Here is a 55543-nt window from a genome sequence, read left to right as displayed (position 1 = left end):
TCTGTCATTGCGACCACCGGCATGACGCAACTCGCTCACTGCATCCACGAAGCGCCTCACAGCACTTCGAAGATCTTGTAGGCGACCGCGCCCTCGACGAGATAGCCCTTGCCGACACAGACGATGTCGTTGAGCCAGGCGTAGCTCTGCGAGCCGGTTTCGAACAGCGGATTGGTGCGGAAGTAATATCCGGCGGGATCGACCTTGGTGCGCCGCGCGGGATCCGCCATCTCGGCGCGCAGAGCCTGCGGCGTCACCCAGCGGCCGCCATACGTCATGTAGATCAACTCGCCATCATGCGTCCGCAGCGACAGGCGGACATCGAGCGTCATGGTGCCATCGGCGCGAAACAAGGCCCAGTCACCGCCGCCCTGCAGCACCTCGCCGCGCAGGCGCGGGCCTTCGAACGATCCCTTGGCTGCACGGAACAGCACGCGCTGCCCGACGGGCCCGGCACCGAAATTGAGGCGGGGATCGAGATCGACGACGATGTCCAGGAGATGCCGGGTCTCGAGATCGCCGACGGATTTGAGGCGGGGATCGGCCATGGTCTGGCACTCCTTGATTGTCTCGGATGGACGTCTTGAATGGAATGTGCCGGCTAAGCGGCCTGCGTCGCATCGCCAAACAGCTTGCGCCTGACCGTGTCGGTCGAGAGGCCGGATTGGGCGCACAGCTCGGAGAGATCGAAGACGAAGCGTTCATGCACGATTTTGTCGTCGCGAAAGGCGAAGGCGATGAACACGGGCAGCTCGGCGCGGCGTCCGTTGGGCTCGCCCCCGAAGCGATCGCCCGTCATCGTCATTTGGGCGGTGCCCCAGCAGATCAGCGTATCGGCGGAATTGGCGTGGCCGTCGAGCGTGACGTGATAGTCGGGGAAGGACTTGAAGAAGCGCGTCAGGATGCGCTCGTTTTCGGCGAGACCTTGCACCCTGGTGCCGAAGGCCGGCGTCTCCAGCACCATGTCCGGATGCAGCACCTCCAGCGCCGCAGGAACGTCCTGCCGGCTTTTCGCGATCGCCAGCCGTTCCGCCAGCTCGAACATCCGCCTGCCGTCCATGGGCCGCCTCGCAACATTCTATATGTCTAATACATACATAGAGTATGTTATATGCGGTTTGATACCGACGCGTCAAGCATTAGGTTGCGCGCGATGCGGGCGAAGGATCCTCCAAAGAGCCGTCGGGAAGAGTACAGCGAGGCCACCAGGCAGGCGCTGCTCGATGCTGGACGCGAAGCGTTCGCCGCCAATGGATTTCAGGCGGCGGGCATGGAGGCGATCTCGCGGGCGGCGCGGGTCACGCGCGGCGCGTTCTACCATCACTTCGAGGACAAGAAGGCGCTGTTCGACGCCGTGGTGGTTGCCATGCAGCGCGAGGCGGCCGCCAGAATCGAGGCCGCGGCAAGGGGCGAGCGCAAGATCTGGGACCGTCTCAGCGCCGGCATCGACGCCTATCTCGACGCCTGCGAAGAGTCGGCCTATGCGCGCATCGTCATCCAGGAAGCGCAGGCCGTGCTCGGCGAACCGCGCTATCGCGAGATCGAGGAGACCTATCCGACCGCGCTCCTGATCGCGACGCTGCGGGCGCTGAAGCGCGATGGCGAATTGAATGCGGAGGATGTCGATCTGCTCAGCCGGATGATCGACGCGATGATTTGCAAGATCGGGCTATTGCTCCCGTACGCGGACGATTCCAGGAAGCTGCGCAGAAACGGACAGAAGATCGTCGCGGAGGTATTGGAGACCTTCCGCAACAAGACGTGAGCCTTCTTGATCCCCGTGATCGCCATTGCGACTCACCGACCCTCTCGCATAGGTTGCGGCCGATATTGCCGGCCCAGCTTTATCTTAGGGGAATACGATGAATCGCCGTCATGCCTTGAAGGCCCTCGCGGGTCTCGCGCTCTGTCCGCTGTGCAAGCCGGCCTTTGCCGCCGAAGGCGCGCATTGGAGCTATGAGGGCGTCGGCGGCCCGGCCAAATGGGGCGATCTCGACGCGGCCAACAAGGCCTGCGCGGTCGGCCTGCAGCAATCGCCGATCGACATCGAGGGGACGATCAAGTCGCAATTGCCGGTTCTGAAACTGAATTGGGGCAAGAGCGCCGACACCATCGTCAACAACGGCCACACGATCCAGCTCAATTTCGCCGAGGGCAGCACGTTGATGCTCGGCGACGTCAAGTACAAGCTGCTTCAAGTGCACTTCCACCGGCCGAGCGAGCACATGATCGGCGGCAAGAATTTTCCGATGGAGGCGCATTTCGTCCATCGCAACGAGGCCGGCGGGCTCGCCGTGGTCGGCGTGCTGATGGCCGAGGGCAGGCCGAACGCGGCCTTCGGCAAGATCGTCAAGACCATGCCGGCGGCGGAAGGCCCGGCGGTGAAGGCCGATGCCGGCATCGATCCGCACGCCATGCTGCCGCAAAAGCTCAGCTATTTCCGCTATCCCGGCTCGCTGACGACGCCGCCGTGCTCGGAGGTGGTCGAATGGCTGCTGCTGACCACCCCGATCCAGGTGTCGGCCACCGACGTCGCCGCATTCGCAAAGCTCTATCCGATGAATGCGCGCCCGGTGCAGAAGGACAACCGGCGCTACGTGCTAAGGTCGATCTGAGCGGGAGTTCGCAGCCCGGATGGAGCGAGGCGCAATCCGGGGCGGCTCGTGCATCTGGTGAGAACCCCGGATTGCGCTTCGCTCCATCCGGGCTACACCGGCCTCACGCGCTCCTTGCCAGCGCCCCGTCGATCATGTTGACCGCGTTCTGCACGCCGTACACCGCGACGAAGGAGCCGAAGCGCGGGCCCTTCTCCTGGCCGAGCAGCACCTGGTAGAGCATGTTGAACCAGTCCAGCGTGACGCCGGGGCGGCCGTCCTTGCCCTTCTTGACCTGGTCGAGGAACGGCTCGCGGCGGCCGATCTCGTAGACGACGTTCTGGATGTCCTCGGCCGAGGCGTCCGGCGCAAGCTGCGACAGCGCATCGCGCAGATCCTGCAGCGCCGCGCGCTCGGTGTCGGTGGGCACGCGGAACGTCTTCGTCGGCGCAACGAAATCGCGATAATAGTTGATGGCATAGCCGACCATCGCATCCAGCTTCGGATGCGTCTGCGGGCTGACGCCCGGGCGGTAGCGGCCGATGAAGCCCCACAGCGTCTCGGCATTCTCCGCGTTCGACGACGACACCAGCGTCAACAGCAGCTGGAAGGTGACGGGCATGTCGCTCGTCGGCGGCTTGCCGTTGTGGATGTGCCAGACCGGATTGCCGAGCTGTTGCTTGCCGTCCTGCTTGGCAAAGCCGTCGCTGAACTGCTGATAGTCGTCGACGTTGCGCGGAATGACGTCGAAATACAGCCGCTTGGCCGCCTTGGGCTCGCGGTACATGAACAGCGACAGCGATTCCGGCGAGGCATAGCGCAGCCATTCGTCGATGGTCAGGCCGTTGCCCTTCGACTTCGAGATCTTCTGGCCCTTCTCGTCGAGGAAGAGCTCGTAATTGAAGCCTTCGGGCGGCGTGGCGCCGAGCGCCCGCGCGATCGCGCCGGACAGCTTCACGGAATCGATCAGGTCCTTGCCGGCCATCTCATAGTCGACGCCGAGCGCGACCCATCGCATCGCCCAATCCGCCTTCCACTGACACTTGACGTTGCCGCCCGTCACCGGCGTCTCGACTTCCTGGTTTGTGTCGGGGTCGACATAGGTCACCGTGCCGGCCGCGACGTCGCGGCGGATCATCGGCACTTGCAGCACGACACCTGTAGTCTTGCTGATCGGCAGGAACGGCGAATAGGTGGCGCGGCGGTCGGGGCCGAGCGTCGGCAGGATGATGTCCATCACCTTGTCGTAGGCGGCGAGCATCTTGAGCAGCGTCGCGTCGAAGCGGCCCGACGTGTAATAGTCGGTCGAGCTCGCGAATTCGTAGTCGAAGCCGAAATGATCCAGAAACGCGCGCAGGCGCGCGTTATTGTGCGCGCCGAACGACGGATATTCGTTGGAGAACGGATCCGGCACCCGCGTCAGCGGCTTGCCGATGTGCGCGGCCAGCATCTCCTTGTTGGGGACGTTGTCGGGCACCTTGCGGAAGCCGTCCATGTCGTCGGAGAAGGCCAGCAGGCGCGTCTTGATCTTGTCCTCGGTCAGCACGCGGAAGGCGTGCCGCACCATCGAGGTGCGCGCGACCTCGCCGAACGTGCCGATATGCGGCAGGCCCGACGGCCCGTAGCCGGTCTCGAACAGCACCTCGTCCTTCGGGCTCTTCTTCAGCCGCGCAACGATGGCCTTGGCCTGCTCGAACGGCCAGGCGTTGGATTGTTCGGCGAGCGCACGCAAATCGCTCGGGCTCATGCTGGGATCGATAACGGACATCAAGAAGGGCCTCCGGGCCGCGGAAAATAGCGATTTCCGGGCAGAATGCAAAAGAACGGTTGTTGCCATTCCGGGTCTGGTCCTTCGGACCATCCTTGGAGCGACAGTTCAACAATCTCGGGATTTCCGGGTTCGCGCTTCGCGCGCCCCGGAATGACGATTGATGGTCAGAACGGGCTCACCGAAAAATACCGCAGCCACAGGTCGGTGTAGCGGCCTTTTTCCCAGACGCGGAACAGCGCCCAGTTCAGGGCCTGGCGCAGCACGTCGTTGCCCTTGCGCACGGCGATGCCGATGCCTTCGCCGAAGAAGCGGCTCTCGACGAAGGGGCCGCCGGAGAAGGCGCAGCAATCGCCGGAATCGGTGCCGTTGATCCAGAACGCCAGCGAGATGGCGTCGCCGAAGATGAAATCGACCTCGCCCTTGCGCAAGGCTGCGCGCATCGCATCGTCACTTGGATAGGGATGCAGCTCGGCATCGGTGAACATGGCCTTGAGATAGGCCTCGTGCGCCGAGCCGGCGATGACGCCGACCTTCTTGCCCTCGAGATATTCGGGGCGGATTTCCGGCATCACCGCGTCCTTGCGCGAGGCGAAGCGCGCCGGCACGCGGTAATAGGGATCGGTGAAATCGACGCGGGCGCGCAGCTGCGGGCTCACCGCCATCGAGGCGATGATGGCGTCGCCCCGGTTGGAGGAGAGCGCGTCGACCAGCGTCTCGAAGCGACGCATCTGCACCGTGCAGGTGACCTTGATCTCCTCGCACAGGCTGCGGGCGAGATCGACGTTGAAGCCGGCCGGGTTGCCGTCGGCGCCGGTGTAGTTGAACGGCGGATAATCGGTCTCGGTCAGGAAGCGGATCACGGTCAGGCGCGACAGGTCGGGCCGCTCGGGGCGCCGCCGCGGGTCCCAGAAGCCGGGCACGGCCTGCGGGGCCGCCTGGGGCGCGACCTGCGGCGTAGCCTGGGGGGCCGCCGGGGCTTGCTTGGCGGGAGCCTGGGCGTTCGCGACGGGCGGGGCCGCGAGCAGGCAGGCGCCCACGACGAGCCCGGTCAGCAAGCTACGGGCAGATTTGGACGATTTCGCCTGTTGCGATGGAGCCATCGGCCGGAAATGAACGAATTTCGTTGGGATCGGAGGGCCTTATAGACCATCCGGCCGGGAAGGCGAGCCGAAATGCGGATAGGTGAAGGTCGTCCGCCGTCATGCCCGGGCATCCACGAACTTTCCGACCGCCCCAAGAACGTGGATGGCCGGGACGAGCCCGGCCATAACGACGTGGAATGCCTCGCTCGGCCCTCAGAGATACTTCTTCAAATCCGCCGCCGCCTCTTCCGGCGTCCGCTTCAGATTGAACGGGGAGACGAAGCGGCCGTCGCGGTCCATCAGGTAGATCAGCGCGGTATGGTCCATGGTGTAGTCGCCGTCCTTGGTCGGGACCTTCTTGGCGTAGACCCGGTAGGAGGTGACGACCTTGGCGGTCTCGGCGGGATCGCCGGACAGGCCTTCGAGGTGCGGATCGAAGCTCGACAGATATTCCTTCATGGTCGCCGGCGTATCGCGCTCGGGATCGACCGAGATGAAGACGGCGTTGACCTTGTCGGCATCCTTGCCCAGCGCGCGCAGCACTTCCGAGATCTCGAACAGCGAGGTCGGGCAGACGTCGGGGCAATGGGTGTAGCCGAAGAAGATCAAGGTCGGCTTGCCCTTCAGGTTCTTGTCGGTGACGGCCTTGCCGTTCTGGTCGGTGAGCTGGAACGGGCCGCCGATCGCGGCCGGCTGCGCCACCTTGCTGACCCCGCCCATGGCCCAGAACATGATCAGCAGCCCGACGACGAGGCTTGCGGCGAAGGCGGTCGCGATCACCAGCGGACGGGTGGCGGAGCTCATGAGCGGAAAACTTCCTGTCGCGGATCAGAAGCAGGCGGCGAAACCGGTCCTGATCATTTCGAAGAACATCTGCGTGCCGTAGTGGAACCACAGCGCCAGGGCGCCGAGGACGAGCAATCCGGAGGTCGCCGCGCCCGCCCACAGCAGCACGGAAGGCGTCCGGCCAGCAGTGGGCGAATTGTCCTGTAGCGGATGCGTCGGGTGCAGTGGTTGAGCCATGACAACGATCGGGGGGCGAAGGCCCCGGTTCCAAGCTCTCAGATAAGCTTTGGCCCGCCGGCGGGCAAGCCACGGGCGGGCCGAAACGGTTTCGTCAGGCTGAGAGGGTCAGTGCAGGAGCTGGCCCCGGGCAGATTCGATCTGGTCCGTTTGCGGGAGAGGACGCCGCGCCGGCTTGATGGTCGAGGCCTGCGCGTCCAGGTAGCAGGGCTTGTACATGGCCTGGAGCTGCCTGCCCTTCAGGAAGAGCATGTGCGGGGTGAGGCCGCCGCGCTGGCTGATCCAGCGCTTCACCTGCGAGGGGTACATCGCATAGAGCATCTGGGTCGCCTCGGCATTGGTGACGGCCCGGCCATTGCTGCCGAAATCCCAGGCTGCGTGGAAGCCGAGCGTCGCGCTCGAGGTCACGCAGATGCGGTCATGCGGGATGGCGCCGAGGACGATGGTGCAGGCGGATGCGCAGAGGCCGTCGATGATGACGGTCTCGCCTGATTGCCTGAGGTCCTGGTACTTGTCGACGTAGGTTCCAATCCGCCCACCGCGGTCATCCGCGATCCGAACCACCGCGTGAGAAGCCCCCATGCCAGCGATCAGCAGAACCGCCGCAAGCAACCCCGTGAGAAACTTCATTGGCCCCCGCCCCAGTCGAATTCGAATCTGCGTGTCAGGTGGTGATGCACGGCTAGCGTCCGTCGTAACCGAGGTTTTGTCTAGGCAGGCCGGCTGGCTCAAAACAAATTCAAATCCAGTGTTGCGTCCGCGCTGCACTCGAAGGGTCTCTATCCCAAAGTGGAACAAGTTAACGATGTCTTGCGCGCCACGCCCTTGATCTCAGTTACAACCGCTGGCTTCAATCCGGGCGATTACAGGGGGGAACTCATGGGGACGAACTTGGAGGGGGACATGCATGGCTGAGGAAACGGACGTCATCGTCGTCGGCGCGGGACTGTCGGGCCTCGTGGCCGCCACCGAGATTGCCGACGCCGGCAAGCGCGTGATCGTGGTCGATCAGGAAGGCGAGCAGTCGATCGGCGGCCAGGCATTCTGGTCGTTCGGCGGATTATTCCTGGTCGATTCGCCCGAGCAGCGCCGGCTCGGCATCAAGGATTCCTTCGACCTCGCCATGCAGGACTGGATCGGCGCCGCCGGCTTCGACCGCGACGAGGATTTCTGGCCGCGGCAATGGGCCGAGGCCTATGTCGCCTTCGCGGCCGGTGAGAAGCGCGCCTGGCTGCGGGCGATGGGCCATCGCATCTTTCCCGTGGTCGGCTGGGCCGAGCGCGGTGGTTATGACGCGATGGGCCACGGCAATTCGGTGCCGCGCTTTCACGTCACCTGGGGCACCGGGCCCGGCATCGTCGAGCCGTTCGAGCGCCGCGCGCGCGAGGCGATGAAGAGCGGCCGGCTGAGCTTCAGGTTCCGCCACCGCGTCGACGCGCTCTCGATCACTAACGGCACGGTGGATGGCGTCAGCGGCGCCGTGCTCGCCCCTGATAACGTCGAGCGCGGCCAGAGCTCGTCGCGCAACGTCGTCGGCGAGTTCGCGCTGAAGGCGCAGGCCGTGATCGTGGCGTCCGGCGGCATCGGCGGCAATCACGAGCTGGTCCGGCAGAACTGGCCGAAGCGGCTCGGAGATCCCCCGAAATTCATGATCTCCGGCGTGCCCGAGCATGTCGACGGCCGCATGATCGGTATCACGGAGACAGCGGGTGCGCGGCTGATCAACCGCGACCGGATGTGGCATTATGTCGAGGGCATCCAGAACTGGAATCCCATCTGGCCGCGCCACGGCATCCGCATCCTGCCCGGCCCCTCCTCGATGTGGTTCGACGCCACGGGTACGCGGCTGCCGGCACCGCTGTTCCCCGGCTCCGATACGCTCGGCCAGCTCAAATACATCATGTCGACCGGCTATGATTATTCCTGGTTCATCCTGACCCAGAGCATCATCAAGAAGGAGTTTGCGCTGTCGGGCTCCGAGCAGAACCCCGATTTGACCGGCAAGAGCTGGCGCATGACGATCAAGCGCGCCACCAACAAGGGTGCGCCGGCGCCGGTGGAGGCGTTCAAAAGCCATGGTGTCGACTTCATCGTGCGCGACAAGATCGAGGACCTCGTTGCGGAGATGAACAAGCTTGCCGGCAGCGACCTCCTCAAGCTCGAGCATATCAGGATGCAGATCGAGGCGCGCGACCGCGAGATCGCCAATCCCTACGTCAAGGATGCGCAGGTGATGAACATCCACAATGCGCGCCGCTATATCGGCGACAAGTTGATCCGCACCGCCTCACCCCACCGGATCCTGGATCCCGCGCAGGGGCCGCTGATCGCTGTCAAGCTCAACATCCTCACCCGCAAGACGCTGGGCGGCTTCGAGACCGATCTCGACTCGCGCGTGTTCGGCGGCGAGGGCAGTGTCATTCCCGGCCTCTATGCCGTCGGCGAGGCCGCCGGCTTCGGCGGCGGCGGCGTGCATGGTTATCGCTCGCTCGAAGGCACCTTCCTCGGCGGCTGTCTGTTCTCGGGCCGCAATGCGGGCCGCGCGGCGGCAAAGGCGGTCGGGTAGGTCATGCGGCATTGGATGCTGCGCATCGGCGCGCTGGTTGCGGCATTGGCCGCCGCATCGCCGGCATCCGCCGAGACGATCGACGTTAACGGTGCGAAGCGTTCCTACACCGCACAGCTGCCGGCCAGGAAGCCCGCACCGCTCGTCATCGTGCTGCATGGCAAGACCCAGCGCGGCGACGACATGATCTCGCGGACGGCTTGGCCGCAGGTCGCAAAGCGCGAGGGCCTGGCCGTGGTCTTTCCCGACGGCCTCAACCATGCATGGGCGGATGCACGAACGAAGGCGGGGCCCGCGCTTAGCGGGCCGCCTCCGGGCACCGACGACGTCGCCTTCATCGCAAAGCTCGTCGAGAAGCTGGTGGCTGACGGGACGGCCGATGCAAAGCGCGTGTTCGTCGCGGGCATCTCCAATGGCGGCGCCATGGCGATGACGCTGGCTTGCGCCCGCGCCGATTTGTTCGCGGCCGGCGCCAGCGTGATCATGAACCTCACGGACGAGGCCGCCGTCACCTGCCATCCGTCACGACCGCTGCCGATGCTGCTCATGAACGGCACGGCCGATCCGCTGGTGCCTTACGAGGGCGGACGCGGATCGAGCTATTATGCCGCAGACGGATTCTGGTCGACCGAGCAGACATTGGCGTTCTGGCGCAAGCTCAATGGCTGCGAGACGGGGGACGCGGCGGCGGCCGATCTGCCTGACAAGCCTCCTGCGGATCAGTCCACGGTCACCCGGATCACCTCGCGCTGTCCTGCAGGCCACGACGTCGTGCTCTACCGCGTCAATCATGGCGGTCATCGCATGCCCGGGTCTTCTCCGGATGCCCGCTTCCCCAGGGTCGCGACGAAGATGCTGGGGCCGCAGAACAGCGACATCGACGGCGCCGAGACGATCTGGGCTTTTTTCAGTCAGTTTCCGTAAGTGCGGCATGTGCGGCGGCGACGCATGCACCGCAGATAACGCATGCGTGCCGGGGGTGGCACCGCGAAGGGCTCTGGGCTAGACAGGGCCGCCATTCCAGTGAGGAGATCCGCAAATGAGCATCGAGCGTTTCGAAACCGGCCCGCGCATGAGCCAGGTCGTCGTGCACGGCAACACCGTCTATCTCGCCGGTGTCGTCGCCAACAAGGCCGCCGGCGAAAGCGTGACGAAACAGACCCAGGACATCCTGGCGACCATCGACGGCCATCTCGCCAAGGCCGGCACCGACAAGTCGAAGCTGCTCTCGGCCACGATCTACATCACCGACATGAAGACCTTCGGCGAGATGAACGCGGTGTGGGACGCCTGGGTCTCGCCCGGCAACACCCCCGCGCGCGCCACCGTCGAAGCCAAGCTGGCGGCGCCGCAATACACCGTCGAGATCATGGTGGTTGCCGCGAAGTAGTCTTCACGAGCAATTCGCATGCGATGGGGAGCGCGATGACGAGATCATCGCGCTCCTTTTTTTGCGCAAAGATGACCCGCGAGGTAATCGATCTGCGCGCGCGAACCTTCGATAGTCAGGGACAGCCGATCACGGCCCCATCGAAGGAGAGCACCATGACCGACCCCGTCACCATCGCCCGCCGCTACATCGAGCTCTGGAACGAGCGCACGGCCGGCCGACGCCGCGAGCTGCTCAGCGAGAACTGGACCAATGATGCGAGCTATGTCGATCCCCTGATGAAGGGCGACGGCCGCGACGGCATCGAGGCACTGATATCAGGCGTGCAGCAGCGCTTTCCCGATTTCAAATTCAAGCTGATCGGCGAGCCCAACGGCTACGGCGACCACATCCGCTTTTCCTGGGGACTTGGTCCCGACGGCACCGACAGCCCGATCAAGGGCACGGATTTCGCCGTGCTGAAGGACGGCCGGATCAGAAGCGTGACCGGATTTCTCGATCAGGTGCCGGCCGGGGCGTGAGGCCGCTGGCCCTCCTTGTACGGGGAGGAACCAATTCCGGCCTTCACAAGAGGTCGTCATGCCCGGACAAAAGCGCGAAGCGCGTCTCGCGCTAGATGTCCCGGGCATCCACGTTCTCGGTGCGCCGTCAGAAGGCGTGGATGGCCGGGACAAGCCCGGCCATGACGATCTAGAGACCCGCTCGCCTCGAATCGGCAGTGCGTACGCGAAGGCCCGCCCCCCTCGACGAAGCCATCGCCACGGCCTACCTGTCATGGTGTGACCCGCCGTATCCCTAGAATTCAGGCCGAGCCGGCCGCTCTGCTGCCTGGCCGCTTCCAGCAATGGTTTGCAGGCCGGGGCTGGTCGCCGCGCGCGCATCAATTGGCGCTGCTGGAGAAGGCGCGCGAGGACGCCAGCGCCCTGCTGATCGCACCGACCGGCGCCGGCAAGACGCTGGCGGGATTTCTGCCGACGCTGGTGGAGCTTTCGACGGAGGCGGCTGAGCGCAAGGCGGCTGAGAAGCAAAGCCTCGTCTCCACCGGCCGCGGCGTGCAACGTTCCGGCGGCCTGCACACGCTCTACATCTCGCCGCTGAAGGCGCTCGCCGTCGACATCGCGCGCAATCTGGAGCGGCCGATCGCGGAGATGGCGCTGCCGATCAAGGTCGAGACCCGCACCGGCGACACGCCGGTGTCGCGGCGCCAGCGGCAGCGGCGCTATCCGCCCGACGTGTTGCTGACGACGCCCGAGCAGCTTGCGCTGCTGTTGTCCTCCGACGACGCGCCGTTCCTGTTCTCGTCCCTCAAGCGAATCGTGCTCGACGAGCTGCACGCGCTGGTGACGTCCAAGCGCGGCGATCTGCTCTCGCTCGGGCTTGCACGGCTGTGGCGCCTGGCGCCGCAGATGCGCGCGATCGGCCTGTCGGCAACGGTGGCGGAGCCGGAGCAACTGGCGCGCTTCCTGGTGCCGCAACCCGATGGCCAGGAGCGGGCAGCCGACATCGTCGTCGCCGGCGGTGCCGCGCCGCCCGAGGTGGAGATGCTCGACACGCGCGAGCGCCTGCCCTGGGCCGGCCACAGCGCGCGCCACGCGCTGCCTGAGATCTACGAGCTGATCAAGGCGAACAAGACCACGCTGGTCTTCGTCAACACCCGCAGCCAGGCCGAGATGCTGTTCCAGAATCTCTGGAGCATGAACGATGACGGCCTTGCCATTGCGCTGCATCACGGCTCGCTCGACGTCGCCCAGCGCCGCAAGGTCGAGGACGCGATGTCGGCAGGACGCTTGCGCGGCGTGGTCTGCACCTCCTCGCTCGACCTCGGCGTCGACTGGGGCGATGTCGATCTCGTGGTCAATATCGGCGCGCCCAAGGGATCCTCGCGCCTGATGCAGCGGATCGGCCGCGCCAACCACCGCCTCGACGAGGCCTCGCGCGCGGTGCTGGTGCCCGCCAACCGTTTCGAAGTGCTGGAGTGCCGCGTCGCGATCGACGCCATCGCCGAGAACGCGCAGGACACGCCGCCCTTGCGCACGGGCGCGCTCGACGTGCTGGCCCAGCATGTGCTCGGCTGTGCCTGCGGCGAGCCGTTCCTCTCCGATGAGCTCTATGCCGAGGTGCGCACCGCAGCGCCCTACGCCGAGCTGTCGCGGCAGGATTTCGACGACGTCGTCGATTTCGTCGCCTCCGGTGGCTACGCCCTGAAGACCTATGAACGCTTCGCCCGCATCAAGCAGGACAAGGAGGGGCGCTGGCGCGTCGCAAATCCCAAGGTGCGGCAGAGCTACCGCATGAATGTCGGCACCATCGTCGAGGACGACATGCTGAAGGTGCGGCTGGTGCGTTCGCGCCGCGGCGGTGCGGGAAAGACAGGCGGATCGACCGGCGTGATCGCGCGCGGCGGCCGGTTGCTCGGCGAGATCGAGGAAGCCTTCATCGAGGGCCTCAGCCCCGGCGACACGTTCGTATTCTCCGGCGAGGTGGTGCGCTACGAAACATTGGTCGAGGACCAGGTCTACGTCTCGCGCGCGCATGACAAGGACCCGAAGGTACCGTCCTATATGGGCGGCAAGTTTCCGCTCTCGACTTATCTCGCCGAACGCGTGCGCCGGCTGCTCGATGACGGCCGCGCATGGGGCGGCTTGCCGGAGCAGGTGCGCGACTGGCTGTCGCTGCAGAAGGATGTCAGCAAAGTGCCTGCGGTGCGTGAGCTGCTGGTCGAGAGCTTTCCGCGCGCCAACAAGCATTATCTGGTCTGCTATCCCTTCGAAGGCCGGCTCGCGCATCAGACCCTCGGCATGCTGCTGACGCGGCGGCTGGAGCGCGCCCGCGCGCGGCCGCTCGGCTTCGTCGCCAATGAATATGCGGTGGCGATCTGGGCGCTCGGCGATCTCTCCTTCATGATCCGCGACGGCCGGATCGATCTCGACGCGCTGTTCGACCCCGACATGCTCGGCGACGATCTCGAGGCCTGGCTTGCCGAATCCGCGCTGATGAAGCGCACCTTCCGCAACTGCGCGATCATCTCCGGCCTGATCACGCGCCGGCACACCGGCGAAGAGAAGAGCCGCCGCCAGGTGCTGTTCTCGACCGATCTCGTCTATGACGTGCTGCGCAAGCATCAGGCCGATCACGTCCTGTTGCGCGCCGCGCGCGCCGATGCCGCCACCGGCCTGCTCGATTTGCGCCGCCTCAGCGACATGCTGATGCGCATCCAGGGTCGCATCACGCTGCGGGAACTCGACCGCGTTTCTCCGCTGGCTGTCCCCGTGATGCTGGAAATCGGCCGCGAGTCAGTTTATGGCGAGGCTGCAGACGAGCTTTTGGCCGAAGCCGCCGACGAGCTCGTCAAAGAGGCGATGGATAGAAGCGGGTAAGACGTGACGACAGGCGCGCAGGTTTCAGGGGATGTCGACGACATGCGCGTGTCCACAGTCACCGTCAGCGATGTGACCTTCGCCGCCGATCTCTCCGGCGCGCTGTTCTGGGAGGAGCAGCGCCTGCTCGTCGTCTCCGACCTGCATCTGGAAAAAGGCTCCAGCTTCGCCATGCGCGGCGTGCTGCTGCCACCTTACGACACGCTGGCGACGCTGAGCCGTCTCGCTGCTGTCATCTCCCGCCATGATCCGCGCACCGTGATCGCGCTCGGCGACAGCTTTCACGACCGCACGGCGCACGAGCGGTTGTCGCCTGATGATCGCGAGGCCGTTGCCGCGCTGCAGGCCGGGCGCGACTGGATCTGGATCTCCGGCAACCACGATCCGATGCTGCCGCGCGATCTCGGCGGCACCGTCGCCGAAGAGGTCGCGATCGGCCCGATCACGTTTCGCCACGAGCCGACCGGCGCACACGGCGAGATCGCCGGCCATCTCCATCCCAAGGCGCGCGTCTCCGCGCGCGGCCGCTCCATGGAGCGCCGCTGCTTCGCCTGCGACGGGATGCGCGCGGTGATGCCGGCGTTCGGCGCTTATGCCGGCGGCCTCAGCATCCGCGACGCCGCTTTCGCCAAGATCTTTCCGGCCAATGGCTTCGTCGCTCACCTGCTCGGCGACCGCCGCGTCCATGCCATTGCGGCCTCACGCTGCTCTTGAGCCGGCCGAATAGGACAGCACTACGTTCGGTAGTTTTCCGGAATCGCCCAAGCGCGTTGCCGGCTCTAACGTCACGCTTGCCGGGGCTGGCATTTCTGATCCCGAACAAGATTGTAACCGGCAAGGGGCCGCTGCGAGGCGGCCCCTTTCGATTCCGGCGCCCAGGCAGGCCAGCGGGGATCATGATCGATTACAGAACGAATTAAGAACACTTTAGCAAGTCTTTGATATATCATTGTGATTCGGCGCGTTGCCGACACAATATCTAGCGTCTGTCAGACTTTGCGAGGACTAGATGTCCACCATCGCCTTCGATCAATTTGCCCTCACCCGGATCGCTGATTTCGCGCGCTCGCTGTCGCGGCTGCATCAGGCAGCGCGGCGCCAGCGCATCGACGACGACCAGTTCGACCGCGAGTTCAACGCGGTGTGCCAGTCGATCTGGGGCTACACCATCGACGACGTCAGCGACGATCTGTTTTCGACCGAGGATCATCTGTTTCTCGACACGCTGGACGAAGCCCAGGCGCGCATCTTCGCGGCCGAGCAGGGCTACGACCTTGTCGGCGACCAGGGCATGCTGACCGATTGGTGGGGCTTCTGCTGGATGATCCTGGCCGAGAAGCGCGGCCTCCTGACGCCGGACAACCGCGCCGCCGCGCGCGCGGCGATCGAGGAGAAGTATCTGGCCGCGCCGAACGTGATCGGGGTGATCATCGGGAGGTGATCGCCGTGCCCCGGACAAAGCGCATCGCTTCGCGCTGCGTCGCCGTCCGGGATGCGAGAGCTACTCCAACCCCGCCCGCTTCGCCGGCTTCTGCGCCGTCGTCTTCGGCACTGTCACGCTGGGCAGCGGCTCGCGCACGATCTCCGCGGCGGGCGTATCCGCCGACACTGTTTCCGCGCGCACCGGCGCCACTTTCATTTCGCCGAGCCGCGCGCGGACCTGGGCGGTGAGGCCGGGATAGGAGGCGACCGGGGTGAAATCCGCAGCCTGGTCGTTGCCGACGCGGATGCCGGTATAGGCGACGAGCCCGTCGGTGGTGGCAATCACGTCACCGGCTTTCAGCGAGGAATCCAGCGCGAGATCGACCGGGGCAAGGCCGACCGGCTCGCGGCCGTTGCAGGTGCAATCGGCCCGCAGCGCCTTGCGATAGGCGAACGCGTTCTCGCTGTCGGCGTAGCGCTCGCCGGTCTGCGAGGCGGCACCGTCGATCGAGGAGCCGAAATAGACCTTGGTCGCGCTGGCGGGACAGAACGCCTGGCACATCTGCGCCGGTGAGGTGAGGCCGCGCATCAGCGGAAAATATTTGCCGTCGCAGCTGCGCACGCAGAAGGCAGGTCCCGAGCCGCCCGCCGCCGCCGCGCGGGTCGGTGGCACATATTGCGGGTTTGCGGCGTTCTGTTGCCCGGTGAAGGGATCGGCGTAGGAGCTCGCCTGCTGCGGCACCTCGCGCTGCGGACGCTGCTGCTGCATGCCGCCGAAGAAGAAGTCGAACAGGCCTTCGGCCGAGACCGGGGCGGGAGCCGCAAGCAGCGGTGCTGCGAGGGTGGCGGCCACAAGCATCGCGCGACGCCGCCGGCGCGCATGGGACAGGACTGTACGCAACGCTCACTCCACCCGACGCTACTGAACCGGCCGGGACCTCAGGGGATCTCAGCACATGATTCACCATAAGGCGGGATGGTAAATGAGCGGTTGAGGGGGAGTGGTTCGGAACAGGGCGAGGTTTCGTCATGCCCGGGGCAAGCCCAGGCACGACGGCGGAGAAAGTTCTGCCGTCTTACGCCTTCAAGAACTCCGAGGCCTTGTACAGCGAGCGGAACGGCAGGCCGGCCGCGCCGAACGTGTCGGTGGCGCCTTCTTCGCGATCGACCATGGTCAGCACCAGCACCACTTCGGCGCCGGTCTCGCGTACGGATTCCACGGCCTTCATCGCCGAGCCGCCGGTCGTGGTGACGTCCTCGACGATCACGACGCGTTTGCCTGCGAGCGTCTCGCCCTTGGGCAGGCCCTCGATCGCGAGCTTGGCGCCGTGCTCCTTCGGCTTCTTGCGCACGAAGAACGCCGCGATCGGATGGCCCTTGATCCAGGAGATCTGCGCCAGCGCGCCGGCCAGCGGCACCGCGCCCATCTCGAGGCCGCCGATGAAATCGAGATTGTCGTCTTTCAGCGCCTCGTAAGTCAGCTCGGCGAGCAGGGTCGCTCCCTCCGGGTCGAGCATGGTCGGCTTGAGGTTGAAGTAGAAATCGCTCTTGCGGCCCGACGCGAGCGTCACCTCGCCGCGGCCGAAGGAGCGCCGGCGGATGATTTCGAACAGGCGGGCGCGGGAGGCAGATTTCGACACGACGGTCCCTCGAACAGCTTTTTGGAGGAGGCGGAATTTATCCGCGACGGCTGCGACATTCCAGAGGGGGCGTCCCTCGTCAACAGGGATCGGCCATCCAGGCCTGCCGGTTGTGGGGCTGCGGCCTTCTGGAGTAGTTGAGAGCCCGGATCGGGCACGACGCCTGCCTGGGGAAGGAAACGGGAATGACCATCGAGCTGCACACCTGGAACACGCCGAACGGCCGCAAGATCTCGGTCGCGCTGGAGGAGATGGGCCTGCCCTACAGGGTGATCCCGGTCAACATCACCAAGGGCGAGCAGATGGCGCCCGAGTTCCTCAAGCTGTCCCCGAACAACAAGATTCCCGCGATCGTCGACCCCGAGGGCCCGGACGGCAAGCCTGTCAGCATCTTCGAGTCCGCCGCGATCCTGCTCTATCTCGGTGAAAAGACCGGCAAATTCCTGCCGAAATCGCTCGCCGGCCGCGTCCCCGTCTACGAATGGCTGATGTGGCAGATGGGCGGCTTCGGCCCGATGCCCGGCCAGGTGCATCATTTCATCGCACTCGAGAACGAGCAGGACCGCGCTTATGGCCTGAAGCGCTACATGGCGGAGACGCGCCGGCTCTACGGCGTGCTCGACCGACGCCTGGCGGACCACGACTTCGTCGCCGGCGACCTCTCGATTGCCGATTTTGCCATCCTGGGCTGGGCCTGGCGTCACCCTCGCCACAAGGTTGATCTGGCCGACTTCCCCAACGTCAAGCGCTGGTATGAGGCCCTGATGGCCCGTCCGGCCGTGAAGCGGGGGATGGACGCGAAGCTGGATTGAGATTTCTCCTGCCTCGCCCCGCTTGCGGGGGGAGGCAACAACCGCCTCACACCTTTTTCGCTTCCACCGCCATCCGCAGCGCGAGCCCGGCCAGCACCGTGCCCATCAGCCAGCGCTGCACCAGCATCCAGCTCGGCCGGCTCGCCAGGAACAACGCGATCGATCCGGCGGCCAGCGCGATCATCGCGTTGACACTGACGCTGATCGCGATCTGGATCGCGCCCAGCACCACCGACTGCGTCAGCACGCTGCCGGCGGCGGGATCGATGAATTGCGGCAGCAGCGCCAGATAAAGCATCGCGATCTTCGGGTTGAGCAGGTTGGTGACGAAGCCCATCGCGAACAATTTGCGCGGGCTGTCGATCGCGAGCTTCCGGACCTGGAACGGCGAGCGGCCGCCCGGCTTCACCGCCTGCCAGGCGAGCCAGAGCAGATAACCCGCGCCGGCAAAGCGCAACGCGTCATAGGCCAAGGGGATGGCGAGCAGCAGCGCGGTGATGCCGAACGCCGCGCACAACATGTAGAACACGAAGCCGAGCGCCACGCCGCCGAGCGAGACGATGCCCGCCGCAGGCCCTTGCGTGATCGAGCGCGAGATCAAATAGATCATGTTCGGTCCCGGCGTCAGCACGAGACCGAGGCAGACGAGGGCGAAGCCGAGCAGGGCGGAGGTGTGGGGCATGGGCGAACCGGTGCGGGAGATGCAGCGGTTCTAATATGCAAGGTGCGGCGGAGCCATCGCGCAATTGCTCGGAGGACAATACAAGGCCTGCTGTTTCAGGCGCCCTCTCTGCAGCACGTTGCCGCGATCGGGGTGCGGCCTTAACCACGAAATTGGATGACGAAGATTGGCCAACTCGGCCCATGCCATGTCCGGGGCGAGAGCTCGGGTCTTCGTTGCAATGCGAAATTGTCAGTCACATGGCCCACATCCGATGCGCCCCAAATTCTCGTCGGGTTGAGTATATCCATGGGGTTTACCTGAACGGGCATCTGAGTGTAACATTCAATCCGCAGGAGGACAGAAGCACTCCATGAAGCCGCTGATCAAATGCGTCGCTCGGATTTTTCAGTTGGCAGTTCGGCGCTCGGCATGGCTGGGGGCTGCGGCCCTCCTGGGGGGTGCTCCCGCGCAGGCTGCCTCACCTCCTTTTGAGCCAGCTGCTTCGAAGTCGATCCCAGAGCGAGTTGCGGCCGTGCGCGAGCGCATGGCGCTGGAAGGCTCGAAGCCCGGCAATCCGGTGTTCTATCGTCTGAGCCAGTTCTTCAATTTTCCGAACTTTCCAAACTTCAACAACTTTCCGAATTTCCCCAATTTTCAGAACTTTCCGAACTTTCCAAATTTTCCAAAATTCTAGCCAAGAGCTTTCAAATGCGGACTGCCTTAGTGCCCCGTCCGTCGATCGAAATGCTGGTCCTGCAGTCGACGCCGTTCTGTAATCTCGACTGCTCATATTGCTATCTGCCTGACCGCAATTCGAAGCGCAAAATGTCGATGGCAACCGTCGAGCGCACCTTTGAGAAGGTGTTCAGAAGCCCGTTCTTGTCGGGACACCTCACGGTCCTTTGGCACGCCGGCGAGCCGCTGGTTCCCGGTACCGCATATTACGCAGATGCGTTTGCGGTCATCGAGCGGCTGCGTCCCGCCGACTTAGTCGTCAGCCATAGCATCCAGACCAACGCCACTCTCCTGAATGAGGAATGGATTGATCTCTTTCGCGCCCATGACGTGCGCGTCGGCGCGAGCATTGACGGTCCGCAGGAGATCAACGATCGTAGCCGTAAGACGCGTTCGGGCGGGGGCAGCTTCGAGCAAACAATGCGTGGCATTCGCTTGTTGCAGGAGCACCGTTATCCATTCCATGTGATCACTGTACTGACGCAGCAATCGCTCCAGCAGCCGCAACAACTATTCGACTTCTATGTCGCCAACGGGATTGAACGTATCGCCTTCAATGTTGAGGAGATCGAGGGGGTTCACGGCACCTCCTCTTTGTCCGGCGAGGGCGCCGATCGGAACGTCCGCCGCTTCTACGAAACGTTCATGGCTCTGACAGAGTCTGCCGGCGCCAAGATCGAGGTGCGCGAATTCGTTGGTGCATTCGATGCGATCGCCAGGCCCGAAAGCGCTGGCTACGGCAATCCGCTTGCCGAGCCGCTCCGTACGCTTTCCATTGGAGCCAATGGCGAAATCAGTACTTTCTCGCCTGAACTCCTCGGCTACGCCAGCCCACGTCATGGCCATCTTGTTTTTGGGAATATCCACCAGCACGAGATCGCGGATGTGCTGCAGGATTCCACCTTCCTCGCGGTGAGCGAGGAAATCGCGAGCGGACAGGCCCGCTGCAGAACGAGCTGCGAATATTTTTCAATCTGTTTGGGAGGATCGCCGGCCAACAAGCTGTTCGAGAACGGAAGGTTCGACAGCACTGAGACATTATTTTGCCGGCTGAGCAAGAAGGCAGTCATCGATGTCGTATTGGGACGTATGGAAGCAGAACTTCACCTCGCTCTATGAACGGTTGAACGCAAGTCTGCAATCCACCACCGGAATCCTGACGTCAAATCCATTGGCCGTGCTCATCTTGATTGCCGTGGTCGCCGCAGGATCAATCGAGGCATATCGACACCGGTTGAAGCTGACCAGCCTGCTGGAGAACGGCAAAGACGGCAAAATCATCGTCAACAGTCCGACAGTCTATACGCGCCAACGTTTGGTCAATGACCGTCTGGATCAGGCGCGATGGCTCAGGAAACAGCTTGATTATACCGAACTGGACAAGCGCGAGTCCGAATTCAGGAGCATCGACGCGATTCATAAAGTGGCCAGCGAGCAACGCGCGACCATCAGCGGCGGCGTATCGCGATCGCCATCGACCGATGATGTGTCAAAGAAAGAAGATGCCAACTCGAAGAAGGATCAGGCGGATATAGCGGTCGAATCCACCACGATGTCGCAATTTCGCGCAAAAAATGCGTATCGGGAGGAAGTCAGATCAGAGATCACGCAAACGGAACTCGATGATAGGCATGACATCAAGGGCAATACCATCTTTCGGCTGACGTTCGACACGTCAATAGTTGCCAGCACCAAGCGAGGTTCTGTTGCGGCCATCGTCGTGAGGTTGAGTCATGATCCGGAGCATGAGCAGGCGACTTGGATCAAAAATCTGTACGAAAAGGATTACCAGGATCTCTTTGAGGAGTGGGCGACCAAATTCCAAGACAATATATCTTCGTCCATGGAGAAAGTAGCGCAGTCAATTGACTCCGCGTTTCCCGACCAGCGCCTGCGACTGCTGTTCAACGATTTTTTGCTGCGACGTGTCTGTCAGTTTGCTCGTGGCGATGTGGACCTGCGCAAAGGTCCGTTGCCTTGCCGGGCTGGCGACAGGGAGAAGGCGGAGGAGTTGCTTGCATCTTATACGGCGCGGCGTCTTGCGCTGCTGCGCGATACCAAAGACAAGATATTCTGGGAGTCTCTAACAAATCTTAGAGATAACCCGAGTCTAATATTTCCGAATGTTTCGAGGGAATCGTTCATCGCCTCCGCAGCCAATATTTGCGTCAACAGCAACGGGGCCAATTCGATCGAAATTTGGCGATTGGGAATAAAGCCGGCGCAGCAAATGCAGACCGCCGGCGGTTCGCAGCAAAGTTCGGGAGCGCAAGATGCAAGCTCCCCAAATCCATCCGGGGTGTCACTCAATTCCGGCTCAAATCTGTCTCTTACGCAAATAGGCTGCCCGTTCTCCGACAGCCTTAGAGAGCGCCTCGTCTCGGGCGTGATGTTGTACGAAAAGCTCTTTGCAATTGTGTCGCTGAAGAAACAGGACAAACAGGACGAGCAGTCCGGGCAGAAGCAGGGCGAGCAGACTGATTATGGCAATCTAGCCAGACTGGTGGCTGGTGATCTCCTCGACTGCAATGTGATCGAGGATTGCTTTGTCACTCCCCGTCGGCTCAGGTGTTTCTCGGCGGATTTTCTGAAATCGAAGCTTGACGAGTTCGCGAATCCTTCAGCTAGACGTTTGAGACGCATCGGCAGTTTCCTGACATTGCGAGTGGTTGGGCGTGAAACGGTGGATTGCAATCTCGCAGTGTCTCCCTTTCCAAAGGAGTTTGAGGCGGAGGCAAGTCCGGCGTTGCTGGCTTCCAACCCGCCATATCTCCAGGCATTTGTAGAGGCGCTGAACGAAGGTACGGATGCGTTCGCGTACAGCGTGACGCCGAAGAATCTCTCCGAGAATATCTCGACAAGTGCTGAAACCCGAGATGCCTATGAACTGCTCATGAGGGCCGAGGGAAAGGGAGTCGACTTCGCCAACTTTCTGAATAAGCGGTCCCGTGACTACCGAGCCATAGTGTCCCATCCGATCGTCGTCGGATTCGGCGCCTCCGACTACTCGTCAGCGACCACGCGGGGCTCCTCAATTCGGGACGTCGATTTCGGCTGGATCGTGGCCGGGCGGATGACCGAGGATGACACATTCGAGCAGATCGATGGGCAATACCCCCTTTCTGCTTTCATTTCGGTCCCTGGATGGTGGCAGACCGTCAAAGTATCAATTGCAACGTGCTGGCTCAGCCGAAGCGATGTATCCGAACTCGCGCCAATTCTCTCGGCGAAGAATATATGTCCGGGCATCGAGGCTGCGAACGACAATATTCCCGTTCGCCTACCGGCGGCCGTACCCGAAATATCTCACAAGCTGGGATTTGACGTAGTGAGGCAGCCGTCCATCTTCAATCCGAAGCAGCAAGAATTGATCGTCGGGCAGGCTGGCGCTTTGCTGATCGAGGGACAGAGACTTTGGCGGAGCACGGAAGTCACGGCAGGCGCGCAGCGTGCTGATAAGATTACGATCCTGCCAAATATGGAAGGGATCCTTGCGGAATTCGAATGCGTGCTGCCTCCATCTGGCGACCGAGAGGTGTTGACGCGTCAGTCGGTCGACGCCGACCAGACGGTCACGAATGATCTCGTGCGCGTCTGGACCAGCGAAGGGGTGGCCGAGCCGTTGCCCGTGAGGTTTATCTGGCCGACGAAGGTAGCCGGCAAGCACCAGAAGGTAGCTTGTGACCAGAGAAGCTCGGATCAGCCAAGTAAGTCGAAATCAAAAACCGACCTTCCCAGCGGTGCCGGCGTTGCTCCAGGCGCACCACCGTCCTAATGCGCCTCGTCCCAGTTGTTCGCCGCGCGCGCATCCACATGCAGCGGCACCGACAGCAGCACGGCCGGAAACGGCGCGTCCTGCATCACGTGCTGCACGACGGGCAGCGTCGCCTCGACCTCGGCGTCCGGGACCTCGAAGATCAGTTCGTCGTGCACCTGCAGTAGCATCTGCGCCGACAGCTTCTTGGCGGCGAGCGCGTCCTCGACCCGCGTCATGGCGCGGCGGATGATGTCGGCGGCGGTGCCTTGCAGCCGCGCGTTGATCGCGGCGCGCTCGTTGAAGGCGCGCACCGAGGCGTTTGAGGCCTTGATATCAGGGTAGTGGCACTTGCGGCCGAACAGCGTGGTGACATAGCCGTGGCTGCGGCAGAAGTCCCGCGTCTCGTCCATGTAGGCGCGGATGCCGGGGAAGCGCTCAAAATACTTCTTGATGTAGGCGGAGGCTTCCTCGCGCGCGATGCCGAGCTGGTTGGCGAGGCCGAAGGCCGAGATGCCGTAGATGATGCCGAAATTGATCGCCTTGGCGCGGCGGCGGATCTCGCTCGGCATGCCCTTGATCGGCACGCCGAACATTTCGGACGCCGTCATCGCGTGGATGTCGAGCCCATCGCGAAAGGCCTGCTTCAGCACGGGAATGTCGGCGATCTCCGCGAGCAACCGCAGCTCGATCTGCGAATAGTCGGCGGAGACCAGCTTGTGCCCGGGCGTGGCGATGAAGGCACGGCGGATTTTCCGGCCGTCCTCGGTACGCACGGGGATGTTCTGCAGGTTCGGCTCGTTCGACGACAACCGGCCCGTTGTAGTCGCGGCCAGCGCGTAGGTCGTGTGCACGCGATGGGTCTGCGGGTTGACATAGGTTGGCAGCGCGTCGGTGTAGGTCGATTTCAGTTTCGAGACCTGGCGCCACTCCAGGATCTTCTTCGGGAAGTCGTGGCCCTGCTCGGCGAGCTCGTCCAGCACTTGCGCGGTGGTCGACCATGCGCCGGTCTTGGTCTTGGTGCCGCCTGACAGTCCCATCTTGCCGAACAGGATGTCGCCGATCTGCTTGGGGCTGCCGACATTGACCGGCTCGCCCGCGATCTCCTGGATCTCGGCCTCGACCCGCGCTGCGGTCTGGGCGAAATCGCCTGACAGGCGCGACAGCACCTGGCGGTCGATCGAGATGCCGCGCCGCTCCATGCGCGCAAGCACCGCGACCAGCGGCCGCTCCAGGGTCTCGTAGACCGCGGTCATGTGCTCGGCGACGAGGCGCGGCTTCAGCACGCGCCAGAGCCGCAAGGCGACGTCGGCGCCTTCGGCCGACAGCGCCGCGGCCTTGTCGATAGGCACCTGGTCGAAGGTGATCTTGCCCTTGCCGCTGCCGAGCAGCTCGTTTTCCTTCAGCATGGCATGGCCGAACCAGCGCTCGGACAGCGAGTCCAGTTCCTGCGAGCCCCGGCCGGCATCGAGCACGTAAGAGATCAGCTTGGCGTCGTCGGTGTTGCGCAAAATGATGCCGTGCTGCGCCAGCATCACGGCGGCGAATTTGACGTCGAAGCCGATCTTGAGAATGCCTGCCGATTCCAGCACCGGCCGCAGCGCTTGGATCGCTTCTTCGTGCTTGACCTGGTCGGGCGCGAGGCCGGCGTCGAACAGGCCTGCACCGCCGCCGGACTGCTTGTGCGCCAGCGGTACGTAGCAGGCATCGTTCGGCGCCAGCGCCAGCGCGATGCCGCAGAGATCGGCCTGCATCGGATCGATGGAGTTGGCCTTGATCTCGATCGCGACATGCCCGGCTTCATGAATGCGCGCGATGAAGGCGCTGAGCTCCCTCGGCGACTTGATCGCCTGATATTTGCTGCGGTCGACCGGCAGCTTGCGCATGGCCTCTTCCCGCGCGGCAGCCAGCGAGACCGGCGCGCCCTTCAGGCTCGCCGATTTGTCGCCCTTGTCGCCGCCCGTCGGGCCCGCAGCAGGGGTCGCGAAGAGATCGCCGGAATCCCCTGATGGCTTTGCTTTCGCCGCGCCATCGCCGCCCCGGGCGCTGCTGCTGTTGCTCGCATCGGCGTCGACATTGGCGGGATCGATCTGCGAATAGTCGGCGACGCGGCGCGTCAGCGTGGTGAACTCCATCGCCTTGAGGAAGGCGATCAGCTTGCGCGCGTCGGGCTCGTGGACGGCGAGGTCGTCGAGCGGCACGTCCAGCTTCACCTTGTCGTCGAGCAGCACGAGCTTGCGCGAGATCCGCGCCTTCTCGGCGTTCTCGAGCAGCGCCTCGCGCCGCTTCGGCTGCTTGATTTCGCCGGCACGGAACAGCAATTGGTCGAGGTCGCCATATTCGGTGATCAGCTGCGCCGCGGTCTTGATGCCGATGCCGGGCACGCCGGGCACGTTGTCGGTGGAATCGCCGGCCAGGGCCTGCACCTCGACGACCTTGTTCGGCGGCACGCCGAACTTCTCGATCACCTCGGGGATGCCGATGCGGCGGTCCTTCATGGTGTCGTACATCGTGACGCAATCGGTCACGAGCTGCATCAAATCCTTGTCGGAGGACACGATGGTCGCGCTGGCGCCGCGCTCGCAGGCCTCGCGCACATAGGTCGCGATGAGGTCGTCGGCCTCGAAGCCGCCTTGCTCCAGGCAGGGCAGGTCGAAGGCGCGCACCGCTTCGCGGATCAGCGCGAATTGCGGGATCAGATCGTCGGGCGCCGGCGGCCGGTGTGCCTTGTATTCGGGGTAGATCGCGTTGCGGAAAGTGACCTCGGACTTGTCGAAAACGATGGCGAGGTGCGTCGGCCGGTTGTCGGCGGGCATGTCACGCAGCAGCTTCCACAGCATGTTGCAGAAGCCGAGCACGGCGTTGACCTGCAGCCCGTCGGACTTGCGGTTCAGCGGCGGCAGCGCGTGGTAGGCGCGGAAGATGTAGGAGGAACCGTCGACCAGGAACACGTGGTCGCCCTTGCCGGCGGCCTTCGCCGCAACCGGTTTGGCAGCAGCTGGCGCGGCGGCCGCCTTGGCAGCAGGCTTATCGGCGGCTTTCGGCGTGGCAGACTTGGTGTCAACCTTGGCGGGGGTCTTCGGGGAGGTTTTTGGCATGGCCGCAATGTATGAATTTTTGCGGGCTTTGACAGCCTTGAGTGGGGGATTTTTGGCTTGCTGGCGCCGCTATCCCCACTGTCATTCCCCGCGAAAGCGGGAATCCAGTACGCTGCGGCTTTTCGGCTTGACCACTGGCGTCTCGGCGTACCGGGTCCCCCGGTCCCGGCTACGCAACGCTTCGCCGGGCTCTTCGGTGTTGGGCCGTCGAAGCTCAAGCGAAGACGGCAAGCCGGGCGACGACAGCGAGAGTGTGGCTACTCCGCCGCCTGCAACCGTACGCCGGCCTTCTTCGGCGCGATCCAGAACGCGTCCGGCCGCTCGAACAGGAAGCGCGCGTTGAGGCGCAGCGCGATCTGCCAGATCGCGAGCGCGCCGAGCACGCCGGCGACGGTGACGATCAGCGACACCGTGCCGATGTCGGGGATGATACCGCTGCGCAGCAGCAGCGTCCGCGTTGCCGCCATCGGCAGGAAGAAGGCGAGATAGATCACGATCGAATGCTCGCCGCAGAAGCGCAAGGCGTTCATCCAATTTGCACGCGCGAGCAACGTGCCCATCGTAATGATCGCGCAGGCGCCGGCAAAGCCGAGCAGCAGCGAGACGATCGCCCATTCGCTGACGCCCCAAGCGACGAGGCCGGCATTCACCAGCGCCCAGGTCGCGAGCGCCGCGAGCGCAAGCGCTGGATGCTTCCGTGCGCGATCCGACAGCGCGAACACGTAAGGCGCGAACAGATAGCCCGAATAGAAATAGACAAAGCGCGCGGAAAATTCGTCGATTGTGGTCCAGCCGGTCGTGATGCGGGACGTCTCGAGCGCGGCGGCAATGAGCCAGATCGCGAGGGGCGGCATCTTGCGTGTCAGTTTTGTGACGACGAAGAAGATCGGCAGCAGATAGATGAACCACAGCGTGCCGAACGGCTCGATGAAGGATTCCAGATACAACAGGCCGGCGTGGTGCCAGCTCGTCTCGGCGGCGAAAGCGGGCGCCTTGAATCCGAATTGGATTGTCACCCAGACGACATAGAAATAGGCGAAATGCACCACTTTGCGGTCGAGATAGGTGCGCCAGTCGCGGTCGATCACCAGCGCCAGGAACAGGCCCGAGATCAGGAAGAAATCCGGCATCCGGAATGGCTTTGCGAAGGCCACGGCGACATGCATGAAACCGGTCTCGCCGGCGGCGAGCTCGACCCCCAGCACCGAATGCATCATCACGACCATGATGATGCAGATGCCCTTGGCGTAGTCGACCCAGTCGACACGTGCGGCAGCCGTGGCCTCAACGCCTCCGCTGCCTGCGATTGTGCCTGTTGGTGCCATGGTGTCTCTTTTCGAGGCGTGTTCCGCCCCGTCCTGTTCGGGGGCGGGTCAGTGTGGGGCCGCTACGGTTTCCCACTTCTTTACCGATTCACTTCCCGTGCCGCTTTTTTCGCTGCGGACTGTTCCTTCCCCGCGAGAAAATGCTAAACCGCCCCGCGCCGGGGTTTCATTTTCGTTAACCAATCTAAAAACAGGGATTTTCATGCGTATCGCGATGATCGGCACCGGCTATGTGGGACTGGTGTCCGGAGCTTGCTTTGCCGATTTCGGTCACGACGTCACCTGCGTCGACAAGGACGAGAAGAAGATCGCGGCGCTCCATCGCGGCGAGATCCCGATCTATGAGCCCGGCCTCGACGAGCTGGTTGCGACCAACGTGAAAGCCAAGCGGCTCGACTTCACCACCGACCTGAAGAAGCCGGTCGCAGAAGCCGATGCCGTCTTCATCGCGGTCGGCACGCCGTCGCGCCGCGGCGACGGCCATGCGGACCTGTCCTACGTTTACGCCGCCGCGAAAGAGATCGCGCAGTCGCTTTCCGGCTTCACTGTCGTGGTGACGAAGTCGACCGTGCCTGTCGGCACCGGCGACGAGGTCGAGCGCATCATCCGCGAGGCCAATCCCAACGCCGACGTCGTGGTCGCGTCCAATCCAGAGTTCCTGCGCGAGGGTGCGGCGATCCGCGACTTCAAGTTTCCCGATCGCGTCGTGGTCGGCACCTCCGACGAGCGCGGCCGCAAGGTGATGGGCGACATCTACCGTCCGCTGTCGCTGAACCAGGCGCCGCTGATGTTCACCGCGCGCCGCACCGCCGAGATGATCAAATACGCCGCGAACGCGTTCCTTGCGACCAAGATCACCTTCATCAACGAGATCGCAGACCTGTCCGAAAAGGCCGGCGCCAACGTGCAGGAGGTCGCGCGCGGCATTGGCCTCGACAACCGCATCGGCACCAAATTCCTGCATGCCGGTCCCGGCTTCGGCGGCTCGTGCTTCCCGAAGGACACCAAGGCTCTGATCAAGATCGCGCAGGACTACGACGTGAGCTTGCGCATCGTCGAATCCGTGCTGGCGGTGAACGAGAACCGCAAGCGCGCGATGGCGCGCAAGGTGAGCCAGGCGCTCGGCGGCAATCTGCGCGGCAAGACGGTTGCCGTGCTCGGCCTCACCTTCAAGCCCGACACCGACGACATGCGCGATGCGCCGTCGATCCCGCTGGTCACAGGCCTCATCGACATGGGCGCGACGGTCAAGGCGTACGATCCCGTCGGCATGGAGCAGGCCAAGGGCGAACTGCCTGACATCACCTATTGCGAGGACGCCTATTCCTGCGCGCAAGGAGCCGACGCGCTCGTCATCGTCACCGAATGGGTGCAGTTCCGCGCGCTCGATCTCGACCGGCTGAAGAGCGTCATGGCGCAGCCCGTCGTCGTCGATCTGCGCAACATCTACCGCCCCGAAGACATGGAAGCCGCCGGTTTCACCTACGACAGCGTCGGCCGTCCGCCGGTACAGGGCTGATGATTCTCGATCGCGGATGATTCCGTCATGGCCGGGCTTGCCCCGGCCATCCACGTCTGTTTTCTAGTCCAGGACGTGGATGCCCGGCACAAGGCCGGGCATGACGACCGGATAGATATTTGCCCCGCAATTTCGACACGCCCCTCCCGATCGATGCCGTGCTCGACGAGCTCTCGCGCACGCTGGAGGCCAATAACGCCGCCGTGCTCGTGGCGCCGCCCGGCGCCGGCAAGACCACGCGCGTGCCGCTCGCCCTGCTCGATGCCCCCTGGGCTAAGGGCAAGAAAATCATCGTGCTGGAGCCGCGCCGTATCGCGGCGCGTGCCAGCGCCGACCGCATGGCCAAATCGCTGGGCGAGCGCGCTGGTGAGACCGTCGGCTACCGTGTCCGCTTCGGCTCCAAGATCTCGCGCGCGACGCGCATCGAGGTGGTGACCGAGGGCATCTTCACCCGCCAGATCCTCGACGATCCCGAACTGTCAGGCATTGCCGCCATCCTGTTCGACGAATTTCACGAGCGCTCGCTCGATGCCGATTTGGGCCTCGCGCTGGCCCGTGATGCGCAGACCGGCCTGCGCGAGGATCTGCGCATCCTCGTGATGTCGGCGACGCTCGACGGCGCGCGCGTCGCAAAGCTGCTCGGCGAGGCACCCGTCGTCGAAAGCGAGGGCCGCGCCTTCCCGGTCGACACCCGCTATCTCGGCCGCAAGGCGGATGCACCGATCGAGCGGCAGATGGCCGATGCGATCGCGTCCGCGCTGCGCGCCGACAGCGGCTCCGTGCTGGCCTTCCTGCCGGGCGCCGCTGAAATCCGCCGCACCCAGAATTTTCTCGGCGAGCGCGTACAGGATGCATCGATCGAGATCGTGCCGCTGTTCGGCGCGCTCGATGCCGCCGTGCAGGACCGCGCCATCGCGCCGGCACCCAAGGGCACGCGAAAAGTGGTGCTGGCGACCTCGATCGCGGAGACCTCGCTGACGATCGAAGGCGTGCGCATCGTGGTCGATTCCGGGCTGGCCCGCGTGCCGCGCTACGAGCCCGACATCGGCCTGACGCGGCTCGAGACCGTGCGTGCCTCCCGTGCGGCGGTGGACCAGCGCCGCGGCCGCGCCGGCCGCACCGAGCCCGGTGTCTGCTACCGGCTCTGGGACGAGCCGCAGACCGCGTCGCTCGCGCCCTACACCCAGCCGGAAATTTTGAGCGCCGACCTGTCCTCGCTGGTGCTCGATCTCGCGCAATGGGGCGTCGCCGATCCCGCCGCGCTGTCATTCCTCGACCCGCCGCCGGCGCCGGCCTGGAAGGAAGCCAAGAGCCTGCTCTCCGAGCTCAACGCGCTCGATGGCGACGGCCGCATCACCGCGGAGGGAAGAAGCCTGCGCGCGCTGGCGCTGCCGCCGCGGCTGGCGCGCATGATCGTGGATTCGCATCGCGCCGGCGAGGGCGAAGCCGCCGCGGAGATCGCCGCCATCATCACCGAGCGCGGGCTTGGCGGCGACAGCGTCGACCTCGAGCATCGGCGCGACCAGTTCCGCCGCGATCGCTCACAGCGCGCTTCAAGCGCGCGCGACCTGGCGCGGCGCTGGGCCTCGCAAGTGGCGGCGTCGGAGAAAGCGGGGTCGCAGGAGGATCTTTCGACCGGCCTGATGCTCGCTTATGCGTTCCCGGATCGCGTCGCACGCAATCGCGGCAATGGCAGCTTCGTGCTCGCCAATGGCCGTGGTGCGGCCGTCGAGCAGACCTCCTCGCTCGCCCGCGCGCCCTATATCGCGATCGGCGAAATGACGGGCACGGCGGCCAGCGGCCGCATCCTGCTCGCCGCGCAAATCACGGAGGGCGAGATCGAGCGGCATTTCGCCGAGCATATCGAGAGCGCCGACGAGATTTCCTTCGATCGCGGCGCGATGGCGTTGCGCGCGCGGCGCAAGCGCGTGTTGCATGCGATCACGCTGTCGGAAGCCACGCTCGCGGTCTCTCCATCGGAGGACACCGCGCGCATCCTCGCCGATGGATTGATCGCCGCTGGTCTCGACCGGCTGCCCTGGTCGAAGGCCGCCAAGCAATGGCGCGACCGCGTGATGTTCTTGCGCAAGGCCGAGGGCGACAACTGGCCCGACCTGTCGGACGAAGGGCTGATCGCGCGGCGTGACGACTGGCTGGTGCCCGCGCTCTACGACAAGATCGCGCTGAAGGACATTTCCCCCGGCGATCTCTCCGACGCGCTGATGGCGCTCTTGCCCTGGGAGATGCGCGCGCGGCTCGACCGCGAGGCGCCGACGCATTTCGAGGCGCCCACCGGAAGCGTGCTCGCGATCGACTACGAGGCGGAGCAGGGGCCAACGATCGCGGTGCGGCTGCAGGAATTGTTCGGCCTCAACACCCACCCCTCGATCGCGGCCGGCAAGGTGCCGCTGGTGCTGGAACTGCTGTCGCCGGCCCAGCGCCCGGTGCAGGTGACGCGTGATCTCCCGGGCTTCTGGCGTGGCAGCTACAGTGCCGTGCGCTCCGACCTGCGCGGCCGCTACCCGCGCCATCCCTGGCCGGACGATCCGGCCAGCGCAGTGCCAACCCGCCGGGCGAAGCCGCGCGGGACGTGAGAAACACGCCGGCCCATTAACCCTCCGCTCATCCTTTTCGTCAAAATAGCAGCGCTCCGGCTGCGGCTCCGCTCGCGGACGGACGCCTCGCGTGGTGAAATCGGGCTTTCGGCTCGGAAGTGGTGTAATGCGTAACATTATGATCTTCGCGGCCGTCATGATCGGCCTCGGCACCTTCATGGCGCAGATGGCGGACAAGATGAGCTCGGCGTCCGCCACGTCGGCGCCGCGCACCACGGTCGCAGTTGCGTCGACCGCGCCGGCCGGCGGCCGCAGCCTCGCCATTTCCCGCGACGGCCGCGGTCATTTCCAGACCGAGGGCCGGATCGAGGGGCAGCGCATCGGATTCATGGTCGACACCGGCGCCTCCGTGGTTGCGCTGAATGAGACCTCGGCGGCCCGCTTTGGTCTTCGTCCCTCGCGCAGCGAGTACAACGCCACCGTCTCCACGGCCAACGGCACCATCAAGGCCGCGCGCACCCGCATCGCCATGCTCGATGTCGGCGGCCTCATCGTGCGCGACGTCGATGCCATGGTGCTGCCCGACGCGGCGCTGTCGGAGAACCTGCTCGGCCTCTCCTTTCTGTCCCGCCTGAAGCGCTTCGAGTATGCCAACGGCCAGATGGTGCTGGAGCAATAGACTGGCTCTGGGCCGGGGAGGCCTCCCTTAAGGCCAGTTTGGGTGCTATATTCCGCCCATGGACAGGCCCGACCCGATTACCATCCTGCGACAGTCCGAGCACGCCCTTCGCGAGCGGGGCGTTTTGCATGCCGCGTTGTTCGGTTCGGTCGCGAGGGGTGACAATCATCCCGGCAGCGATATCGACATCATGGTCGAGATCGATCCAGACGCGCGGATCACTGTCTTCGACTACGTCGAGCTCAAGGAATACATCTCCAATCTGTTTGATGGCCCGGTTGACGTCGTCAATCGCGACGGTCTGAAATCATACGTTGCTCCTGCCGCGACGGCCGATGCTGTCTATGCCTTCTAATCGGATCGACGGGACCCTGCGGGACATCTTGCATCACATCGATTTGGCAGCCGAGTTCGCCGGCACGGCAGATCGCCAGGCATTCGCGGCGGACCTGCGGGCGGTCTATGCTGTAACGCGCTGTCTGGAGATCATTTCAGAAGCCTCTCGCCGTCTGCCGGAGAAGCTGAAAGAAAGGCACCCAGCGATCGCATGGAGACAGATGGCGGCGGCAGGCAATGTCTATCGCCACAACTATGAAGATGTTGCAGCACATCTTGTGTGGGAGACTGTTCAGTAGGCTCTGCCAGCCCTCAAGGCAGTCGTCGAAGAGGAGATAGCACGGCTGCAGAGTTAGCCCATTCCGGTCATACATTTGGTGTCGCCTTCGCGGTAACGTTTCTTCGTTACCAAACTGCCGCAATTATCGGCCATAAGCCTGCATTCCCGCCTTCCGCCGCGGCCCGGCATTCGCTAAGGCTGCCTCAATTCCCGCCCCCATTCACGAGACCGTCTCAATGTTCCCGAAGCCGAAATCCGTATTGTTGCCCAACACCTACGCCTTCGAATCCGAGCCGATGGTGAAGCCGACGGGCTTTCGTGAATACGACGCGCGCTGGTTGTTCCAGAAGGAAATCAACCTGATGGGTGTGCAGGCGCTCGGCATGGGGCTGGGCGCGTTGATCGCCGAACTCGGCGTCAAACAGGAGATCGTCACCGGCCACGATTTCCGCGGCTATTCGGCCTCGATCAAATACGCGCTGATCTCCGGCCTGATGGCCGCGGGCTGCAAGGTGCACGACATCGGGCTCGCGGTGACGCCGATGGCCTATTTCGCGCAGTTCAATCTCGATGTGCCCGCCGTTGCAATGGTCACGGCCTCGCACAACGACAACGGCTGGACCGGCGTGAAGATGGGCGCCAACCGTCCGCTGACCTTCGGCCCCGACGAGATGACGCGGCTGAAGGAAATCGTGCTCAATGCCGAATTCAAGAACAAGGCGGGCGGCTCCTACCAATTCCACGAGAATTATCCGGCGCGCTACATCGCCGATCTCACCTCCCGTCCCAAGTTGAAGCGCAAGCTCAAGGTCGTCGCGGCCTGCGGCAACGGCACAGCGGGCGCGTTCGCGCCGCAGGTGCTGGAGGCGATCGGCTGCGAGGTGATCCCGCTCGACACCGAGCTCGATCACACCTTCCCGAAATACAACCCGAATCCGGAAGACATGGAGATGCTGCACGCGATCCGCGATGCGGTGCTGCATCACAAGGCCGATGTCGGCCTCGGCTTCGACGGTGACGGTGACCGCTGCGGCGTCGTCGACAACACCGGCGAGGAGATCTTCGCCGACAAGGTCGGCGTCATGCTGGCGCGCGACATGTCGGCGATCCACAAGGACGCGCATTTCATCGTCGACGTGAAGTCGACCGGCCTGTTCGTCACCGATCCCGTGCTGCAGAAGCAGGGCGCCAAGACCGACTATTGGAAGACCGGCCATTCCTACATGAAGCGCCGCACCAACGAGACCGGCGCGCTCGCGGGCTTCGAGAAGTCCGGCCATTTCTTCTTCAACAAGCCCTATGGCCGCGGCTATGACGACGGCCTCGTGTCGGCGATCGCGATCTGCGACATGCTCGACCGCGCCCCCGGCAAGTCGATGGCGGATCTGAAGGATGCGCTGCCAAAGACCTGGTCGTCGCCGACCATGTCGCCGCATTGCGCCGACGAGACCAAATACGGCGTCATCGACCAGGTGGTGAAGCACTTCGAAGGTCTGCAGGCCAAGGGCGCCAAGATCGGCGGACAGTCGATCCGCGATCTCGTCACCGTCAACGGCGTACGCGTCACGGTCGAGGACGGCAGCTGGGGCCTGGTCCGCGCCTCCTCCAACAAGCCCGAGCTCGTCGTGGTGGTCGAGAGCCCGGTCTCCGAACAGCGCATGCACGACATGTTCGAGATGGTGAACAGCGTGCTGCGCACCCATCCCGAAGTCGGCGAGTACAATCAGAAGATCTGATCGTTCGCGCTCAGCCTCCCGGCGGCCCGAACAGGGCGCGCAGCTTCGCGCTTGCGCCGCGCGTTTTCCAGGCGTCGCCCAGCATTGCGATCCATTCGCCCAGCGCGATCCGGATCGGGTTGAAGGACGGGGTGCCGCCGACCAGGCCGAAACGGAGCGGCTGATCCGTGGGACGCTCGGCAAAGGTGCCGAACAGGCGGTCGGACACGATCAGGATGCCGCCGTAGTTCCTGTCGAGACACGGCTCGTTGCAGGCATGATGTACGCGATGATGGCTCGGCGTGTTGAGCACCCATTCGAGCACGCCGAGCTTCGGCGCGAAGCCGCTGTGGATGAAGAACTGATAGAGCAGGTTGATCCCGAGCATCGCCACGATCGCGAGCGGGTGAAAGCCGATCAGAGCCAGCGGCAGGAAGAACAGGAAATTGCCCGAGATGTTGCCGGTCCAGCCGAGCCGGATCGCCGCCGTCAGGTTCAGTCGCGTCGTCGAGTGATGCACCGCATGGGTCGCCCACATCCAGCGAATCCGATGCGAGGCGCGGTGCTGCCAATAGTACAGAAACTCGCTGCCCATGAATAATCCTGCGAGCGCAAGCGGAGCGGTCTGCTCGAAGTCGAACAGCCGGTGTTCGTACAGGAAGGCGAACGGCACGGCGAGAATACCGGCCTCGATCGCACGGAGCAGGTTCTGTCCCAGCGCGACGCCGAACGAGGCGACGCTCTCGCGCCAGTCGTGGGTGTCGTGGTGTGCGAGCCGGCCGATGCCATATTCGAGCAGCATCAGGCCGATAGCGGTTGCCAGGATCGCGCGCCGAATCGTCGGATCGAGCAGGAGAGAAGCATAGGCCACGACGTCCTCCTATTTCGGGGCGACGCCGGCGCGGACGGCGCCGTCCCGTAGCGCCTGCGCGCGAGGCAGCGCCTGTGCGCAGGACGAGGTGAGCTGGCCGGCATGGGATTGCAAGCAGGCCAGGATGCGTCCGCCACCCGGCGCGACGTTGCTGCAAAGGCCCTCATAATCGGGACGGCAGGCCTGCATGACGGTACGCGCTTCGTTGCGCATCTGCGGCGTGATCTGCGTTTGCAGCTGGCTCTGGGCCCATGCGGAGGTCGAGGCGCCGAGGACGACGATGGCCGCAGCTTGCGGCAGGGCACGGACGATAGATGTCATGGTGCTGATCCTTTCTGGTCTGTTTCGATGGACCGTCGCTGCCCCGGGGTAGATGCGGCGACGGTCCGCCCGCTCAGCGCGAGACCGTGCCGGTGCGGGTGTAGGTGTTCCCGGCAGGACCGGTGCGTGTGGCGCTGCGCGTGCAGCTGCCATTGGCGCAGCTGCCGCTCACGGTGACGCTCGAGGTGCCGCGCGGCCCGCTCGCCGTCGCCGACCGCGTCCAGGCATTGGCATCGGCTGCCGCGGCAACCGAGAGGGTGCCGATGACGAGTGAGGTCAGGAAGAACTTGGTCATGGTCGTCGTCTCCTTGTGGGGGCTGCCGTAAGCGGAGCCACGGGAAGAGACTGGTCGGGCCGCGTCTGCGGCGCATTGCCGACACGAAACGATTGTTATGGCTTTGTCGGCCTCGTGTAACACTATGTAACAAGAGGGCCCGCGCCCTTGCTTGACGCCGGCCGTTGCTCACAATGCGGTCATGAACACGCAAGCAGCCACGATTCTCATGGTGGAGGACGACCCGGAGATCAGCCGCCTCGTCGCCGACTTCATGCGGCGCGAGGGGTTCGAGATCGCCTGCGTCGCCGACGGCAAGGCGATGGACTCGATGCTCCAGCGCCTGCGGCCCGACCTCGTCATCCTCGATCTGATGCTGCCGGGCGAGGACGGACTTTCGATCTGTCGTCGCTTGCGGGCGGACGATTCGCTTCCGATCCTGATGCTCACCGCCAAGAGCGACGAGATCGATCGTGTCGTCGGTCTCGAAATGGGCGCCGATGATTATCTGACGAAACCGTTCGGGCCGCGCGAGCTGCTGGCGCGCGTCCGTGCCATCCTCCGTCGTGCCGGCGGGGTACCGGTAAAGCCTCTGCTTCGGCGCTTTGCGTTCGACCGCTTCGTCATCGATCTTGATTCGCGCAGCGTCGAGACCGTCGAGGACCCGATCGCGGCGCTGCAATTGACCAGTGCGGAGTTCGATCTGCTCGGCTGCTTCGTGCAGCGCCCGCGCCGGGTGCTGACCCGCGACCAGATCCTCGACTGGACGCGTGGACGTTCGGCCGAACCGTTCGACCGCACCGTGGACATGCTGATTTCGCGGCTGCGCAAGAAGCTCGACGGCGCCAGTCCCGGCTCCAACCTGATCACAACGGTGCGCAATGGCGGCTATCTCTTCACCGCGAACGTGAAGCAGGTGTCATGATGCTGCGCGTGACGCTCGCCGCCCGGCTGGCTCTGATCGGACTGGTCGGATTCACGGTTGTGGTCACCGTCGTCCTGGCGGTCTTCTATCGAACCACGGTGCACGAAAACGAGCTGACGCGGCCTTCGCCGGCGCGGCTCGATGCGCTGGCAACGCTGCTCGAGCGCATGTCCGGCGACGCGCGGCAGGCCGTTCTCGATGCGGTGTCGTCGCCGCAATTCATGGCGCGGATCGTGCCGTCGGGCGCGCCGGTTGCCGGCGAGACGCCGCCGCAGCAGGCACAGTTGCGCGAGACCTATGCGGCCGGCCTTGCGGGCCGCGCGGTGGAGATCGTATCTCCGCCCGATCATCGCGCCAGCCGTCTGTTTCCCCGTCTCGCACGGCTGATGGCCAATGCCGTCGAATTCCGCATCGGACTGCGCGGCGGCGATCTTCTCATCATCGATGCCTATACCCGCCTGCCGGTGACCCCGTTCGGCCTGCCCGTCGGCTTTGGCGCCGGCCTGTTCGGCTCGATCGTGGCGCTGCTGGCGCTGATCGTCATGCAGCGCGAGACGCGACCGCTGGCGCAGCTCGCCGCGGCGGTCGATCGGGTCGATCTGTCGGCCGATCCTCCGACGCTGCCGGACGCCCGCCGCAGCGCGCCGGAAATCCGTGCCGTCATCGCCGCGTTCAACCGCCTGCAAGGCCGCCTCGCCGAGATGTTGCGTGCACGCATGACGCTGGTCGGGGGCATCGCCCATGACGTCAGGACGTTCGCTACCCGGCTGCGGCTACGGGTCGAGCACATCGCCGACGATACCGAGCGACAACGGGCGGTCGCCGACATCGACGACATGATCCGGCTGCTGGACGATGCGCTGCTGTCGACGCGGGCCGGCGCCGGCGGCCTGTCACAGGAAATGGTCGAGCTCGCTGCGCTGATCGGCGTCGAGGTGCACGACCGGCGCGTTCAGGGCAAACCGGTCGCCCTGGTGACGGACGAGCGCGCCCGGAATGCCGTCGTGCTCGGCGACCGGCTGGCGCTGCGGCGGATCTTCGCCAACATCATCGACAATGCGCTCGCCTATGGCCACGCTGCGCATGTGCGAACCGCGACGAAGGACGGTGCCTTCCTCGTGTCGATCGACGATGAAGGGCCCGGCATTCCCGCCGATCAACGCCAGACCGTGCTGGAGCCGTTCCATCGGCTGGAGAAGTCGCGCAATCGCGCGACCGGCGGCGCGGGCCTCGGCCTCGCGGTGGTGCGCAGCCTGGTCGAGGCCCATGGCGGAACGATCGAGATCGCAGCGGCCCCGGGCGGAGGCACCCGCGTCAACGTCGCGCTGCCGGTATTTCGGCCGGCGTGAGACTCAGGCCGCCACCACCGCCGGGATCGGCAGCGCCGTCACCGACTTGATCTTCTCCATCGCGAAGCGCGAGGTGACGTTCTTCAGCGGCACGGCGCTGATCAGCTTCTTGTAGAACACGTCATAGGCCTGCATGTCCGCGACCACGACGCGCAGCATGTAATCGACGTCGCCGGCCATGCGATAGAACTCCATCACCTCGGGCATGGCGCTGACGGCTTCGGCGAACCTTTTCAGCCAGGCGTCGGAATGGTCGGAGCTCTCGACCGACACGAACACGGAGATGCCGAGCCCGATCTTGTTCTGGTCAACCAGGGCAACCCGCTTGATGATCACGCCGTCGGCCTCCAGCCGCTGGATACGCTTCCAGCAGGGGGTCGAGGACAGGCCGACGCGGTCGCCGATCTCAGCGACGGAGAGGGAGGCATCCTCCTGGAGTACCATCAGGATTTTGCGATCGATGGCATCGAGGCGGCGGCTGGTCTCGGGGATCTGGACGGCGACATCAGTCATTTGAAGAACGTTGTTCCATTTCAAGGGCTGATTTCCCTGATATAGAGAAAATCCTTCCACAGCAAGCCCATAATCTCGGCGCAACAGTGGATTGCTCCAGGGTCAGTTGTGCAAAAGCTCTTCAACTTCAACGCGTTGTGGGGCGGCTTGGCCACCGCCATGGCGGGTGCATTTCAGCGCTGCGGCGGCCGCGGCGAATCGCAGCGCCTCCCGGACCTCCGCGCCCTCGGCGAGGCGAAGCGCGAAGGCGCCATGGAAGACGTCGCCCGCGCCGAGCGTATCGACCGCCTCGACCGGGAAGGCCGGGATCTCCTCCAGTTCGCCTGTCTCGTTCAGCCAGATCGTGCCGCGCGGGCCGCGGGTTGCGGCGAGGAAGGCCGGCGTCAGCTGCGCGAGGCGCCTCAAGGCCTCGCCGTCATCAGCGATACCGGCCGTCTCCTGCACCTGTTCGCTGGCGAACAGCAGGTGCGAGGCGGCGGTCAGCAGGCCGTCCTGCAACGACATCGCGCGGTCGACGCCGACGATGACGGGAATGCCGCGCCGGCGTGCTTCGGTGCAGAGGGAGATCGCGAACTCCGCACAGCGGCTCTCGACCAGGACAGCCCGGCAGTCGTCGAGCAGCGTGTCGTCATCGGGCAGCTTGACCGTCCACAGCGCGGGATCGCGATAAATCGTCAGCGTCCGCTCACCTGTCGCGTCGATGATGATCGCAGATACGGGCGTGCTCACATCGGGCATGCGCACGATATGGCTGGTCTCGATGCCTTCGGCGGTCATGCGATCGAGGATAAAGCCGCTCGACATCTCGCGCGCATCGCCCATCGGTCCGGTGAACGCGGCGCGGCCGCCAAGTCGCGCGATCGCGATGGCGGCATTGAGCGCATTGCCGCCGCAGATCTCGGCGAGATGCGTGGCGTTGGCCTTGCTGCCGCGCGCGGGCACGGCCTCGACCCGAAATGTGAGGTCGCGCACGGGAATGCCGATGCAAAGGATGCGCGGCGCGGCCTTCGGTAGCGCCATCGGCGGTCAGCTCTTGTCGTGGACCCAGCGGCCGAGCAGGTGGTGGGCGATGGCGAAGGGATGCGGGCCGGCGAGCCCGTCTGGATGCGTCCGCGTCAGCATCAGGGCGGCCTCCTCGCGCGTGAACCAGCGCGCGTCCTCCAGCTCCATGCGGTCGACGACGATGTCCTCGCTCACGGCCCGCGCGCTGCAGCCGATCATCAGCGACGACGGATAGGGCCAGGGCTGCGTCATGTAATACTGCACGTCGGTGCAGCGAATGCCGGATTCCTCCAGGATCTCGCGGCGCACCGCGTCCTCGATGGTCTCGGCGGCCTCGACGAAGCCGGCGAGGCAGGAATACATGCCGGGGGGAAACTGCTTCTGGCGGCCGAGCAGGCACTTGTCGCCGGAGGCAACGTGCATGATCACGACCGGATCGGTGCGCGGAAAGTGCTCGGCCTTGCACGCCGGACAATCGCGCTTCCAGCCGCCTTCCTTCATCGCGCTGCGGGCGCCGCAATTGGCGCAATAGCCGTGACGCTGGTGCCAGCTCACCATCGATTTCGCCATCGCGATCGCCGAGAGCTCCTCGGGCGGGATCGCGCCCTGCATCGCCATGCCACGCAGCTCGGTCACGGTGTAGTCCTCACGCCCCACCAGCTTCTCGGCGGCGGCCTGCGCCAGGCCCATGCCGAACACCGCGGCGCCGTCACGCAGGCCGAGAAAGATGGTGCCGGGATTGGCGCCGCACTTCAGGGCCTCGTCGATCGAGAGCAGCGCGCGAATCTTGTCGCCCTCGCGCTTGACCAGCAGCGAGTCGCGATAAACGACATAGGCGCGCGAAGTCGGCTTCTGCTCCATCGCGAACAGCTTCTCGTCGTCGCGGCGCAGATGCGCGGCGCGATCGAGGATGTTGGTGACGAAGGCGGGCTGTCCCAGCGGAAAGGCGTCGAATGCTGACATTATATTCCTTCAACCCAACCAGATCTTGCGGCGAAGCGCGCTGATGAAACTCTGAACTTCTGCGGCGTCGTGCGCCAAGGGCGGCATCACGCCCCAGACCGGCCGCGGCCAGGCGGCGTCGCTGGTGCGGCGCGCGATGATGTGAACGTGAAGCTGCGGCACGAGGTTGCCGAGCGCGGCGACATTGAGCTTGTCGCATTTGGTGATCTCCTTCAGCGCGCGCGAGACGCGGGAGATCTCGGTCATCAGCTGCGCCTGCTGCACCTCGTCGAGATCGATGATCTCGACCGCATCGGGGCGCCGCGGCACCAGCAGCAACCAGGGATAATGCGCGTCCTTGATGACGAGCACCTTCGACAGCGGCAAGTCGCCGATGTCGATGGTGTCCTCTTTCAGGCGGGAGTGCAGCGACCAGGCGGGATCAGACATAGGTGTTTCCGAATGCCCGATGGGATCGGGCTTGTTGGGCACGAGCATACGATAGGGAGTTGGCAAGGGGAAGGTTGGCGGCTCCGCTGCTCACGCATACACGATCGTCGTCCCGGACAAGCGTCAGCGCAGACCCGGGACGACAGCTGGGTTCGTCGCGCGACCGGCGGCTCACGCCTCCGCCAGCACCCTTGCGTTAGCACGAACCGAGGCTTCGCTGACGCGGATGCCGAGGCCGGGGCCGTCGGGCGCCACGACATGGCCGCCGCGATTGGCGATGCGCTCTTCCAGCACGTCCTCGGTCAGCACATGATGCGGCATGTAGAACTCGCAGCCGAGCGAAATGCCCGGCGTCGCCGCGATCAGCTGCGTGCCGGCGGCCAGCCCGATGCCGCCCTCCCACAGCGTGCCGCCATAGCCGGGCAGGCCGGCGATGTCGGCAATCGCCATGATCGCCTGCGCCTCGAACAGGCCGCCGGCCTTCATCAGCTTGATCGAGACGGCGTCGGCCGCCTCGCGGCGTACCACCTCCATCATGTCGCGGCGATCGAAACAGCTTTCGTCGGCGAGTACGGGCGTCTCCAGCGCGGCGGTGAGCTGCGCCATCACGTCGAGATATTTGCGCGGCACCGGCTGCTCGATGAAGGTCGGGGCGAACGCCTCGACATCGCGCAGGATTTTTATTGCGCCGAACGGTGTCAGCGCCTGGTTGTAGTCGACGCGCAAGTCCACCTTGTCACCGAATTCCTTGCGGATCGTCTCGAGATGATCGAGGTCCTCGCGATGCGATTTCACGCCGGTCTTGACCTTGTAGATGAAATTGCCGTCAGGAACCATTTTCCGCATGCGCTCGAGGTCCGCAGCGAAATCCGGATCGGCGATCGAGAAGGAGAGGGGAATGGTGTCGCGCACGCGGCCGCCGAGCAAATCGGCGACCGACAGCCCCGATGATTTGCCGACGATGTCGAGCAGCGCCATCTCTACCGCGACTTTTGCTTCCGCGTGTCCGACCAGCGCGCGGTCGAGCTCCGCCATCAGCGCGCGGATGCGGCGAACCGGTTTGCCCAGAACGATGGGCCGCAAATAGATGTCGAGCGCGGAGAACGCGGCCTCAGGTGTTCCCGTGAAGACCTCCCACGGCGCCGCCTCGCCCCAGCCGACCACGCCGTCGCTCGAGGTCAGCTCGATCAGCACCCGTTTCACGGTGCCCTTGACGTTGCCGACGCCCTGCAGGCGGGCCATCTTGATCGGGCTCTCGATCAGGAACAGCCTGATGCGCTCGACGGTTGCTTCGCTCATGTCAGGCCTCCATTGACGTGCCAGACCTGGCCGGTGACGTAGGACGCCTTCGGTGATGCCAGGAAGGCGATGATTTCTGCGACTTCCTCCGGACGGCCGCGGCGGCGCATCGGGATCAGCGCTTCGGTGGCCGCGATCTGATCGGGCGACAGCCGGTTCTCGCTCGGTCTGTCCTTGACGATGAGGCCCGGCGCCACCGCGTTGACGGTGATGCCGTCGCCCGCGAGCTCGATCGCGGTGAGGCGCACCAGCGCTTCCAACGCGGCGCGGCTCGCGGCGGTCGCAGCGAACGGCGCGAAATCAGGTCGTATCGCATGCGCGACAAAGGACGATACCGCCACGATGCGCGCGTCTTGCCCCGCGCGCAGCAGCGGCAGCGCGGCATCGACCAGCCGCGTGAAGGCCAGCGCCGATTCGTCCATGGCCCTGCGGAACTCATCCGCTGGCGTGCCAATCGCACTACCGCGCCGGGCATGGCCGCCGACGAGAACCAATCCATCGAGCCGGCCGAATGCAGCTTGCGTGGCCGCGACGGCGTCGGTGGTTGCTGTTGCTTCGGCGAGATCGCCGAGGCATTTGGCGACGGCAGCGCCCTTCGCTTCGGCTTCCGTTGCGGTCGTGTCGAGACCTTCCGCGTTGGAGCGCGTGTGCAGCAGCAGCCCGGTGCCGGACGCGGCGAGCAGTTTTGCGGTGGCACGGCCGATGCCGCTGGCGGCGCCGGTGACGAGATAGACGCGATTGATATCAGACATCAGGATGCTGCATTGACCGGCGGCAATGCGCCGGTGCGATGGAAATGGCTGAGGAAGGCGCGCGTTGCCGCTTCCCTTGGGTTGTCGATCACCTGCCGCGCCGGGCCTTCCTCGACGACGATTCCGTCGCGCATGAAGATCAGGCGGTCGGCAACCTCGCGAGCGAAGGCGATCTCGTGGGTGACGATCACCATGGTCATGCCTTCGGACGCGAGCTGCTGGATCACGTTCAGCACCTCGCCGACGAGCTCCGGATCGAGCGCCGAGGTCGCCTCATCAAACAGCATGACGTCAGGCTCCATGGCGAGCGCGCGTGCGATCGCGACGCGCTGCTTCTGGCCGCCCGAGAGCGTCGCCGGATATTGGTCCGCCTTCTCCGCAAGGCCGACCTTGGCGAGCTGCGCCCGCGCAAGCTTCTCGGCATCGGCCTTGGCCATGCGCCGCACCGTGACCGGCCCTTCCATCACGTTCTGCAGCGTCGTCATGTGCGGAAACAGGTTGAAGTGCTGGAACACCATGCCGGTGGTGGCGCGGAATTTTGCCAGCGTCTTCACGTCCGGGAGTTCTGCGCCGTCGCCGAAGGCAAAGCGCGTGTCGCCGACGCGGACGCTGCCGCCGTCGGGTACGACCAGCAGATTGATGCAGCGAAGCAGCGTCGATTTGCCTGACCCCGACGGTCCGATCAGCGCGACGACGCCGCCCTTGGCGACGTCGAGATTGATGTTCTTCAGGACCTCGTTGCTGCCGAAGCTCTTGCGTAAGGCTCGGATCTCTATCTTTTGCGTCTCGCTCATTCGCTCACCGCCAGTCGCTTCTCGCCGCGGCGGACCAGGATGGTGAGCGGGATCAGGATCGCCGCATAGGCGACTGCGACCGCGGTGTAGGTCTCCAGCGGCCGGTAGCTGTCATGGGCGGCGACCTGGCTCTGGTAGACGAGGTCGGGCACCGCCAGCACCGAGACCAGCGAGGTGTTCTTGAACTGGATGATCGACTGATTCATCAGCGCCGGGATCATGCGCTTGATCGCCTGCGGCAGCACGATGCGCCGCATGCTCTGTCCCGGCGTCATGCCGAGCGCGGCACCGGCTTCCGACTGGCCTTTGTCGATCGAGATGATGCCGCCGCGAATGATCTCCGAATAGAACGAGCCGCCATAGAGCGAGAGCGCCAGCGCCGAGGCCGTGATCGGCGTCATCTCGACGCCGGCGAGGATCGGCAGCGCATAATAGAACCAGATCAGCTGCACCAGGAGCGGCGTGCAACGGAACGCTTCGATGAAGGTGAGGGCGAGAAGGCGCACGGGCTTGAAGCGTGACAGGCTGCCGAACGCGCCGAACAGGCCGAACACCAGGCCGAGCACGACGATCACCACGGTAAAGCCGACGGTGACGCCAAGCCCGTTGAGAAAGAGCCAGCGATAGCTCCAGAGGATGCCGAAGTCCCACTGATACATGCGTGATTAACTCAATCGTGGGTTCCGTTTGCACCGTCATTCCGGGGCGCGACGAAGTCGCGAACCCGGAATCCAGAGATTGTAGCGCGAGATTCCGGGTTCTCGCTTCGCGAGCCCCGGAATGACGGGTGAAACTTACAACGAAACGCCCGGCGGAATGTCCGCTTCCGTCACGCCCACCAGCTCCATGTTGGTGATGATCGCGTTGCGGATGAAGCCGAGGCCCTTGTTGAAGTCGATCCAGGTGTTGACGTAGTCGCGCCAGGTCTTGTCGGCCTCGCGGCGGAAGCCGGCATTGGACGTCGTCGCAAAGATCGGGGTCGGCAGCACGAGCTGGCCGAGCGAGGGGTTCTTCTTCAGCACGGTCAGCGACAGCATCGTGATCAGGCACTGCGCGTCGACGCGGCCGGTCTGCAGCGCGGCGGTGGCGTCGTCGGCGGTCTTCAGCCGCGTGATCTGCGCCTTCGGCGTCAGGCGGCTGACAACCTGGTCGTGCGAGGAGCCCTGGTCGACGGCGATCTTGATGTCGGGCGAGTTCAACTCGGCCCAGCTCTTCGGCTTGAAGTCCTTCTTGCAGAGGATGGCGAAGGCGTTGTTGAAGACCGGCACCGAGAAGTCGATCACCAGCGCGCGCTTCGGGGTCGGGTTGAGGCCGAAGAAGATGTCGATCTTGTTGGCCTGCAGATCCAGCACCGAATTACCCCAGGTGGTCTCGGTGATCTCGAGCTCGGCCTCCATGTCGTCGGCGAGCCCCTTGGCAATGTCGATGTAGAAGCCCTTCCACTGGCCGCTGGACAGATCCTTCATGTAATAGGGCGCGCCGCCGCCGACCGCGCCGATCCGCATCTTCTTGGTCCGGCGGATGCGGGCGAAGGTCGATTCGTTCGGCTCGGCGGTCTGGGCCACGGCGGGCGCGGCCAGCGCAGCCGCGGTCATCGCGCCAAGTCCGACAATCGATGCAACATCACGACGTGTAACCATTGGGATCACTGCTCTTCTGGTTGGACGGGTTCCGTCAGCGTTCTTAGCAAGGCGGTCCCATCGGCGAAAGCACAGCCTATCGGCTGGGCAGGCCGGCAATTGCCCGGATGCTGGGCAGGAGCAACCTGATCCGGGCGATACCCGCTTGCTTTCCGGCTCCTTTGGCCCCAAATAGAGACCGGGAGATTGGCGGTGGACGAGCCACTCGCCAACCGGGTCAGGTCCGGAAGGAAGCAGCCCTAACGAGGTCCGGATCGGGTCGCTCGTCAGTCTCCTACCTGTTTTTCGAGCGAACCAGCGCCGGCGGCACCAGCCGCCAGCGCGCTCCTTTCCGCAAAAGCCGGCCACGAGACATTTCATTGCGGATCGACTGATGACCGACGCTGGCGCCCCTCCCAACCCCGATAGCGCCGGCCTGGCCGGCAACGCGCCGTACCGGGTGCTGGCGCGCAAATACCGCCCCTCCAGCTTCGACGATCTGATCGGCCAGGAGGCCGTGGTCCGCACCGTTTCCAATGCGTTCGAAACCGGGCGCATTCCGCAGGCCTGGATCCTCACCGGCGTCCGTGGCGTCGGCAAGACCACCACCGCGCGCATCCTGGCCCGCGCACTCAACTACGAGATGCCGGATGGTTCGGTGAAGGGGCCGACCATCCACATGCCGACGCTGGGCGTGCATTGCCAGGCGATCATGGAAAGCCGGCACATGGACGTGCTGGAGATGGACGCGGCCTCGCACACCGGCGTCGACGACGTCCGCCAGATCAACGACAGCGTGCGCTACGCGCCGGCCAGCGCCCGCTACAAGGTCTACATCATCGACGAAGTCCACATGCTGTCGACGGCGGCGTTCAACGCCTTCCTGAAGACGCTGGAGGAGCCGCCGGAGCACGCCAAATTCGTGTTCGCGACGACCGAGATCCGCAAGGTTCCGGTCACGGTGCTGTCGCGCTGCCAGCGTTTCGACCTGCGCCGCGTCGAGGCCGACGTGCTGATGAAGCACCTTGCCAATATCGCCACCAAGGAAAACGTCGAGATCGAGCCGGAAGCGCTCGGCATCATCGCGCGCGCCGCCGAGGGTTCGGTGCGCGATTCGCTGTCGCTGCTCGACCAGGCGATCGCGCATGCGGCAGGCACCGTGAAGGCCGATGCGGTCAGGCAGATGCTGGGCCTTGCCGACCGCACCCGCGTCATCGACCTCTTCGCGTCGCTGGCACGCGGCGACATCGCGGCTGCTTTCAAGGAGTTCCGTGATCAGTACGATGTCGGCGCCGATCCCATCGTCGTGCTCTCGGACCTCGCCGAATTCGTCAATTTCGTCACCCGCGTGAAGATCGTGCCGGCGACCGCCGACAACGTCGCCTATGGCGAGACCGAGCGCGTGCGCGCCAAGGAGTTCGCCGCGAAGATCTCGATGCGCGTGCTGTCGCGGATGTGGCAGATGCTGCTCAAGGGCATCGCCGAGGTGCAGGCCGCGACGCGTCCCGCCGCCGCCGCGGAGATGGTGCTGGTGCGCATCGCCTATGTCGCCGACCTTCCGACACCCGACGAAGCCATCAGGATGCTGGAGCAGAACGGCGGCGGCTCGCCGGTCGTGAGCGGCGGCAGTGCTGCGCGCAGCAGCGCGCCGGCCGCGCCGATGGCCTCCGCAGCGCCGGTTTCTGCCGCGCCTGTTCGCATGCCGACATCATCGCCATCGGCTTTCGGCGGTGGCGCCCGGCCGCAGATGGCCGCGCCCGCCCCGGATCCGCAAGGCGCCGCGCCGCAACTGCGCATCACGAGTTTCACCCAGCTCGTTGCGCTCGCGGGCCAGAAGCGCGACCTCATGACCAAGGGCGCGCTCGAAGGCGACATGCGCCTCGTTCGTTTCGAGGAGGGCCGGCTGGAGGTCGCGCTCGAGCCCAACGCCTCCAAGACCATGATCTCCGAGCTCGCAAAGAAGTTCGAGCAGTGGACCGGCCGGCGCTGGACCATCATCGTGTCGAACGAGCAGGGCCAGCCGACGCTGCGCTCGGTGAACCAGGCTGCCAAGCAGGAGCATGCGCGTACCGCTGAGGCCGATCCGCGCGTGCAGGAGGTGCTGTCGCGTTTCCCCGGCGCGAAGGTCGTCGAGGTCCGCAGGCTTGCCCCGGAGACGCCGGAAACCAATATAAACACCGACTATGGCAGTGATGATCCGCCCGACGGTTCCGACGCCGACGAAGATCTCTGAGCCGACCTTTTCAAGGACAGACACCGATGGCTGATTTTCTCGGCATGATGAAGCAGGCGGCGCAGCTGCAATCCAAGATGCAGGAGATGCAGGAGCAGCTCGCCAACGTGGAAGTCGAGGGCATCTCCGGCGGCGGCCTCGTTGCCGTGCGCATGACCGCGAAGATGGACGTCAAGGCAGTCAAGATCGATCCCTCGCTGATGAAGCCGGAAGAGCGCGAGGTGCTGGAAGACCTGCTCGTCACCGCCATGGGCGATGCGCGCCGCAGGGCGGAGGCTGCGATGCAGGAGAAGATGCAGGCTCTCACCGGTGGGCTCGGCCTGCCGCCGGGGCTGTTCGGCCAATAATATGGGCGCTGTTGCAGGTCCTGAAATCGAGCGGCTGGTCCAACTGCTCGCGCGGCTGCCGGGCCTCGGTCCGCGCTCGGCGCGGCGCGCGGCGCTGCATCTGATCAAGAAGCGCGAAGCGCTGATGATGCCGCTGTCCTCGGCCCTGCAGGTCGCGCTCGACAAGGTCGAGGTCTGCAAGACCTGCGGCAACATCGACACGCAGAATCCCTGCACGGTCTGCACCGATCCGAAGCGCGATCCATCCATCATCGTCGTCGTCGCCGACGTCGCCGACCTCTGGGCGCTGGAACGGGCCAACGCGACCCAAGGGCGCTATCATGTGCTGGGCGCGACATTGTCGCCGCTCGACGGCGTCGGCCCGCAGGATCTGACCATCGACGCGCTGGTTGCGCGCGCGCATGCGGCCGAGGTCCACGAAATCATCCTGGCGCTGAATGCGACGGTCGACGGCCAGACCACGGCGCATTACATCACCGACCTGCTTCAGGACGCCAATGTGAAGGTGACGCGGCTCGCCCACGGGGTTCCCGTCGGCGGCGAGCTTGATTATCTCGATGAAGGTACGCTATCGGCAGCGATGCGGCAGCGGACCCTGTTCTAGCCATCCCATAGATCTCACGGAACGGCCGACATGACGAAACTCTTCGCCACACGATTGGCATTGGTCGCGACGATGGCGATGCTGGTGACCCCGGCCATCGCCGCGCAGCAGGGTGACGACACGCCGCCGCCGTCCAAGCCCGGCAAGCCGATCAATACCGGCGACGTGCTGTCGGGCGAGCTGAACGCGATGAAGGTGCGCGACGTCAAGAAGGCGGGCAAGCGGATCGCGATGTACCAGATCACCTCCGAGCCGCGCCGCCTGCCGGCGCCGAACGGGCTGTGCAATCTGGAGACCGGGCCGGAGACCTTCCAGCTCGTCACCTCCAGCGACGCGCAGGCCACGCAGCTGAAATCGTTCGTCGGCAAGGAAATCTCCGTGAAGGTCGACGAGATCGCCTGCGCCAGCGATGCCGGCCAGATGAGCGAAGCCGTGATCACGAAGTGGAGCATCATCAGGAAGCAATAGGCGGCGTGTTCTCTTCGATCCCGGTGTCATCGCCCGCCTAGTGCGCAATTGCGCACAGGGGCGGGCGATCCAGTATGCCGCAGCCTCTCGGTCAATCACAATCGTCTCGGAGTACTGGATGCCCCGCCTTCGCGAGGCATGACAGCGAGTGGTGGCTACACCCTCACCGGCCCCAGCGCCTCGAAATGCCCGCGCCTCTGCAGCCAGGCCAGCAGAATCAGGCTCGGGATCGCCACCAGCACGCAGATCACGAAGAACAGCGGCCAGCCGGTCGCAGCCGCCACGAATCCGGCACCCGACGAGAGATAGGTCCGCCCCACCGCCGCGAGCGCGGTGAGCAGCGCATATTGCGTCGCCGTGTGCAGCGGGTTCTGACACAGCGCCGAGAGATAGGCGACGAAGATCACGGTGCCGATGGCGCTGGTGAAATTCTCGGCGCAGATGGCGAGCGCCAGCGCCCATTGATTGGTGCCGACGATGGCGAGCCAGGAGAAGGTCAGATTGGCCAGCGCCTGCACCACGCCGCCGATCCAGAGCGATGCCGCAAGCGGATAGCGCCGCGCGACGAAGCCGCCGGCAAATCCGCCGATCAGGGTCGCGGCGAGGCCGACGCCCTTCACGATGGCTGCATAGTCGTTGCGGGTGAAGCCGAGGTCGATCACGAACGGCGCGGTCATGGTGCCGGAGAAAGCGTCGGTGAACTTGAACAGCACGACAAAAGACAGCGCGGCGAGCGCGTCTTTCCTCGACAGGAACTCCGAGAAAGCCCCGATCGCCGCGTGCAGCACGCGCGCAAACGCAGTCTCCGTTTTCGTCGCGGCTTCAGCCCGCTCCGATTGCCCGGGCTCGGTCGCGGCCAGCGCCGTGATCGTGCCGATCAGCACCATCGCCGCCATCACCACATAGCCCCACATCCAGGCCGATTGCCGCGGAATGCCGGTGCCCTCGAAGCCCGAGACGATGAACAGCGCGCCCGCGGTCGAGACCAGCATGCCGATCCGGTAGGCGGCGACATAAGCCGCCATGCCGGCGGCCTGCTCGCTCTCCGGCAGGCTCTCGACGCGGAAGGCGTCGACCACGATGTCCTGCGTCGACGATGTCGTCGCCACCAGCAGCGCGCCCAGCGCGACGTAGAACGGCGATCGCGCGGGGTCGGTCATGGCCAGCAGCAGGATCGCGACGATCAGCAAGAGCTGCGAGAACAGCAGCCAGCCGCGCCGCCGCCCGAACGCGCGGGTGAACAGCGGCACATGCAGCGCGTCCACCAGCGGTGCCCAGAGGAATTTCAGCGTGTAGGGCGTGCCGACCAGCGCGAACAGCCCGATGGTCTTGAGGTCGACCCCGGCCTCGCGCATCCACACCAGCAGCGTCGAGCCCGACAATGCCAGCGGCAGGCCGGAGGAGAAGCCGAGGAACAGCACGATCAGCACCCGCGGCTGCAGGTAAACGGCAAGACTATCGCGCCAGGAGGTCGCAGGAGCGGCGGCGGGGGAGGTCGCGTCGGGTGCGGTCATGAGGGGGGTGTTAGCAGATTCTGGGGGAAAAGACTCTGGTGACGCCAGCGAGACGGAAAGTCGTCGATGCATCCTCGGTGTCATCGTCCGCGAAGGCGGACGATCCAGTAATCACCAGCGGCTCGATTCAATTTCAACCGCCGGGGCGTACTGGATGCCCCGCCTTCGCGGGGCATGACAGATCGAGACGGCGTCATGGTGGGCCAGCGATCTCGTGATAAAGATCATTCCAATTTGGGTTTTGCTGCTCGATCAACCGAACCTTCCAGGCCCTGTTCCACTTTTTGAGACGCTTCTCCCGCTTGATCGCGTTCTCGGGATCGTCGAACTGTTCGAAATAGACGAGCCTCGCGACGTCGTACTTTTCCGTGAAGCTCTCGATGAGTTTTGACTTGTGCTCTGCGACGCGGCGGATCAGGTCGTTCGTGACACCAATATAGAGAGTGCCGCCAATCTTACTCGCGAAAATGTAGACGTAGTAATGGCGTGCACCCGCTTGACCGCCTCCACCGCCGTCATCCTCCGCGAAGGCGGACGATCCAGTAATCACGGCATCTCGATTCAATCATAACCGCCGCAGCGTACTGGATGCCCCGCCTGCGCGGGGCATGACAGTGTCGCCCCGATCACTCCCCCGCCTGCAGCTTCCGCGGAAACAGCTCGCCGGCGCCTGCCACCAGGCGCGGTCCTTCCGGAGTATCGCTCTTGCTGAAATCGAGCTCCTCGATGCGGCCTGCGCGCTTTTCGATCTTGTCGGCGGAGATCAGGATCTGGCGGACGTCCTCGTTCGCATCGGAAAAATGCTTCTGCAGTTTGACCACGCGATCCCTGAGACGACCCAGGTCGTCGCCGAGCTTGATCACTTCGGTCTGGATCTGGTCGGCGGCATCGCGCATGCGCGCGTCCTTCATGATCTGCTGCATCACCTGGATCGCCAGCATCAGCAGCGAGGGCGACACCAGCACGACGCGGGCGCGGTAGGCCTTCTGGATCACGTCGTCGAAGCCGTCATGGATCTCGGCGTAGACCGATTCCGACGGCACGAACATCAGCGCCATCTCCTGGGTCTCGCCGGTAACGAGATATTTTTCGGCGATGTCGCTGACATGCTTCATCACGTCGCCGCGCAGCCGCTGCGTGGCAACGCGCTTCTCCTCGTCGGTGCGGGCGTCGTGCAGCGCCGTCATCGCCTCCAGCGGGAATTTCGCGTCGATGCAGAGCGGGCGCTGGTCGGGCAGGAACACGACACAGTCGGGCCGCTTGCCGGTCGAGAGCGTGAACTGGAACTCATAGGCCCCCTTGGGAAGGCCGTCCTGGACGATCGCCTCCATCCGCGCCTGGCCGAAGGCGCCGCGCGACTGCTTGTTGGCGAGCACGTCGCGCAAGGTCGTCACCTGCGTGGTGAGATCGGTGAGGTTCTTGTGCGCGCTGTCGATGATGCCGAGCCGCTCGTGCAATGCGCGCAGGCTCTCCATGGTGTTGCGGGTCGAGTGTTCCATGGACTGGCCGACGCGATGGGTCACCGAATCCAGCCGCTCGTTGACCGCCCGCGCCATCTCGGCCTGACGTCCCGCCAGCGCCTGGGTCATGGCGTCGACCCGGCCGGAAGACTCGCTCTGGGCGCGCAGCACCTCGCTCAAGCGCTCCTCGAGCTCGTCAGCCCGGATCGCATGTGCCATCGCGAGTTCCGCGCCGCGCCGGCCGGACCGCGCGATGACGATTGCGATGGCCACCAGCAGGATGAGGACGAGGGCCCCGAAGCCGATCAGCGCATCGATGGTGCGCACCGGCCATTCGCCCAGCATGAAAATGATCTCGTTCATGGCGCCTTGTAGCCGATTCGCCGGGCATTAGCGAACGAAGGGAGAACGTAGGCGGTTAATGCTCCCCTAATTTTTATGGTTAACTAAAGACGAAGTTTTATGGTTAGCGAGGGGTTAACAGGGTTCCTGGCCGCATTGACCGCATCCGGCCTGGGGCTTAAATCGCGGCCATGGCCCTCAGAGAAATCATCATCCTGCCCGACAAGCAGCTGCGTCTGGTCTCCAAGCCGATCGAGAAGGTCACCTCGGATATCCGCAAGCTTGCCGACGACATGTTCGAGACCATGTACGACGCGCCCGGCATCGGCCTGGCCGCGATCCAGATCGCGCAGCCGCTGCGGCTGATCACCATGGACCTCGCCAAGCGCGACGAGAACGGCGAGACCAAGCCGCTGCCGCGCGTCTTCATCAACCCCGAGATCATCGCCTCGTCCGAGGAGCTGTCGGTTTACGAGGAAGGCTGCCTCTCGATCCCCGAATATTACGAGGAGGTCGAACGCCCCGCGAAAGTGCGCGTGCGCTTCACCGATCTCGACGGCAAGGTGCACGAGGAGGACGCCGAAGGCCTTTACGCCACCTGCATCCAGCACGAGATCGATCATCTCAACGGCGTCCTGTTCGTCGACTATCTGTCGAAGCTCAAGCGCGACCGCGTGATGAAGAAGTTCGAGAAAGCCGCCAAGCGAGCGGAATAAAGCGACACGTCTCCAGCCGTCATGGCCGGGCTTGATCCGGCCGTCCACGCCTTGCTTCCTTCTCGGCCAAGAACGCGGATGCCCGGGACAAGCCCGGGCATGACGGAGAACCAGAACTCTCACCCGAACGCAGCCACATGCCCCTTCGCCTGATCTTCATGGGCACGCCCGATTTCTCCGTGCCGACGCTGCTCGAGCTCGTCGCGCACGGCCACGAGATCGCAGCCGTCTATACCCGCGCGCCGAAGCCGGGCGGGCGGCGCGGCCTGCAATTGCAGCCGACCCCGGTCGAGGAAGCCGCGCGAAAACTCGGCGTGCCCGTGCTGACGCCGAAGACGTTGAAGACCGAAGAGGCACTTGCCGAATTCAGCGCGTTCGAGGCTGATGCCGCTGTCGTCGTCGCCTACGGCATGATCCTGCCGCAGGCGATCCTCGATGCGCCGAAGCTCGGCTGCTACAATCTGCACGCCTCGCTGCTGCCGCGCTGGCGTGGCGCGGCGCCGATCAACCGCGCGATCATGGCCGGCGATGCCGAGAGCGGCGTCATGGTGATGAAGATGGATGTCGGCTTGGATACCGGCGACGTCGCCATGGCCGAGCGACTTGCCATCACCGACAGCATGACGGCGCTCGATCTGCATGATCGCCTGTCGCGGTTAGGCGCCGATCTCATGGTGCGCGCGATGGCCGCGCTCGCCCGCGGCGGGCTCCAGCTCAGGAAGCAGAGCGAGGACGGCGTCACCTATGCCGCCAAGATCGACAAGGCCGAGGCGCGGATCGACTGGAGCAAGCCGGCGCGCGAGGTGCTGCGTCACATCCACGGCCTGTCGCCGTTCCCCGGCGCCTGGGCGGAGCTGGAGAATTCGCGCGTCAAGATCCTGCGCTGCGAGCTGGGACAAGACTCTGGCGAACCGGGCGCGGTGCTCGACGATCAGCTCACCATCGCCTGCGGCGAAGGCGCGATCCGCATCATCGAGCTGCAGCGCGAAGGCAAGGGCCGGATGCAGGCCGCGGACTTCTTGCGCGGCACGCCCTTGAAGGCGGGAGCGAGGTTCAACTAGTCAGCGATGCCCCGCTACAAGCTCACCATCGAATATGACGGCGCGCCGTTCTTCGGCTGGCAGATCCAGGACACGCTGCCCTCGGTGCAGGGCGCGCTGGAGGCGGCCGTGAAGGCGATGACCGGTGCGGATTTGCGCGTGCACGGCGCCGGCCGAACCGATGCCGGCGTGCATGCGCGTGGCCAGGTCGCGCATGTCGACGTCGACAAGCCATTTCCGCCAGGCCGTTTTCGCGACGGGCTCAATGCGCATCTGCGGCCGCATCCGATCGCGGTGCTGGAGGCCGAGGTCGTGCCTGATAGTTTCGAGGCGCGCTTTTCCGCCGTGAAGCGACACTACCGCTACCGCGTCATCAACACCCGCGCCAATCTCGCCCTCGACATCGGCCACGCCTGGCGCGTGCCGCGCAAGCTCGATGCCGACGCGATGCATGCGGCGGCGCAGCGCCTGCTCGGCAAGCACGATTTCACGACGTTTCGCGACACCGAATGCCAGGCCAAGTCGCCGGAGAAGACGCTCGACCAGCTCGACGTGACGCGTGATGGCCGCGAGATCATCATCGTTACCTCCGCGCGCTCGTTCCTGCACAGCCAGGTGCGCTCGATGGTGGGCTCGCTGGTCTGGGTCGGCGAGGGCCGCTGGACCGCGGATGATCTCTCCGCAGCGCTTGAAGCCCGCAACCGCGCCGCATGCGGCATCGTCGCGCCGCCGGACGGGCTGTATCTGATGAAGGTGGATTATTAGGGCCTGATACCGCCACGGACGTTATGCCCGGGACAAGCCCGGGCATGACGGCGGAGGGCTGGGCGATATAGGGGCCTACCCAAAATACCGCGTCAAAATCCCGCGATAGACCTTCGTCAGCTTCTCCAGATCGGCGACCGGCACGCGCTCGTCGACCTGGTGCATGGTCTGGCCGACCAGGCCGAACTCGATCACCGGGCAGTAGCTCGAAATGAAACGCGCATCCGACGTGCCGCCTGACGTCGACAGCTCCGGCTTGCGCCCGGTCACTTCCTCGATCGCGGACACCGCGAGATCGGTGAACGGGCCGGGCTTGGTCACGAACACGTTGGAGTTCGAGGGCTCCCAGACGATGCGGGCCTTGATGCGGTTGCCGCAGGCCTTGGTGAGGCGCGTCTCGACCAGTTCGCGCAAGCTCGCCTGGGTGTGGTTGTCGTTGTAGCGGATGTTGAATTTGGCGCGGGCTTCGCCCGGAATCACGTTGTTGGCCTTGTTGCCGACGTCGACCGAGGTGAATTCGAGATTGGACGCCTGGAACTGCGCGCTGCCATGGTCGAGCGGCTCGTCGCTGATGGCGACGATCAGCCGCGAAATATCCGGCACCGG

General features: G+C 64.7%; 56 protein-coding genes and 1 other RNA gene (1 of these 57 only partly in view). 29 read left to right on the top strand and 28 right to left on the bottom strand.

Translation table 11 applies throughout. The annotated features are described in order from the left end of the window. Positions 1–56: 56 nt before the first annotated feature. Together XH83_RS33415 and XH83_RS33410 are read right to left on the bottom strand one after the other, a co-directional pair. Positions 57–548 (bottom strand): DUF3237 domain-containing protein, encoded by a 492-nt coding sequence (locus tag XH83_RS33415; RefSeq protein WP_194404813.1) that lies wholly within the window; start codon positions 546–548, stop codon positions 57–59. A gap of 53 nt (positions 549–601) precedes the next feature. Continuing rightward, positions 602–1060, bottom strand: a complete 459-nt coding sequence (locus XH83_RS33410) for an ester cyclase (RefSeq protein WP_194404812.1) — start codon at positions 1058–1060, stop codon at positions 602–604. Between the two features lie 93 nt (positions 1061–1153). Here XH83_RS33410 and XH83_RS33405 point away from each other — a divergent pair, with 93 nt between their 5' ends. Then, positions 1154–1765, top strand: coding sequence for a TetR/AcrR family transcriptional regulator (locus XH83_RS33405; protein ID WP_194404811.1), 612 nt, complete (start codon positions 1154–1156; stop codon positions 1763–1765). Positions 1766–1862: 97 nt separating this feature from the next. Then, positions 1863–2615, top strand: coding sequence for a carbonic anhydrase (locus XH83_RS33400; RefSeq protein WP_194404810.1), 753 nt, complete (start codon positions 1863–1865; stop codon positions 2613–2615). 103 nt (positions 2616–2718) lie between these two features. On the opposite strand, the gene XH83_RS33395 is transcribed toward XH83_RS33400, so the two are convergent. From XH83_RS33395 to XH83_RS33375, 5 genes are all read right to left on the bottom strand, one after another. Next, the gene (locus XH83_RS33395; protein WP_194404809.1) at positions 2719–4362 is read right to left on the bottom strand and encodes a lysine--tRNA ligase; all 1644 of its coding nucleotides are present in this window, start codon (positions 4360–4362) and stop codon (positions 2719–2721) included. Between the two features lie 167 nt (positions 4363–4529). Continuing rightward, a complete protein-coding gene (locus XH83_RS33390) occupies positions 4530–5465 on the bottom strand; it encodes a transporter substrate-binding domain-containing protein (protein ID WP_194404808.1) in 936 nt (311 codons plus the stop codon). 195 nt (positions 5466–5660) lie between these two features. After that, a complete protein-coding gene (locus tag XH83_RS33385) occupies positions 5661–6251 on the bottom strand; it encodes an SCO family protein (RefSeq protein WP_194404807.1) in 591 nt (196 codons plus the stop codon). Between the two features lie 24 nt (positions 6252–6275). Then, positions 6276–6470 carry a hypothetical protein gene (locus XH83_RS33380; RefSeq protein ID WP_194404806.1) on the bottom strand — a complete coding sequence of 65 codons (195 nt, stop codon included), beginning with the start codon at positions 6468–6470 and terminating at the stop codon, positions 6276–6278. A 108-nt stretch (positions 6471–6578) separates the two neighbouring features. After that, positions 6579–7100 (bottom strand): hypothetical protein, encoded by a 522-nt coding sequence (locus tag XH83_RS33375; RefSeq protein ID WP_194404805.1) that lies wholly within the window; start codon positions 7098–7100, stop codon positions 6579–6581. 277 nt (positions 7101–7377) lie between these two features. Here XH83_RS33375 and XH83_RS33370 point away from each other — a divergent pair, with 277 nt between their 5' ends. The 7 genes from XH83_RS33370 (at position 7378) to XH83_RS33340 (ending at position 15244) form a co-directional block, all read left to right on the top strand. Then, positions 7378–9036 carry an FAD-binding dehydrogenase gene (locus XH83_RS33370; protein ID WP_194404804.1) on the top strand — a complete coding sequence of 553 codons (1659 nt, stop codon included), beginning with the start codon at positions 7378–7380 and terminating at the stop codon, positions 9034–9036. Positions 9037–9039: 3 nt separating this feature from the next. Then, complete coding sequence (locus XH83_RS33365) at positions 9040–9960, top strand: PHB depolymerase family esterase (RefSeq protein WP_194404803.1); 921 nt, start codon at positions 9040–9042, stop codon at positions 9958–9960. Positions 9961–10075: 115 nt separating this feature from the next. Continuing rightward, on the top strand, positions 10076–10426 hold the full coding sequence (locus tag XH83_RS33360) for a RidA family protein (RefSeq protein ID WP_194404802.1): 351 nt from the start codon (positions 10076–10078) through the stop codon (positions 10424–10426). A gap of 155 nt (positions 10427–10581) precedes the next feature. Beyond that, positions 10582–10947 (top strand): nuclear transport factor 2 family protein, encoded by a 366-nt coding sequence (locus XH83_RS33355; RefSeq protein ID WP_194404801.1) that lies wholly within the window; start codon positions 10582–10584, stop codon positions 10945–10947. Between the two features lie 258 nt (positions 10948–11205). After that, positions 11206–13803, top strand: a complete 2598-nt coding sequence (locus XH83_RS33350) for a ligase-associated DNA damage response DEXH box helicase (RefSeq protein WP_194404800.1) — start codon at positions 11206–11208, stop codon at positions 13801–13803. 42 nt (positions 13804–13845) lie between these two features. Beyond that, entirely contained in the window at positions 13846–14517 is a 672-nt protein-coding gene (gene pdeM, locus XH83_RS33345; protein ID WP_194404799.1) for a ligase-associated DNA damage response endonuclease PdeM, read from the top strand. Between the two features lie 295 nt (positions 14518–14812). After that, complete coding sequence (locus XH83_RS33340) at positions 14813–15244, top strand: hypothetical protein (protein WP_194404798.1); 432 nt, start codon at positions 14813–14815, stop codon at positions 15242–15244. A gap of 60 nt (positions 15245–15304) precedes the next feature. Here the strand turns inward: XH83_RS33340 and XH83_RS33335 are convergent, their stop codons facing one another. Both XH83_RS33335 and pyrE read right to left on the bottom strand, forming a co-directional pair. Further along, positions 15305–16084 carry a DUF2865 domain-containing protein gene (locus XH83_RS33335; RefSeq protein WP_194404797.1) on the bottom strand — a complete coding sequence of 260 codons (780 nt, stop codon included), beginning with the start codon at positions 16082–16084 and terminating at the stop codon, positions 15305–15307. A gap of 217 nt (positions 16085–16301) precedes the next feature. Continuing rightward, complete coding sequence (gene pyrE, locus XH83_RS33330) at positions 16302–16865, bottom strand: orotate phosphoribosyltransferase (RefSeq protein WP_018320808.1); 564 nt, start codon at positions 16863–16865, stop codon at positions 16302–16304. Between the two features lie 185 nt (positions 16866–17050). Between pyrE and XH83_RS33325 the strand changes: the two genes are divergently transcribed. After that, positions 17051–17677 (top strand): glutathione S-transferase family protein, encoded by a 627-nt coding sequence (locus XH83_RS33325; RefSeq protein ID WP_194404796.1) that lies wholly within the window; start codon positions 17051–17053, stop codon positions 17675–17677. Between the two features lie 46 nt (positions 17678–17723). On the opposite strand, the gene XH83_RS33320 is transcribed toward XH83_RS33325, so the two are convergent. Further along, the gene (locus XH83_RS33320) at positions 17724–18359 is read right to left on the bottom strand and encodes a LysE family translocator (RefSeq protein ID WP_194404795.1); all 636 of its coding nucleotides are present in this window, start codon (positions 18357–18359) and stop codon (positions 17724–17726) included. Between the two features lie 352 nt (positions 18360–18711). On the opposite strand from XH83_RS33320, the gene XH83_RS33315 reads away from it, so the two are divergent. The 3 genes from XH83_RS33315 to XH83_RS33305 are packed head-to-tail and all read left to right on the top strand — an operon-like array spanning position 18712 to position 22851. After that, the gene (locus XH83_RS33315; protein ID WP_194404794.1) at positions 18712–19035 is read left to right on the top strand and encodes a hypothetical protein; all 324 of its coding nucleotides are present in this window, start codon (positions 18712–18714) and stop codon (positions 19033–19035) included. 14 nt (positions 19036–19049) lie between these two features. Next, on the top strand, positions 19050–20195 hold the full coding sequence (gene grrM, locus XH83_RS33310; protein ID WP_194404793.1) for a cyclophane-forming radical SAM/SPASM peptide maturase GrrM/OscB: 1146 nt from the start codon (positions 19050–19052) through the stop codon (positions 20193–20195). Beyond that, complete coding sequence (locus XH83_RS33305; protein WP_194404792.1) at positions 20149–22851, top strand: hypothetical protein; 2703 nt, start codon at positions 20149–20151, stop codon at positions 22849–22851. The genes grrM and XH83_RS33305 overlap by 47 nt, the downstream gene beginning before the upstream one ends. Here the strand turns inward: XH83_RS33305 and polA are convergent. After that, on the bottom strand, positions 22848–25928 hold the full coding sequence (gene polA, locus XH83_RS33300; RefSeq protein ID WP_194404791.1) for a DNA polymerase I: 3081 nt from the start codon (positions 25926–25928) through the stop codon (positions 22848–22850). The two genes, XH83_RS33305 and polA, sit on opposite strands and share 4 nt — an antisense overlap. Positions 25929–26185: 257 nt before the next feature. Beyond that, the gene (locus tag XH83_RS33295; RefSeq protein WP_194404790.1) at positions 26186–27253 is read right to left on the bottom strand and encodes an acyltransferase family protein; all 1068 of its coding nucleotides are present in this window, start codon (positions 27251–27253) and stop codon (positions 26186–26188) included. A gap of 202 nt (positions 27254–27455) precedes the next feature. On the opposite strand from XH83_RS33295, the gene XH83_RS33290 reads away from it, so the two are divergent. The 6 genes from XH83_RS33290 (at position 27456) to XH83_RS33265 (ending at position 34358) form a co-directional block, all read left to right on the top strand. Next, complete coding sequence (locus tag XH83_RS33290; RefSeq protein ID WP_194404789.1) at positions 27456–28772, top strand: UDP-glucose/GDP-mannose dehydrogenase family protein; 1317 nt, start codon at positions 27456–27458, stop codon at positions 28770–28772. Between the two features lie 119 nt (positions 28773–28891). After that, complete coding sequence (gene hrpB, locus XH83_RS33285) at positions 28892–31366, top strand: ATP-dependent helicase HrpB (protein ID WP_194404788.1); 2475 nt, start codon at positions 28892–28894, stop codon at positions 31364–31366. 127 nt (positions 31367–31493) lie between these two features. Further along, complete coding sequence (locus XH83_RS33280; RefSeq protein WP_194404787.1) at positions 31494–32006, top strand: TIGR02281 family clan AA aspartic protease; 513 nt, start codon at positions 31494–31496, stop codon at positions 32004–32006. A 58-nt stretch (positions 32007–32064) separates the two neighbouring features. Beyond that, positions 32065–32361: a nucleotidyltransferase family protein gene (locus tag XH83_RS33275; RefSeq protein ID WP_194404786.1), complete on the top strand. Its 297-nt coding sequence runs from the start codon at positions 32065–32067 to the stop codon at positions 32359–32361. After that, positions 32342–32641, top strand: a complete 300-nt coding sequence (locus tag XH83_RS33270) for a DUF86 domain-containing protein (RefSeq protein WP_246776372.1) — start codon at positions 32342–32344, stop codon at positions 32639–32641. Before XH83_RS33275 ends, XH83_RS33270 begins: the two co-directional genes overlap by 20 nt. Before the next feature lie 217 nt (positions 32642–32858). After that, positions 32859–34358, top strand: coding sequence for a phosphomannomutase/phosphoglucomutase (locus tag XH83_RS33265; RefSeq protein ID WP_194404785.1), 1500 nt, complete (start codon positions 32859–32861; stop codon positions 34356–34358). Positions 34359–34368: 10 nt separating this feature from the next. On the opposite strand, the gene XH83_RS33260 is transcribed toward XH83_RS33265, so the two are convergent. The 3 genes from XH83_RS33260 to XH83_RS33250 all read right to left on the bottom strand — a co-directional run bounded on the left by XH83_RS33260 (position 34369) and on the right by XH83_RS33250 (position 35824). After that, positions 34369–35208: a sterol desaturase family protein gene (locus XH83_RS33260; protein ID WP_194404784.1), complete on the bottom strand. Its 840-nt coding sequence runs from the start codon at positions 35206–35208 to the stop codon at positions 34369–34371. Positions 35209–35217: 9 nt separating this feature from the next. Then, entirely contained in the window at positions 35218–35529 is a 312-nt protein-coding gene (locus XH83_RS33255; protein WP_246776371.1) for a cysteine rich repeat-containing protein, read from the bottom strand. 73 nt (positions 35530–35602) lie between these two features. After that, entirely contained in the window at positions 35603–35824 is a 222-nt protein-coding gene (locus tag XH83_RS33250) for a hypothetical protein (protein ID WP_194404783.1), read from the bottom strand. Positions 35825–36005: 181 nt separating this feature from the next. Between XH83_RS33250 and XH83_RS33245 the strand changes: the two genes are divergently transcribed. Further along, positions 36006–36728: a response regulator gene (locus XH83_RS33245; RefSeq protein ID WP_194404782.1), complete on the top strand. Its 723-nt coding sequence runs from the start codon at positions 36006–36008 to the stop codon at positions 36726–36728. After that, positions 36725–38077, top strand: a complete 1353-nt coding sequence (locus tag XH83_RS33240) for a cell wall metabolism sensor histidine kinase WalK (protein WP_246776370.1) — start codon at positions 36725–36727, stop codon at positions 38075–38077. The genes XH83_RS33245 and XH83_RS33240 overlap by 4 nt, the downstream gene beginning before the upstream one ends. Positions 38078–38080: 3 nt before the next feature. Here XH83_RS33240 and XH83_RS33235 read toward each other — a convergent pair whose 3' ends face one another. From XH83_RS33235 to XH83_RS33195, 9 genes are all read right to left on the bottom strand, one after another. Beyond that, a complete protein-coding gene (locus tag XH83_RS33235) occupies positions 38081–38590 on the bottom strand; it encodes an Lrp/AsnC family transcriptional regulator (protein WP_025032510.1) in 510 nt (169 codons plus the stop codon). Positions 38591–38692: 102 nt separating this feature from the next. Continuing rightward, positions 38693–39610: a sugar kinase gene (locus tag XH83_RS33230; RefSeq protein ID WP_194404781.1), complete on the bottom strand. Its 918-nt coding sequence runs from the start codon at positions 39608–39610 to the stop codon at positions 38693–38695. 6 nt (positions 39611–39616) lie between these two features. Beyond that, a complete protein-coding gene (gene nudC, locus XH83_RS33225; RefSeq protein ID WP_194404780.1) occupies positions 39617–40555 on the bottom strand; it encodes an NAD(+) diphosphatase in 939 nt (312 codons plus the stop codon). 9 nt (positions 40556–40564) lie between these two features. Then, positions 40565–40984: an HIT domain-containing protein gene (locus XH83_RS33220; RefSeq protein WP_194404779.1), complete on the bottom strand. Its 420-nt coding sequence runs from the start codon at positions 40982–40984 to the stop codon at positions 40565–40567. Between the two features lie 171 nt (positions 40985–41155). Then, entirely contained in the window at positions 41156–42283 is a 1128-nt protein-coding gene (locus XH83_RS33215; protein WP_194404778.1) for a muconate cycloisomerase family protein, read from the bottom strand. After that, positions 42280–43035: an SDR family NAD(P)-dependent oxidoreductase gene (locus XH83_RS33210; RefSeq protein ID WP_194404777.1), complete on the bottom strand. Its 756-nt coding sequence runs from the start codon at positions 43033–43035 to the stop codon at positions 42280–42282. The genes XH83_RS33215 and XH83_RS33210 overlap by 4 nt, the downstream gene beginning before the upstream one ends. Beyond that, positions 43035–43829: an amino acid ABC transporter ATP-binding protein gene (locus tag XH83_RS33205; protein ID WP_194404776.1), complete on the bottom strand. Its 795-nt coding sequence runs from the start codon at positions 43827–43829 to the stop codon at positions 43035–43037. Before XH83_RS33205 ends, XH83_RS33210 begins: the two co-directional genes overlap by 1 nt. Then, the gene (locus XH83_RS33200; RefSeq protein ID WP_194404775.1) at positions 43826–44488 is read right to left on the bottom strand and encodes an amino acid ABC transporter permease; all 663 of its coding nucleotides are present in this window, start codon (positions 44486–44488) and stop codon (positions 43826–43828) included. The genes XH83_RS33205 and XH83_RS33200 overlap by 4 nt, the downstream gene beginning before the upstream one ends. A 135-nt stretch (positions 44489–44623) precedes the next feature. Next, positions 44624–45469 carry a transporter substrate-binding domain-containing protein gene (locus XH83_RS33195; RefSeq protein WP_194404774.1) on the bottom strand — a complete coding sequence of 282 codons (846 nt, stop codon included), beginning with the start codon at positions 45467–45469 and terminating at the stop codon, positions 44624–44626. A gap of 181 nt (positions 45470–45650) precedes the next feature. Between XH83_RS33195 and ffs the strand changes: the two genes are divergently transcribed. The 5 genes from ffs to XH83_RS33170 all read left to right on the top strand — a co-directional run bounded on the left by ffs (position 45651) and on the right by XH83_RS33170 (position 49100). After that, positions 45651–45747, top strand: an RNA gene (gene ffs, locus XH83_RS33190) — signal recognition particle sRNA small type. A 95-nt stretch (positions 45748–45842) separates the two neighbouring features. Continuing rightward, the gene (locus XH83_RS33185) at positions 45843–47681 is read left to right on the top strand and encodes a DNA polymerase III subunit gamma/tau (RefSeq protein ID WP_194404773.1); all 1839 of its coding nucleotides are present in this window, start codon (positions 45843–45845) and stop codon (positions 47679–47681) included. A gap of 26 nt (positions 47682–47707) precedes the next feature. Next, on the top strand, positions 47708–48028 hold the full coding sequence (locus tag XH83_RS33180; RefSeq protein WP_194404772.1) for a YbaB/EbfC family nucleoid-associated protein: 321 nt from the start codon (positions 47708–47710) through the stop codon (positions 48026–48028). 1 nt (position 48029) lies between these two features. Next, positions 48030–48632, top strand: coding sequence for a recombination mediator RecR (recR, locus tag XH83_RS33175; RefSeq protein WP_194404771.1), 603 nt, complete (start codon positions 48030–48032; stop codon positions 48630–48632). A gap of 30 nt (positions 48633–48662) precedes the next feature. Beyond that, positions 48663–49100: a hypothetical protein gene (locus XH83_RS33170; protein ID WP_194404770.1), complete on the top strand. Its 438-nt coding sequence runs from the start codon at positions 48663–48665 to the stop codon at positions 49098–49100. 155 nt (positions 49101–49255) lie between these two features. Here XH83_RS33170 and XH83_RS33165 read toward each other — a convergent pair whose 3' ends face one another. The 3 genes from XH83_RS33165 to XH83_RS33155 form a co-directional block, all read right to left on the bottom strand. After that, positions 49256–50614 (bottom strand): MFS transporter, encoded by a 1359-nt coding sequence (locus tag XH83_RS33165; protein ID WP_194404769.1) that lies wholly within the window; start codon positions 50612–50614, stop codon positions 49256–49258. Positions 50615–50807: 193 nt separating this feature from the next. Continuing rightward, on the bottom strand, positions 50808–51161 hold the full coding sequence (locus tag XH83_RS33160; protein WP_371746371.1) for a GIY-YIG nuclease family protein: 354 nt from the start codon (positions 51159–51161) through the stop codon (positions 50808–50810). Between the two features lie 79 nt (positions 51162–51240). Then, positions 51241–52437, bottom strand: coding sequence for a DNA recombination protein RmuC (locus XH83_RS33155; RefSeq protein WP_194404768.1), 1197 nt, complete (start codon positions 52435–52437; stop codon positions 51241–51243). Positions 52438–52607: 170 nt separating this feature from the next. Between XH83_RS33155 and def the strand changes: the two genes are divergently transcribed. The 3 genes from def to truA all read left to right on the top strand — a co-directional run bounded on the left by def (position 52608) and on the right by truA (position 54937). Continuing rightward, complete coding sequence (gene def / locus XH83_RS33150; protein ID WP_194404767.1) at positions 52608–53132, top strand: peptide deformylase; 525 nt, start codon at positions 52608–52610, stop codon at positions 53130–53132. A gap of 137 nt (positions 53133–53269) precedes the next feature. Then, positions 53270–54193 (top strand): methionyl-tRNA formyltransferase, encoded by a 924-nt coding sequence (gene fmt / locus XH83_RS33145; protein WP_194404766.1) that lies wholly within the window; start codon positions 53270–53272, stop codon positions 54191–54193. Positions 54194–54199: 6 nt separating this feature from the next. Further along, positions 54200–54937 carry a tRNA pseudouridine(38-40) synthase TruA gene (truA, locus tag XH83_RS33140; RefSeq protein WP_194404765.1) on the top strand — a complete coding sequence of 246 codons (738 nt, stop codon included), beginning with the start codon at positions 54200–54202 and terminating at the stop codon, positions 54935–54937. A gap of 75 nt (positions 54938–55012) precedes the next feature. On the opposite strand, the gene dapE is transcribed toward truA, so the two are convergent. Next, a protein-coding gene (dapE, locus tag XH83_RS33135; protein ID WP_194404764.1) for a succinyl-diaminopimelate desuccinylase crosses the window boundary here: on the bottom strand, positions 55013–55543 show its 3' end. It continues 636 nt past the right edge of the window; the window shows 531 of its 1167 coding nt (coding positions 637–1167); its start codon lies off the right edge, out of view — the gene reads right to left on this strand; its stop codon occupies positions 55013–55015.

Origin of the sequence: Bradyrhizobium sp. CCBAU 53351, assembly GCF_015291745.1 — a bacterium.
Lineage (GTDB): Bacteria > Pseudomonadota > Alphaproteobacteria > Rhizobiales > Xanthobacteraceae > Bradyrhizobium.
The sequence above is the reverse complement of the archived record's forward strand: the minus strand, read 5'-3'. Positions and strand labels throughout refer to the sequence as shown.

Coding starts and splice junctions, on each gene's coding strand:
- XH83_RS33415 (WP_194404813.1), bottom strand. CDS start 548: ATGGCCGATCCCCGCCTCAAATCCGTCGGCGATCTCGAGACCCGGCAT.
- XH83_RS33410 (WP_194404812.1), bottom strand. CDS start 1,060: ATGGACGGCAGGCGGATGTTCGAGCTGGCGGAACGGCTGGCGATCGCG.
- XH83_RS33405 (WP_194404811.1), top strand. CDS start 1,154: ATGCGGGCGAAGGATCCTCCAAAGAGCCGTCGGGAAGAGTACAGCGAG.
- XH83_RS33400 (WP_194404810.1), top strand. CDS start 1,863: ATGAATCGCCGTCATGCCTTGAAGGCCCTCGCGGGTCTCGCGCTCTGT.
- XH83_RS33395 (WP_194404809.1), bottom strand. CDS start 4,362: ATGTCCGTTATCGATCCCAGCATGAGCCCGAGCGATTTGCGTGCGCTC.
- XH83_RS33390 (WP_194404808.1), bottom strand. CDS start 5,465: ATGGCTCCATCGCAACAGGCGAAATCGTCCAAATCTGCCCGTAGCTTG.
- XH83_RS33385 (WP_194404807.1), bottom strand. CDS start 6,251: ATGAGCTCCGCCACCCGTCCGCTGGTGATCGCGACCGCCTTCGCCGCA.
- XH83_RS33380 (WP_194404806.1), bottom strand. CDS start 6,470: ATGGCTCAACCACTGCACCCGACGCATCCGCTACAGGACAATTCGCCC.
- XH83_RS33375 (WP_194404805.1), bottom strand. CDS start 7,100: ATGAAGTTTCTCACGGGGTTGCTTGCGGCGGTTCTGCTGATCGCTGGC.
- XH83_RS33370 (WP_194404804.1), top strand. CDS start 7,378: ATGGCTGAGGAAACGGACGTCATCGTCGTCGGCGCGGGACTGTCGGGC.
- XH83_RS33365 (WP_194404803.1), top strand. CDS start 9,040: ATGCGGCATTGGATGCTGCGCATCGGCGCGCTGGTTGCGGCATTGGCC.
- XH83_RS33360 (WP_194404802.1), top strand. CDS start 10,076: ATGAGCATCGAGCGTTTCGAAACCGGCCCGCGCATGAGCCAGGTCGTC.
- XH83_RS33355 (WP_194404801.1), top strand. CDS start 10,582: ATGACCGACCCCGTCACCATCGCCCGCCGCTACATCGAGCTCTGGAAC.
- pdeM (WP_194404799.1), top strand. CDS start 13,846: ATGCGCGTGTCCACAGTCACCGTCAGCGATGTGACCTTCGCCGCCGAT.
- XH83_RS33340 (WP_194404798.1), top strand. CDS start 14,813: ATGTCCACCATCGCCTTCGATCAATTTGCCCTCACCCGGATCGCTGAT.
- XH83_RS33335 (WP_194404797.1), bottom strand. CDS start 16,084: ATGCTTGTGGCCGCCACCCTCGCAGCACCGCTGCTTGCGGCTCCCGCC.
- XH83_RS33325 (WP_194404796.1), top strand. CDS start 17,051: ATGACCATCGAGCTGCACACCTGGAACACGCCGAACGGCCGCAAGATC.
- XH83_RS33320 (WP_194404795.1), bottom strand. CDS start 18,359: ATGCCCCACACCTCCGCCCTGCTCGGCTTCGCCCTCGTCTGCCTCGGT.
- XH83_RS33315 (WP_194404794.1), top strand. CDS start 18,712: ATGAAGCCGCTGATCAAATGCGTCGCTCGGATTTTTCAGTTGGCAGTT.
- grrM (WP_194404793.1), top strand. CDS start 19,050: ATGCGGACTGCCTTAGTGCCCCGTCCGTCGATCGAAATGCTGGTCCTG.
- XH83_RS33305 (WP_194404792.1), top strand. CDS start 20,149: ATGTCGTATTGGGACGTATGGAAGCAGAACTTCACCTCGCTCTATGAA.
- polA (WP_194404791.1), bottom strand. CDS start 25,928: ATGCCAAAAACCTCCCCGAAGACCCCCGCCAAGGTTGACACCAAGTCT.
- XH83_RS33295 (WP_194404790.1), bottom strand. CDS start 27,253: ATGGCACCAACAGGCACAATCGCAGGCAGCGGAGGCGTTGAGGCCACG.
- XH83_RS33290 (WP_194404789.1), top strand. CDS start 27,456: ATGCGTATCGCGATGATCGGCACCGGCTATGTGGGACTGGTGTCCGGA.
- XH83_RS33280 (WP_194404787.1), top strand. CDS start 31,494: ATGCGTAACATTATGATCTTCGCGGCCGTCATGATCGGCCTCGGCACC.
- XH83_RS33275 (WP_194404786.1), top strand. CDS start 32,065: ATGGACAGGCCCGACCCGATTACCATCCTGCGACAGTCCGAGCACGCC.
- XH83_RS33270 (WP_246776372.1), top strand. CDS start 32,342: ATGCTGTCTATGCCTTCTAATCGGATCGACGGGACCCTGCGGGACATC.
- XH83_RS33265 (WP_194404785.1), top strand. CDS start 32,859: ATGTTCCCGAAGCCGAAATCCGTATTGTTGCCCAACACCTACGCCTTC.
- XH83_RS33255 (WP_246776371.1), bottom strand. CDS start 35,529: ATGACATCTATCGTCCGTGCCCTGCCGCAAGCTGCGGCCATCGTCGTC.
- XH83_RS33250 (WP_194404783.1), bottom strand. CDS start 35,824: ATGACCAAGTTCTTCCTGACCTCACTCGTCATCGGCACCCTCTCGGTT.
- XH83_RS33245 (WP_194404782.1), top strand. CDS start 36,006: ATGAACACGCAAGCAGCCACGATTCTCATGGTGGAGGACGACCCGGAG.
- XH83_RS33240 (WP_246776370.1), top strand. CDS start 36,725: ATGATGCTGCGCGTGACGCTCGCCGCCCGGCTGGCTCTGATCGGACTG.
- XH83_RS33235 (WP_025032510.1), bottom strand. CDS start 38,590: ATGACTGATGTCGCCGTCCAGATCCCCGAGACCAGCCGCCGCCTCGAT.
- XH83_RS33230 (WP_194404781.1), bottom strand. CDS start 39,610: ATGGCGCTACCGAAGGCCGCGCCGCGCATCCTTTGCATCGGCATTCCC.
- nudC (WP_194404780.1), bottom strand. CDS start 40,555: ATGTCAGCATTCGACGCCTTTCCGCTGGGACAGCCCGCCTTCGTCACC.
- XH83_RS33220 (WP_194404779.1), bottom strand. CDS start 40,984: ATGTCTGATCCCGCCTGGTCGCTGCACTCCCGCCTGAAAGAGGACACC.
- XH83_RS33215 (WP_194404778.1), bottom strand. CDS start 42,283: ATGAGCGAAGCAACCGTCGAGCGCATCAGGCTGTTCCTGATCGAGAGC.
- XH83_RS33210 (WP_194404777.1), bottom strand. CDS start 43,035: ATGTCTGATATCAATCGCGTCTATCTCGTCACCGGCGCCGCCAGCGGC.
- XH83_RS33205 (WP_194404776.1), bottom strand. CDS start 43,829: ATGAGCGAGACGCAAAAGATAGAGATCCGAGCCTTACGCAAGAGCTTC.
- XH83_RS33200 (WP_194404775.1), bottom strand. CDS start 44,488: ATGTATCAGTGGGACTTCGGCATCCTCTGGAGCTATCGCTGGCTCTTT.
- XH83_RS33195 (WP_194404774.1), bottom strand. CDS start 45,469: ATGGTTACACGTCGTGATGTTGCATCGATTGTCGGACTTGGCGCGATG.
- XH83_RS33185 (WP_194404773.1), top strand. CDS start 45,843: ATGACCGACGCTGGCGCCCCTCCCAACCCCGATAGCGCCGGCCTGGCC.
- XH83_RS33180 (WP_194404772.1), top strand. CDS start 47,708: ATGGCTGATTTTCTCGGCATGATGAAGCAGGCGGCGCAGCTGCAATCC.
- recR (WP_194404771.1), top strand. CDS start 48,030: ATGGGCGCTGTTGCAGGTCCTGAAATCGAGCGGCTGGTCCAACTGCTC.
- XH83_RS33170 (WP_194404770.1), top strand. CDS start 48,663: ATGACGAAACTCTTCGCCACACGATTGGCATTGGTCGCGACGATGGCG.
- XH83_RS33165 (WP_194404769.1), bottom strand. CDS start 50,614: ATGACCGCACCCGACGCGACCTCCCCCGCCGCCGCTCCTGCGACCTCC.
- XH83_RS33155 (WP_194404768.1), bottom strand. CDS start 52,437: ATGAACGAGATCATTTTCATGCTGGGCGAATGGCCGGTGCGCACCATC.
- def (WP_194404767.1), top strand. CDS start 52,608: ATGGCCCTCAGAGAAATCATCATCCTGCCCGACAAGCAGCTGCGTCTG.
- fmt (WP_194404766.1), top strand. CDS start 53,270: ATGCCCCTTCGCCTGATCTTCATGGGCACGCCCGATTTCTCCGTGCCG.
- truA (WP_194404765.1), top strand. CDS start 54,200: ATGCCCCGCTACAAGCTCACCATCGAATATGACGGCGCGCCGTTCTTC.